The organism is Mycobacterium sp. FW102-FHT13B02, from assembly GCF_058790275.1.
In genome coordinates, this window is the sequence record NZ_JBYTCM010000003.1 from 451,481 (window position 1) to 501,331 (window position 49,851).

At 68.4% G+C, this 49,851-nt stretch carries 52 protein-coding genes (1 of these 52 running past the window's edge); 26 read left to right on the top strand and 26 right to left on the bottom strand.

Annotation, left to right across the window (positions count from 1 at the left end):
* The 3 genes in view from AC3WTE_RS07845 to AC3WTE_RS07855 are tightly spaced (at most 56 nt apart) and all read left to right on the top strand, a layout consistent with a single transcriptional unit that may run on beyond the window.
* Positions 1–1,052, top strand: the 3' portion of a protein-coding gene (locus tag AC3WTE_RS07845) for a zinc-dependent metalloprotease (protein ID WP_492436772.1). It extends 343 nt beyond the left edge of the window; the window shows 1,052 of its 1,395 coding nt (coding positions 344–1,395); the start codon falls outside the window, past its left edge; the stop codon is at positions 1,050–1,052.
* Between the two features lie 56 nt (positions 1,053–1,108).
* A complete protein-coding gene (locus AC3WTE_RS07850) occupies positions 1,109–1,966 on the top strand; it encodes a TOMM precursor leader peptide-binding protein (RefSeq protein ID WP_492436773.1) in 858 nt (285 codons plus the stop codon).
* A 42-nt stretch (positions 1,967–2,008) separates the two neighbouring features.
* A complete protein-coding gene (locus tag AC3WTE_RS07855) occupies positions 2,009–3,334 on the top strand; it encodes a macrolide-binding ATPase MABP-1 (RefSeq protein ID WP_492436774.1) in 1,326 nt (441 codons plus the stop codon).
* Between the two features lie 82 nt (positions 3,335–3,416).
* Here the strand turns inward: AC3WTE_RS07855 and AC3WTE_RS07860 are convergent, their stop codons facing one another.
* From AC3WTE_RS07860 to AC3WTE_RS07870, 3 genes are all read right to left on the bottom strand, one after another.
* Positions 3,417–3,680 carry a WhiB family transcriptional regulator gene (locus AC3WTE_RS07860; protein ID WP_492436775.1) on the bottom strand — a complete coding sequence of 88 codons (264 nt, stop codon included), beginning with the start codon at positions 3,678–3,680 and terminating at the stop codon, positions 3,417–3,419.
* 142 nt (positions 3,681–3,822) lie between these two features.
* Positions 3,823–4,092, bottom strand: coding sequence for a hypothetical protein (locus AC3WTE_RS07865; RefSeq protein WP_492436776.1), 270 nt, complete (start codon positions 4,090–4,092; stop codon positions 3,823–3,825).
* 162 nt (positions 4,093–4,254) lie between these two features.
* Positions 4,255–6,366: an ATP-dependent DNA helicase UvrD2 gene (locus AC3WTE_RS07870; RefSeq protein ID WP_492436777.1), complete on the bottom strand. Its 2,112-nt coding sequence runs from the start codon at positions 6,364–6,366 to the stop codon at positions 4,255–4,257.
* A 155-nt stretch (positions 6,367–6,521) separates the two neighbouring features.
* Between AC3WTE_RS07870 and mrx1 the strand changes: the two genes are divergently transcribed.
* Positions 6,522–6,758: a mycoredoxin Mrx1 gene (gene mrx1, locus AC3WTE_RS07875; protein WP_138231685.1), complete on the top strand. Its 237-nt coding sequence runs from the start codon at positions 6,522–6,524 to the stop codon at positions 6,756–6,758.
* Positions 6,759–6,806: 48 nt separating this feature from the next.
* Here mrx1 and nudC read toward each other — a convergent pair whose 3' ends face one another.
* Positions 6,807–7,727: an NAD(+) diphosphatase gene (gene nudC, locus AC3WTE_RS07880; protein WP_492436778.1), complete on the bottom strand. Its 921-nt coding sequence runs from the start codon at positions 7,725–7,727 to the stop codon at positions 6,807–6,809.
* Between the two features lie 8 nt (positions 7,728–7,735).
* Positions 7,736–8,815 carry a potassium channel family protein gene (locus AC3WTE_RS07885; protein WP_492436779.1) on the bottom strand — a complete coding sequence of 360 codons (1,080 nt, stop codon included), beginning with the start codon at positions 8,813–8,815 and terminating at the stop codon, positions 7,736–7,738.
* 60 nt (positions 8,816–8,875) lie between these two features.
* On the opposite strand from AC3WTE_RS07885, the gene AC3WTE_RS07890 reads away from it, so the two are divergent.
* Positions 8,876–9,283, top strand: a complete 408-nt coding sequence (locus AC3WTE_RS07890; protein ID WP_492436780.1) for a DoxX family protein — start codon at positions 8,876–8,878, stop codon at positions 9,281–9,283.
* On the opposite strand, the gene AC3WTE_RS07895 is transcribed toward AC3WTE_RS07890, so the two are convergent.
* Together AC3WTE_RS07895 and AC3WTE_RS07900 are read right to left on the bottom strand one after the other, a co-directional pair.
* On the bottom strand, positions 9,266–12,526 hold the full coding sequence (locus tag AC3WTE_RS07895) for an ATP-dependent helicase (RefSeq protein WP_492436781.1): 3,261 nt from the start codon (positions 12,524–12,526) through the stop codon (positions 9,266–9,268). The genes AC3WTE_RS07890 and AC3WTE_RS07895 overlap by 18 nt on opposite strands.
* Complete coding sequence (locus AC3WTE_RS07900) at positions 12,517–15,654, bottom strand: ATP-dependent helicase (protein ID WP_492436782.1); 3,138 nt, start codon at positions 15,652–15,654, stop codon at positions 12,517–12,519. Before AC3WTE_RS07900 ends, AC3WTE_RS07895 begins: the two co-directional genes overlap by 10 nt.
* Before the next feature lie 89 nt (positions 15,655–15,743).
* On the opposite strand from AC3WTE_RS07900, the gene AC3WTE_RS07905 reads away from it, so the two are divergent.
* Together AC3WTE_RS07905 and AC3WTE_RS07910 are read left to right on the top strand one after the other, a co-directional pair.
* The gene (locus tag AC3WTE_RS07905) at positions 15,744–16,529 is read left to right on the top strand and encodes an alpha/beta fold hydrolase (protein ID WP_492436783.1); all 786 of its coding nucleotides are present in this window, start codon (positions 15,744–15,746) and stop codon (positions 16,527–16,529) included.
* 2 nt (positions 16,530–16,531) lie between these two features.
* Positions 16,532–16,828 carry an MGMT family protein gene (locus AC3WTE_RS07910; protein ID WP_492436784.1) on the top strand — a complete coding sequence of 99 codons (297 nt, stop codon included), beginning with the start codon at positions 16,532–16,534 and terminating at the stop codon, positions 16,826–16,828.
* An 8-nt stretch (positions 16,829–16,836) separates the two neighbouring features.
* On the opposite strand, the gene AC3WTE_RS07915 is transcribed toward AC3WTE_RS07910, so the two are convergent.
* The 6 genes from AC3WTE_RS07915 to AC3WTE_RS07940 all read right to left on the bottom strand — a co-directional run bounded on the left by AC3WTE_RS07915 (position 16,837) and on the right by AC3WTE_RS07940 (position 22,910).
* Positions 16,837–17,796, bottom strand: coding sequence for an isopenicillin N synthase family dioxygenase (locus tag AC3WTE_RS07915; protein ID WP_492436785.1), 960 nt, complete (start codon positions 17,794–17,796; stop codon positions 16,837–16,839).
* A complete protein-coding gene (locus AC3WTE_RS07920; RefSeq protein WP_492436786.1) occupies positions 17,793–18,233 on the bottom strand; it encodes a nucleoside deaminase in 441 nt (146 codons plus the stop codon). The genes AC3WTE_RS07915 and AC3WTE_RS07920 overlap by 4 nt, the downstream gene beginning before the upstream one ends.
* On the bottom strand, positions 18,230–19,624 hold the full coding sequence (locus AC3WTE_RS07925) for a purine-cytosine permease family protein (protein WP_492436787.1): 1,395 nt from the start codon (positions 19,622–19,624) through the stop codon (positions 18,230–18,232). The genes AC3WTE_RS07920 and AC3WTE_RS07925 overlap by 4 nt, the downstream gene beginning before the upstream one ends.
* A gap of 57 nt (positions 19,625–19,681) precedes the next feature.
* On the bottom strand, positions 19,682–20,536 hold the full coding sequence (locus AC3WTE_RS07930) for a TIGR02569 family protein (RefSeq protein ID WP_492436788.1): 855 nt from the start codon (positions 20,534–20,536) through the stop codon (positions 19,682–19,684).
* A gap of 36 nt (positions 20,537–20,572) precedes the next feature.
* Positions 20,573–21,751 carry an adenylyltransferase/sulfurtransferase MoeZ gene (gene moeZ, locus AC3WTE_RS07935; RefSeq protein WP_492436789.1) on the bottom strand — a complete coding sequence of 393 codons (1,179 nt, stop codon included), beginning with the start codon at positions 21,749–21,751 and terminating at the stop codon, positions 20,573–20,575.
* 115 nt (positions 21,752–21,866) lie between these two features.
* Entirely contained in the window at positions 21,867–22,910 is a 1,044-nt protein-coding gene (locus AC3WTE_RS07940; protein ID WP_492436790.1) for a DUF3152 domain-containing protein, read from the bottom strand.
* Between the two features lie 257 nt (positions 22,911–23,167).
* Between AC3WTE_RS07940 and fasR the strand changes: the two genes are divergently transcribed.
* On the top strand, positions 23,168–23,845 hold the full coding sequence (fasR, locus tag AC3WTE_RS07945) for an HTH-type transcriptional activator FasR (RefSeq protein WP_492436791.1): 678 nt from the start codon (positions 23,168–23,170) through the stop codon (positions 23,843–23,845).
* A gap of 71 nt (positions 23,846–23,916) precedes the next feature.
* On the opposite strand, the gene AC3WTE_RS07950 is transcribed toward fasR, so the two are convergent.
* A complete protein-coding gene (locus AC3WTE_RS07950) occupies positions 23,917–24,153 on the bottom strand; it encodes a DUF3107 domain-containing protein (protein ID WP_492436792.1) in 237 nt (78 codons plus the stop codon).
* Between the two features lie 391 nt (positions 24,154–24,544).
* On the opposite strand from AC3WTE_RS07950, the gene AC3WTE_RS07955 reads away from it, so the two are divergent.
* A complete protein-coding gene (locus AC3WTE_RS07955; RefSeq protein WP_492436793.1) occupies positions 24,545–25,489 on the top strand; it encodes a hypothetical protein in 945 nt (314 codons plus the stop codon).
* A 34-nt stretch (positions 25,490–25,523) separates the two neighbouring features.
* Here AC3WTE_RS07955 and AC3WTE_RS07960 read toward each other — a convergent pair whose 3' ends face one another.
* Complete coding sequence (locus AC3WTE_RS07960; RefSeq protein WP_492436794.1) at positions 25,524–26,237, bottom strand: ferritin-like fold-containing protein; 714 nt, start codon at positions 26,235–26,237, stop codon at positions 25,524–25,526.
* A gap of 260 nt (positions 26,238–26,497) precedes the next feature.
* Between AC3WTE_RS07960 and AC3WTE_RS07965 the strand changes: the two genes are divergently transcribed.
* Positions 26,498–28,057: a DEAD/DEAH box helicase gene (locus AC3WTE_RS07965; RefSeq protein ID WP_492436795.1), complete on the top strand. Its 1,560-nt coding sequence runs from the start codon at positions 26,498–26,500 to the stop codon at positions 28,055–28,057.
* A gap of 20 nt (positions 28,058–28,077) precedes the next feature.
* Positions 28,078–29,292, top strand: a complete 1,215-nt coding sequence (locus AC3WTE_RS07970; RefSeq protein ID WP_492436796.1) for an Rv3212 family protein — start codon at positions 28,078–28,080, stop codon at positions 29,290–29,292.
* A gap of 9 nt (positions 29,293–29,301) precedes the next feature.
* Here the strand turns inward: AC3WTE_RS07970 and AC3WTE_RS07975 are convergent, their stop codons facing one another.
* The gene (locus tag AC3WTE_RS07975; RefSeq protein WP_492436797.1) at positions 29,302–30,114 is read right to left on the bottom strand and encodes a ParA family protein; all 813 of its coding nucleotides are present in this window, start codon (positions 30,112–30,114) and stop codon (positions 29,302–29,304) included.
* A 50-nt stretch (positions 30,115–30,164) separates the two neighbouring features.
* On the opposite strand from AC3WTE_RS07975, the gene AC3WTE_RS07980 reads away from it, so the two are divergent.
* From AC3WTE_RS07980 to AC3WTE_RS08000, 5 genes are all read left to right on the top strand, one after another.
* Positions 30,165–30,788 (top strand): acid phosphatase, encoded by a 624-nt coding sequence (locus AC3WTE_RS07980; RefSeq protein ID WP_492436798.1) that lies wholly within the window; start codon positions 30,165–30,167, stop codon positions 30,786–30,788.
* Between the two features lie 44 nt (positions 30,789–30,832).
* Entirely contained in the window at positions 30,833–31,882 is a 1,050-nt protein-coding gene (locus AC3WTE_RS07985; RefSeq protein ID WP_492436846.1) for an isochorismate synthase, read from the top strand.
* 13 nt (positions 31,883–31,895) lie between these two features.
* Positions 31,896–32,387: a GNAT family N-acetyltransferase gene (locus AC3WTE_RS07990; RefSeq protein WP_492436799.1), complete on the top strand. Its 492-nt coding sequence runs from the start codon at positions 31,896–31,898 to the stop codon at positions 32,385–32,387.
* Between the two features lie 124 nt (positions 32,388–32,511).
* Positions 32,512–34,710, top strand: coding sequence for an adenylate/guanylate cyclase domain-containing protein (locus tag AC3WTE_RS07995; protein WP_492436800.1), 2,199 nt, complete (start codon positions 32,512–32,514; stop codon positions 34,708–34,710).
* Positions 34,710–36,107: a mechanosensitive ion channel family protein gene (locus tag AC3WTE_RS08000; RefSeq protein ID WP_492436847.1), complete on the top strand. Its 1,398-nt coding sequence runs from the start codon at positions 34,710–34,712 to the stop codon at positions 36,105–36,107. Before AC3WTE_RS07995 ends, AC3WTE_RS08000 begins: the two co-directional genes overlap by 1 nt.
* 5 nt (positions 36,108–36,112) lie before the next feature.
* Here the strand turns inward: AC3WTE_RS08000 and AC3WTE_RS08005 are convergent, their stop codons facing one another.
* Together AC3WTE_RS08005 and aroQ are read right to left on the bottom strand one after the other, a co-directional pair.
* The gene (locus AC3WTE_RS08005; RefSeq protein WP_492436801.1) at positions 36,113–36,502 is read right to left on the bottom strand and encodes a hypothetical protein; all 390 of its coding nucleotides are present in this window, start codon (positions 36,500–36,502) and stop codon (positions 36,113–36,115) included.
* The gene (gene aroQ, locus AC3WTE_RS08010; RefSeq protein ID WP_043392452.1) at positions 36,499–36,942 is read right to left on the bottom strand and encodes a type II 3-dehydroquinate dehydratase; all 444 of its coding nucleotides are present in this window, start codon (positions 36,940–36,942) and stop codon (positions 36,499–36,501) included. Before aroQ ends, AC3WTE_RS08005 begins: the two co-directional genes overlap by 4 nt.
* A gap of 93 nt (positions 36,943–37,035) precedes the next feature.
* Between aroQ and AC3WTE_RS08015 the strand changes: the two genes are divergently transcribed.
* From AC3WTE_RS08015 to whiB1, 3 genes are all read left to right on the top strand, one after another.
* Positions 37,036–37,392: a YchJ family protein gene (locus tag AC3WTE_RS08015; RefSeq protein ID WP_492436848.1), complete on the top strand. Its 357-nt coding sequence runs from the start codon at positions 37,036–37,038 to the stop codon at positions 37,390–37,392.
* Positions 37,393–37,444: 52 nt separating this feature from the next.
* Positions 37,445–38,404, top strand: coding sequence for a diacylglycerol/lipid kinase family protein (locus AC3WTE_RS08020; protein WP_492436802.1), 960 nt, complete (start codon positions 37,445–37,447; stop codon positions 38,402–38,404).
* A gap of 249 nt (positions 38,405–38,653) precedes the next feature.
* Complete coding sequence (gene whiB1 / locus AC3WTE_RS08025; protein WP_043392449.1) at positions 38,654–38,908, top strand: transcriptional regulator WhiB1; 255 nt, start codon at positions 38,654–38,656, stop codon at positions 38,906–38,908.
* Between the two features lie 112 nt (positions 38,909–39,020).
* Here whiB1 and AC3WTE_RS08030 read toward each other — a convergent pair whose 3' ends face one another.
* Positions 39,021–40,514: a sensor histidine kinase gene (locus AC3WTE_RS08030; protein WP_492436803.1), complete on the bottom strand. Its 1,494-nt coding sequence runs from the start codon at positions 40,512–40,514 to the stop codon at positions 39,021–39,023.
* 23 nt (positions 40,515–40,537) lie between these two features.
* Positions 40,538–40,753, bottom strand: a complete 216-nt coding sequence (locus tag AC3WTE_RS08035; protein WP_459366245.1) for a biotin/lipoyl-binding carrier protein — start codon at positions 40,751–40,753, stop codon at positions 40,538–40,540.
* A 137-nt stretch (positions 40,754–40,890) separates the two neighbouring features.
* Between AC3WTE_RS08035 and AC3WTE_RS08040 the strand changes: the two genes are divergently transcribed.
* Complete coding sequence (locus AC3WTE_RS08040; protein ID WP_085976028.1) at positions 40,891–40,965, top strand: 50S ribosomal protein bL37; 75 nt, start codon at positions 40,891–40,893, stop codon at positions 40,963–40,965.
* A gap of 53 nt (positions 40,966–41,018) precedes the next feature.
* Here the strand turns inward: AC3WTE_RS08040 and rsrA are convergent, their stop codons facing one another.
* Together rsrA and AC3WTE_RS08050 are read right to left on the bottom strand one after the other, a co-directional pair.
* A complete protein-coding gene (gene rsrA, locus AC3WTE_RS08045; RefSeq protein WP_492436804.1) occupies positions 41,019–41,336 on the bottom strand; it encodes a mycothiol system anti-sigma-R factor in 318 nt (105 codons plus the stop codon).
* Positions 41,336–41,965 carry a sigma-70 family RNA polymerase sigma factor gene (locus AC3WTE_RS08050; protein ID WP_459370440.1) on the bottom strand — a complete coding sequence of 210 codons (630 nt, stop codon included), beginning with the start codon at positions 41,963–41,965 and terminating at the stop codon, positions 41,336–41,338. The genes rsrA and AC3WTE_RS08050 overlap by 1 nt, the downstream gene beginning before the upstream one ends.
* Positions 41,966–42,186: 221 nt before the next feature.
* On the opposite strand from AC3WTE_RS08050, the gene AC3WTE_RS08055 reads away from it, so the two are divergent.
* Both AC3WTE_RS08055 and AC3WTE_RS08060 read left to right on the top strand, forming a co-directional pair.
* On the top strand, positions 42,187–42,678 hold the full coding sequence (locus tag AC3WTE_RS08055) for an aminoacyl-tRNA deacylase (RefSeq protein WP_492436805.1): 492 nt from the start codon (positions 42,187–42,189) through the stop codon (positions 42,676–42,678).
* A 23-nt stretch (positions 42,679–42,701) separates the two neighbouring features.
* Positions 42,702–43,550 (top strand): SDR family oxidoreductase, encoded by an 849-nt coding sequence (locus AC3WTE_RS08060; RefSeq protein WP_492436806.1) that lies wholly within the window; start codon positions 42,702–42,704, stop codon positions 43,548–43,550.
* 5 nt (positions 43,551–43,555) lie between these two features.
* Here the strand turns inward: AC3WTE_RS08060 and AC3WTE_RS08065 are convergent, their stop codons facing one another.
* Both AC3WTE_RS08065 and AC3WTE_RS08070 read right to left on the bottom strand, forming a co-directional pair.
* The gene (locus AC3WTE_RS08065; protein WP_492436807.1) at positions 43,556–43,801 is read right to left on the bottom strand and encodes a hypothetical protein; all 246 of its coding nucleotides are present in this window, start codon (positions 43,799–43,801) and stop codon (positions 43,556–43,558) included.
* A 33-nt stretch (positions 43,802–43,834) separates the two neighbouring features.
* Complete coding sequence (locus tag AC3WTE_RS08070) at positions 43,835–44,068, bottom strand: hypothetical protein (RefSeq protein ID WP_492436808.1); 234 nt, start codon at positions 44,066–44,068, stop codon at positions 43,835–43,837.
* Between the two features lie 31 nt (positions 44,069–44,099).
* Here AC3WTE_RS08070 and AC3WTE_RS08075 point away from each other — a divergent pair, with 31 nt between their 5' ends.
* Entirely contained in the window at positions 44,100–44,858 is a 759-nt protein-coding gene (locus AC3WTE_RS08075; RefSeq protein WP_492436809.1) for a class I SAM-dependent methyltransferase, read from the top strand.
* 14 nt (positions 44,859–44,872) lie between these two features.
* On the opposite strand, the gene AC3WTE_RS08080 is transcribed toward AC3WTE_RS08075, so the two are convergent.
* Together AC3WTE_RS08080 and AC3WTE_RS08085 are read right to left on the bottom strand one after the other, a co-directional pair.
* Positions 44,873–46,348, bottom strand: a complete 1,476-nt coding sequence (locus AC3WTE_RS08080; RefSeq protein ID WP_492436810.1) for a DUF7782 domain-containing protein — start codon at positions 46,346–46,348, stop codon at positions 44,873–44,875.
* A complete protein-coding gene (locus tag AC3WTE_RS08085) occupies positions 46,345–47,148 on the bottom strand; it encodes an SOS response-associated peptidase (protein WP_459366253.1) in 804 nt (267 codons plus the stop codon). Before AC3WTE_RS08085 ends, AC3WTE_RS08080 begins: the two co-directional genes overlap by 4 nt.
* 18 nt (positions 47,149–47,166) lie before the next feature.
* Here AC3WTE_RS08085 and aroA point away from each other — a divergent pair, with 18 nt between their 5' ends.
* The 3 genes from aroA (at position 47,167) to AC3WTE_RS08100 (ending at position 49,750) form a co-directional block, all read left to right on the top strand.
* Positions 47,167–48,453, top strand: coding sequence for a 3-phosphoshikimate 1-carboxyvinyltransferase (gene aroA / locus AC3WTE_RS08090; protein ID WP_492436811.1), 1,287 nt, complete (start codon positions 47,167–47,169; stop codon positions 48,451–48,453).
* A 1-nt stretch (position 48,454) separates the two neighbouring features.
* Complete coding sequence (gene rsgA / locus AC3WTE_RS08095; protein WP_492436812.1) at positions 48,455–49,432, top strand: ribosome small subunit-dependent GTPase A; 978 nt, start codon at positions 48,455–48,457, stop codon at positions 49,430–49,432.
* A 93-nt stretch (positions 49,433–49,525) separates the two neighbouring features.
* Positions 49,526–49,750, top strand: coding sequence for a hypothetical protein (locus AC3WTE_RS08100; RefSeq protein ID WP_492436813.1), 225 nt, complete (start codon positions 49,526–49,528; stop codon positions 49,748–49,750).
* The last annotated feature ends 101 nt before the right edge of the window (positions 49,751–49,851 follow it).

Consider the following 49,851-nt stretch of genomic DNA (forward strand, 5'->3'; position numbering starts at 1 on the left):
TGGCCGAGACCTGGCTCGACGGCGTCACTCCCCTGCCGGCCGGTACCACCCGCGCGGTGGCCTGGACCCCGAGCGACTGGCTCGACAACACGCTGAACACCTGGAAGCGACTGTGCGACCCGGTCGCCGAGCAGCTGTCGAACGTCTGGGTGTCGGCGCTACCCGAAGAGGCCAAGGCGATGGCCGGTCCGCTGATGGCGATGATGTCGCAGATGGGCGGCATGGCGTTCGGCTCGCAGCTGGGCCAGGCTCTGGGCACGCTGTCCAAGGAGGTGCTGACCTCCACCGACATCGGTCTGCCCCTGGGACCGTCGGGCGTGGCCGCGCTCATGCCCGAGGCCGTCGAGGCTTTCGGCGAAGGCCTGGAGCAACCGCGCAGCGAGGTGCTGACGTTCCTGGCGGCCCGGGAAGCAGCGCACCACCGCTTGTTCAGCCACGTGCCGTGGCTGGCCTCCCAGCTGCTGAGTGCTGTCGAGGCCTTCGCCAAGGGCATGAAGATCGACATGAGCGGGTTCGAGGAGATGGCGTCCGGCCTGGACCCGGCGGCGCTGATGGGCGACCCAGGCGCCATGGAGAAGCTGCTGAGCCAGGGCATGTTCGAGCCGAAGGCCACTCCCGAACAGGCCGCGGCGCTCGAACGCCTGGAGACGCTGCTGGCACTCATCGAGGGCTGGGTGCAGACCGTCGTCACCGCGGCGCTCGGCGACCGGCTGCCCGGCACGTCGGCACTCAGCGAGACGCTGCGTCGTCGCCGCGCCACCGGCGGACCGGCCGAGCAGACCTTCGCGACCCTCGTCGGCCTGGAGCTGCGGCCGCGCAAGATGCGCGAAGCCGCGACGCTGTGGGAGAAACTGACCGAGGCCGTCGGCGCCGACAAGCGCGATGCCGTCTGGCAGCACCCCGACCTGCTGCCCGGCGCAGCGGATCTGGATGAGCCGGCGGCCTTCATCGACCGCGTGCTCGGCGGCGACACCACGGACCTGGATCAGGCGCTGGCCGACTTGGAGAAGGACCTGAAGCGGGACTCGGGAGACGATCAGGCAGAGGGCTGAACCTGCCTGTGGATAACTGATTCGCCGAATCGGCGCGCCATTGGCACAGTGGGGCCATGCTCCCGGTCCGGCAGACCCTCAACCCGGCCATGCCGGTGTTGCAGCGGCCCGACGGGACCGTGCAGCTCGGCTGGGACCCGCGGCGCGCCATCGGCATTCGGCCGCCGGCCGGCTTGTCGGCCGCTGACCTGGCGGAGCTGCTGCGCGGCATGCAGAGCGGAGTCGACGCCGAGAGCAGTCGGTTGCTCGCGCTCGAGGCCGGGCTGACCGACGTCGACGGCTGGACCGGCCTGGTGGGCGCCTTGATGACAGCGGGCCTGTTGCACGAGGCGCCCGAAACCGGCCGTAGACCGGTGTCCGTGCGGATCCACGGCAGCGGACCACTGTCGGACCTGTTGGCCGGCGCGTTGACCTGTTCCGGCACCCGCGTGCGCACCAGCCGTTTCGGCCACGTGGCCGTCACACGCGACGCCGCCGACCTGGTCGTGCTGTCCGACTTCCTGGTGGCCGACAGGCGCCTGGTACGTGACCTGCACCGCGCCGGCGTGCCACATCTGCCGGTGCGAATCAGGGACGGCACGGGGTTGATCGGCCCGCTCGTGCTGCCGGGTGCGACCAGTTGCCTGAACTGCGCCGACCTGCACCGCAGCGACCGTGACGCGTCGTGGCCGGTGCTGGCCGCCCAACTCGAGGGCACCGTCGGCAGCGCCGACCGGGCTACCGTGCTCGCCACCGCGGCCGTGGCACTCAACCAGGTGGACCAGGTGATCGACGCCATCCGCGGCGGCGGTTGCCGTGCCAAACCACCGCCGACGCTCGACGCCACCCTGGAATTCGACATCGGCTCGCGGACGACCGTGGTGCGCCGATGGTCCCGCCATCCGCTGTGCGACTGGTGCGATCAGCCGGCGTGACAACGCGCGTTGCCATGTCGCTGCCGTGCACTCAGCAATGTCATGGATGATGTTGACGTGGCGGATATCAAACGGGGCAGCGTGGCACGCAACGCGAAGCTCGCCGGTCTGGCCGGCGGCATGGCGGGACGGGCCGCGCTCGGCTTGGGCAAGCGACTGGCGGGCAAATCCAAGGACGAGGTCACCGCCGAACTGATGGACAAGGCGGCCCAGCAGCTCTTCACCGTGCTCGGTGAACTCAAGGGCGGCGCGATGAAGGTCGGCCAGGCGCTGTCGGTGATGGAGGCCGCCATTCCCGAGCAGTACGGCAAGCCGTACCGCGAGGCCCTGACCAAGCTGCAGCGGGAAGCCCCGCCGTTGCCCGCGGCCAAGGTGCACCGCGTGCTCGACGCCCAGCTGGGCACCAAGTGGCGGGACCGGTTCCAGTCATTCGACGACACCCCGGTGGCTTCGGCCAGCATCGGCCAGGTGCACAAGGCCGTCTGGTCCGATGGCCGCGAGGTCGCCGTCAAAATCCAGTACCCCGGCGCCGACGAGGCGCTGCGCGCCGACCTCAAGACCATCCAGCGCCTGGTCGGCGTCTTCAAGCAATTGGCGCCCGGCGCCGACGTGCAGGGCGTTGTCGACGAGTTGATCGACCGCACCGAGATGGAGCTGGACTACCGGCTGGAGGCCGACAACCAGCGGGCGTTCGCCAAGGCCTACCACGGCCACCCGCATTTCAAGGTGCCGCCGATCGTGGCCAGCGCACCGAAGGTCGTCATCGCCGAGTGGATGGACGGCATCCCGATGTCGGTGATCATCCGGGAGGGCACCATCGAGCAGCGCGACCTACTGGGCACCCGGCTGTCGGAGCTGACGTTCGACGCGCCCCGGCGCCTCGAGATCATGCACGGCGACACCCACCCCGGGAACTTCATGCTGCTGCCCGACGGCCGGATGGGTGTCATCGACTTCGGTGCGGTGGCGCCCCTGCCCGGCGGATTGCCGACCGCGATCGGCGAGATGATCAGCCTGGCGCGGGACAAGAACTACGACAAGCTACTGCCGCTCATGGAGGACGCCGGGTTCATCCAGAAGGGCGAGCAGGTGCCGATCGACGAGGTCGACGACATGCTGCGCCAGTACGTCGAGCCGATTCAGACCGACGTCTTCCACTACACCCGCCGCTGGATCATGAAGATGGCCGCGGGACAGCTGGACAACGGCGTCGCCCAGATCAAGATGGCCCGGCAGCTGGACCTGCCGCCGAACCTGGTCATCCCGCTGCGCGTCATCGCGTCAACCGTCGCGATCTGCTGTCAGCTGGACGCCCACGTGCCCGTGAAAGCCATTGCCACGGAACTGGTTCCGGGCTTCGCGCCGTAGCTTGCGCTGAAAGTGGGCGATATGACCGGTGTTTCGCCGGGTTCTCGGTCATATCACCCACTGTCGGCGATGGCTGGCGCTACTAGGCCGCGACGACGTCCTTGCGCGGACGACCGCGCGGACGCTTGCGTGCGATGACGGAACCCCGCTCGAGGATCTCCCCACCCCAAACACCCCACGGCTCTTCACGTTCCAGCGCCTCGTTGAGGCATTGGAGCCGGATCGGGCAGCCGGCGCACAGCGCCTTGGCCTGTTCCAGCTGAGTGGGGCTGTCCGCGAACCACATATCGGGGTCGCCGACATGACATGGCACCGCCAGCCTTTGTCGGCAAGTCTGGCTAGTCATGTCCTCATCACCTACTTCCTGGTCGTCTTGCGTGGTGTCTGATGGACCAGTGACCAGGTGGCTTTGAGGTTGTGCCCCAAAAGCTTTGGCCACGGATCCGGTGGTTTCGGGTCCGTGGCCAGGTGGCTTGCGTGGGCTCTACCTAAGTAGTGCCTCGCTTCACGGACGCGAAGGTCTTGGCGGTGCGCTTGCGCTGCGGAACGTCGGCGACATGTCCAGCCGTCGCGAGACGTGCCGCCGACATAGCGGCGGCGGCAGCAGCGGCGGGAACAGCCGGAGTAGCGGGAATGTCAACGTTCTGATGCCACCCAGCGCCGACGCGCGATACCGCCTCGTAGGCGGCAGCGGACAGCGGCGCACGGGAGCCGGCGACAGCGAGGACAGCGCCTCGGGACGCGTCAAAATTGATCATCTGGGCCACCTCCTCAGCGGTCGACCGCGGATTCACACTTCATGAATTCGCGGGATTTCGTTGCGGCTTCGAGGCTAGACGTTACCACCAAAATCCAGCAAGCGATTTTTTGACCAGCGGTTTTGGCACAATTTGCGCGATATTTGGCGCAATTTGAGCGCGCTATTTGGACCCGTTCACCAACGCCAGGACATCGGGACCGTACTGCTCCAGCTTGCGCGCCCCGATACCGGGAATGGCCACGAGCGCGGCGTTGTCGGCCGGCAGCGCCTCGGCGATGGCGATCAAGGTGTTGTCGGTGAAGACCACGTAGGCCGGCACCTTCATCTCCTGCGAGGTACGCAGGCGCCATTCCTTGAGCCGGCCGAGCAACTCCTCGTCGAGGTTCGACGGGCAGGATTCACAGCGCCGCAACAGGATGGCCGTCGACGTGGTCAACGCCGAATTGCAGACCCGGCAGCGTGGCGCAGGACCCCGTTTACGTTGCGGCTGTTGGGGTTCCCGCCGGCTCTGTGGCGTGAGGCCGTTCAGGAACCGCGAGGGCTTACGGCTCTGCCGACCACCGGCGGCCCGGGCCAGCGCCCACGAGATGGTCAAATGCACTCGCGCCCTGGTGATTCCGACGTAGAAGAGACGCCGCTCCTCCTCGACAGGCTCGCTGTCCGCGCCATGCGACAACGCGTGCGAAATGGGTAGAGTGCCGTCGACCAACCCGACCAGGAACACCGCATCCCACTCGAGGCCCTTGGCCGCGTGCAGCGACGCCAGCGTCACGCCCTGCACCACCGGTGGATGCCGGGAATCGGCGCGCTGCCGTAGCTCGACGAGCAGTCCCTGCAGGTCCAGGTCGGCGCGAACCGCGACTTCTTGCTCGACCAATTCGACCAAGGCCAACAACGCATCCCAGCGTTCCCGGGCCTTGGTGCCCGACGGCGGCTCCGCCGTCAGGCCCAATGGTTCCAGTAGATCGCGCACCAGCTGCGGCAGCTCGACTCCGGCGACCTCTCCCTGGTGGCCTGCGGCGCGCTGCAGCGCCAACAGCGCCTGCCGAATCTCCTGCCGGCTGAAGAAGCCTTCACCACCGCGCACCTGGAACGCCACGCCGGCCGCGGTGAGCGCTTCCTCGTACACCTCAGACTGCGCGTTGATGCGGTACAGCACCGCGATTTCCGAAGGGGCGGTGCCGGATTGGATGAGTTTCTTGATCGCCGCGGCAACCGCATTGGCCTCGGCGACCTCGTCGGGGTGCTCCCGGAACACCGGTTTGGGCCCGGGCTCGCGCTGACCGACGAGCTGCAACCGGCTGGCCGCCATCCGGCCGGAGGCGGCCGAGATCACCTGATTGGCCAGCGACACCACCTGTGGCGTGCTGCGGTAGTCGCGCTCGAGGCGGATCACCGCGGCATCCGGGAACCGTCGGGAGAAGTCCAGGAGGTACTGCGGGGTGGCGCCGGTGAACGAGTAGATGGTCTGGTTGGCGTCACCGACCACCGTCAGGTCGTCGCGCTCCCCCACCCAGGCGTTGAGCACTCGCTGCTGCAGCGGGGTGACGTCCTGATACTCGTCGACGACGAAGCAGCGGTAGCGGTCGCGGAACTCGCCGGCGACGGCGGCGTCGTTCTCGATGGCGGCGGCGGTGTGCAGCAGCAGATCGTCGAAGTCCAGCAGCGCCGACCCGTCGCGGCGGGCCTTGAGGCCCTCGTACCCGGCGTAGACAGCGGCGACCTTGGCAGCGTCGAGCGGGATGTCCCGCTCGATCTTGGCGACCTGCTCCGGGTACTGCTCGGGGCTGATCAGCGACGACTTGGCCCACTCGATCTCACCGGCCAGGTCTCGGACGTCGTCGGTGCTGGCCTGGATGCCGGCCCGGTTCGCCGCCTGCGCCACCACCGCGAACTTGCTGTCGAGCAGCTCCCAGCCGGTGTCGCCGACCACGCGCGGCCAGAAGTACCGCAGTTGCCGCAGCGCCGCGGCGTGGAACGTCATGGCCTGCACGGCCCCGGTGCCGGCGGCACCGTCGATCTCCTGCTCCAGGCTGCGGAGCCGGCCGCGCATCTCGCCGGCGGCGCGTTGCGTGAACGTCACGGCCAGCACCTGGCCTGGCGAGACGTGTCCGGCGGCCACCAGATACGCGATGCGGCGGGTGATGGTTCGGGTCTTGCCGGTGCCGGCACCGGCCAGCACACAGACGGGCCCGCGGGGCGCGACGACGGCCTCGCGCTGTTCGTCGTCGAGGTCCTCGAGGAGAGCGGACGGCGGGGCCTCGGCTGGCATGGCCCCCATCATGGCAGGCCGGTGTGACACGTCGGCGAGCCGACCATGTGACACCGTGGCGGGCCGACCATGTGACACCGTGGCGGGCTGACCATGTGACACAGTCGGCACCGCCAGTCGGCATTACGCGGCGATCGGATACGTTGAGGTGCGTTATGAGTGCACTGATCATGTACAGCACGACCTGGTGCGGCTACTGCAAGCGGCTCAAGACCGCGCTGAAGGCCGAAGGCATCTCCTACACCGAGATCGACATCGAGCAGGATCCGGCCGCCGCCGAATTCGTCGGTTCGGTCAACAACGGCAACCACGTCGTCCCGACTGTGAAGTTCGCCGACGGCTCGACGCTGACCAACCCCAGCATCAAGGACGTCAAAGCCAAGCTGAATTAGCGATTTGTGCACGATTCGGGCCGCTGAGCGGACGCTTTCGTGCACAAATCACAGGGCGGCCCAGGACTCGATGATCTCCCGGGCGATCGAGATCGAGCCGGGCAGCAGCAGACGGGTGTCCGCCGTGCTGTTCCAGTCGCCGTGTTCGAGTGCCTCGCGCACCTCGGCCCGGGTGAACCAGTCGGCCTCGGCAATCTCACCGTCGTTGAACGAGAACGGCTGCTCCGGGTCACCGATGGCGTGGAAGCCGACCATCAGCGAGCGCGGGAACGGCCAGGGCTGACTGCCCAGGTACTTGACGTCGGTGACGGTCAGGCCGATCTCTTCGGAGATCTCGCGGACCACGCACGACTCGAACGACTCGCCGGCCTCCACGAACCCGGCCAGCAGTGAGAACAGCCGCTCGGGCCAGTTGGTCTGGCGGGCCAGCACGGCGCGGTCGTGCCCGTCGTGCACCAGGCAGATGATCGCCGGGTCGATACGCGGGAATTCCTCGTGGCCGCCGATGCTGTTGGCCCGCGCCCAACCACCCTTGATCGACTTGGTGGGTGCGCCGTCGATGGCGCTGAAGCGGGCGCTGTCATGCCAATTCAGCAGCGCTGTCGCGGTCGAGACGAGCTGGGCGCTGAGGTCGTCGAAGATGGTCCCGGCCCGGCGCAGGTCGAGCATCTCGACCGGCTCGTTGCCTTCCGGATCTTCCAGAGCAGCGCGGATGCCCCACACGTGGCGGCCGTCGGGCATCCGGCCGAGGAACACCGCGTGCTCGTCGGGCTTGTCCCCGAGTTCCGCCGCGCGCCCGAGCACCACCCGGCCACCGGAGATCAGCACCTGGTTGCGCCGGTCGACGCGCAGCAGCAGGGCGTCCTTCCAGCCCGCGATCGCGGCATCGACGTCGGTGCGCAGCATGTCGGCCCGGTCGGCGCCGACGCGGGACAGCAGCGGAACATTGCGGAGGGTGAAATCGCTCATGGGTGCGGTTACCGTTCGACTTCGGCGTTGCGGATGTAGAGCAGGCGGTCCCCGGCGGCGAGCGCATCCACCTCGGGGGCGTCCACGCGGAGCAGCCGCCCGTCCCGCACCACGCCCAGCACGATGTCCGACAGGTGTCGCGGCGAGCCGCCGAGTTCCTTGACCTCGACCTCGCGTTCGGAGATCGCGAAGCCCGCGTCCGGGGTGAGTAGGTCCTCCACCATTTCCACGACGCTCGGGGTCTGGGTTGCGATGCCCAGCAGCCGGCCCGCGGTCTCCGAGGACACGACCGTCGAGTCGGCACCGGACTGGCGCAGCAGATGCTGGTTTTCGGCCTCACGGGCGGAGGCGACGATCTTGGCCTTGGGTGCGACCTCGCGGGCGGTCAGCGTGACCAGCACGGCGGTGGCGTCCTTGTCGGTCGCCACCACGATGGACTTCGCGTGCTGGGCCCCGGCCAGGCGCAGCACTTCCGACTTGGTGGCGTCACCGACCACGGTGACCAGTCCGGCGGCGCGGGCCCGGTCCAGTGCGGCCGGATTCTCGTCGACGACGACGATGTCTCCGGGTGCGACCTCGTCACCGAGCATGGCCTGGACCGCGGTGCGGCCCTTGGTTCCATATCCGACGACGATGGTGTGGTTGCGCACGGTGCTCCTCCATCGCTGAATCTTCAAGGCTTGGCGAGACTGCGTGGTCAGCGTCTCGACCGTAGTACCGATGAGCACGATCAGGAACGCGATCCGCATCGGGGTGATCACCAGGACGTTCACCAGTCGTGCACTGGGGGTGTACGGCGTGATGTCGCCATAGCCGGTGGTCGACAGCGACACCGTCGCGTAGTAGATGCAATCCAGCAGCGACATCCGGTTTTCCGTGACGTCCCGGTAGCCGTCGCGGTCGATGTACACGACGAGGACAGCTGCGGCGAGCACCAGCAACGCATAGATGACACGGCGCACGATCCGCCGCACCGGGCTGACGAACTTCTCCGGAATCTGCAGCACATCAACCAGATCCGCGTTCTGGCGGCTGGTGAGGTTCTGTTCCATCGCGGCCATGCGCCGCGACAACCTAACGCGAGCCATGAAGAGCCAACATCTGGCAGAGGCTCACCACGGGACGGCTCGGCACAGCACTATGTAACCATGACCGCCTCCAGCAGCACTGACAACACCACCCCCAGCCAAGCCCCCGCGTACCGGATGGGCGCGCTGCTCGTCGGGATGGGCGCCCTGCATTTCGTCGCGCCCAAGCCGTTCGACGGCATCGTCCCCGAAGAACTGCCCGGCACCGCGCGGTTCTACACCTACGCGTCGGGTGTCGCCGAAGTCGCCACCGGCGCCGCGCTGCTTTTGCCGCGCACCCGGAAGCTGGGCGCGCTGGCCGCCGTCGCGCTGTTCGTCAGCGTGTTCCCCGCGAACGTCAACATGGTGCGGCTGTGGTGGCCCAAGGGCTGGGCGGCGCGCATCGCGGCGCTGGCCCGGCTGCCGCTGCAGGTGCCGATGGTGACCCAAGCGCTCAAGGTCTACCGCAATTCACCCGATGCGCACTAGGGCCGCCAATTCGTCCGCGCCGGGCAGGTCGGTGGGTGCCACCGTCTGCCCGGCGCGCACGTAGTGGAAGACCGCCCGCACCGAATCGACGGGCACGCCCTGGATCGACGACCAGGCCAGCCGGTACACCGCCAGCTGAATCGCCTTGTTGCGCAGGGTTTCCGGAGTGGTCGGCGGATTGCCGGTCTTCCAGTCCAGGACGGTGTAGCCACCGTCGCCGTCGGCGAACACCGCGTCGATGCGGCCGCGGATCACACGGTCGCCGATCACCATGTCGAACGGCACCTCGATGTCGATCGGGGTACGCGCCGCCCACTCCGACAGGGCGAAGGCGGCCTGCAGGTCTGCCAGTTCCTCGGCGACGGACTGCCCCAGCTCGGCGTCGACCGCGCCGGGCAGGTCATCGAGGTCGAACAGCCGCTCGGCGGAGAAGTACCGCTGCACCCAATCGTGAAACGCGGTGCCCAACAGCGCCTGCGGGTCCGGCCGGGACGGCAGCCGCCGCTGCAGCCGTTGCAGCGCGCCGGACCGGTCGCTGCCCAGGTCGACCAACGTGCTGACCGACAGTTGAGGCGGCAGCTCGAGCGGACCGCGCTCCTGGCTCCGCTCGCGTTCGGCCAGCAGGGCATCGACGTCGGCGGACCATCCGTGGGGATCCTCGGCGGGTTCCTCGGCGCCGGCGGCCAGCGCCTGGGCGACCAGAGCCGCACCCCGGTCGACATCCGCCCGGCGGGAACCGGCCGGGTCGACGGGCCATGAGCATTCGACGACGTTGTCCCGCAACGGGTTGACGGCGCTCTCGGGCGGAGCGGGTGCCCACTGCTCGATCTCGCCGCAGGGGTCGCCGTTCTCCGCCGTGCGCTCGATGATGTCGCGCATCTCGATCAGGAAGTCGGAGGGTCCAGCTGGTTTCGCTGCCGTCGTCCCCCAGTGGTACCCGGACAACAGCAGGGTGTCCTCGGCACGGGTGAGGGCCACGTAGAGCAGGCGCCGTTCCTCATCGGTGCGCCGCTGATCAAGCAAGGCCTTGTGTGCGGCGATCTTGTCCGCCAACACCTTTCGATCGTTGACGTCGGACGTGTCGAGCACCGGCACCCCGTGTTCGGACAGCTCGGCTCGGTCACCGCGCAGCAGCGGCGGCAGGTCGCCGGCATCGGTCAGCCACGTGCGCTGCGACGCCGTGGACGGGAACACCCGGGCCACCAGATGCGGCACCGCGACAATCTGCCACTCCAGCCCCTTGGCCGCGTGCACCGTCAAAATCTGCACCCGGTCCGAGGCCACCGTCACCTGTGCCGGCGCCAAGCCGTTCTCCACCTCGGCAGCGGCGGTCAGATACGCGAGAAGTCCGACGATGGGCGCGGATGCGTCGGAGTCACCGGCCGGCCTGGCGGCATATCCGGCGACCACATCAGCGAAGGCATCGAGGTGCTCGGTACCCCGCCAGCCCTCGGAAACTCCACTGGCGGCACGGGTTTCGGCGTCGATGCCCAGCACCCGTCGCACTTCGGCGACCAGGTCCGGCAGCGGCTGATGCAGATGTGCGCGCAGGTGGCTCAGTTCGGCGGCCAGGGCCAGCAGCCGGCGGTGGCCCTCCGGCGAGTAACGGTCGGCCGGACCGGGGTCGCTGATGGCGTCGGCCAGGCAAGCGTGGTCGGCGTCCGGGGCGACCTGGGCGACGGCCTGCTCGGCGGCCGACCCGGATGTCCGGGCGGCATCAGGGATATCCAGTTCCGAGGCGCGACGCCACACCGCGGCCAGGTCGGCCGCGCCGAATCTCCACCGCGCGCTGGTGAGTACCCGCATCGCGGCGACCCCGGCGGTCGGCTCGGCGACCAGGCGCAGCATCGCGACCACGTCGGCGACCTCGGGGATGGCCAAGAGCCCGGCCAGGCCGACCACCTCGACGGGTACGCCACGGGCCGTCAGCGCCTCGGCGATGGGGGCGGCATCAGCGTTACGGCGCACCAGGACGGCCGCCGTGGGTACCGGCTCGCCGGCCGTCACGGCAGCGTGATAGCGGCGGGCTAGGTGATCAGCCACCCAATCACGTTCGGCAACAACGTCATCCAGCAACGCACACCGGATGGTTCCCGGCTCGGCGTCCGGCCGCGGCAGCAATTCGCGCACGCTCACGCTGCGGCGCCGAGCCTCGGCGGACACCGCGTTGGCCAGCTTCAGGGCCCGCGGTGGGTTGCGCCAGCTGGTCCGCAGTTCGAGCGTCGGGGCCGGCGAGCCGTCCGACAGCCGAAAGTCGGTGGTGAACCGGGGCAGGTTGGTGGCCGACGCGCCGCGCCAACCGTAGATGGACTGGATGGGGTCCCCCACCGCGGTCAACGCCAGGCCGTCGTCGACACCGCCGCCGAACAGCGACGACAACGCGACCCGCTGGGCGTGCCCGGTGTCCTGATATTCGTCGAGCAGGACCACGCGATACCGCTCCCGCAGCTGCGCACCGACCTGTGGGAAACGCTCCGCCAAGCGGGCGGCGGCGGACATCTGGCTGCCGAAGTCCATCACCTGCGTGTCCCGCATGCGCTGGTGCACGGCATCGATGAGCGGCACCAGCTCGGCGCGTTCGGTCTGGGTCGCCAGCAGATTCAGCAGCCACTGCGTGGGGCCACCGCGCTGGCCCGGTCCCGCCGGCAGCGCGTGGATGAGCCGTTCCAGCTCCTGGTGGGTGTCCCGGACCGCGTCGGTGTCGACGAGGTGCTCGGACAGCTGACCGGCCAGGCGCAGGACCATCTGGGTGATGGCGGCCGGGGACTTGTCGGTCTGCAGCTGCCCCGGGAAATCGGACACCACCCGAAAAGCCAGCTGCCACATCTCGGTTTCTGTGACCAGCCGGGTGGCCGGCTCGATGGGCAACAGCAGCCCGTACTCGCGGAGCAAGGTGCCGGCGAAGGCGTGATAGGTGCTGACAGTCGCGTGCTCGTCGGCAAGCGAGCCACCGGGCAACAGGCCCGAACCGGCAAGGCGTGCCAGCCGGGTACGGACGCGGCGCAGCAGCTGTCCGGCAGCTTTCCGCGTGAAGGTCAGTCCCAGCACCTGCGACGGGGTGGCGTAGCGGTTGGCCACCAGCCAGACCACCCGCGCGGCCATGGTCTCGGTTTTGCCGGCGCCGGCACCAGCGATCACCACCAGCGGTCCCGGTGGGGCGGCGATGACCGCGGCCTGCTCGTCGGTGGGGGTGAACAGCCCGAGCGCCTCGGCAAGGTCGGCGGGGCTGTATGTCACGGGCATGCCCCCTTCGTACCTTGCGCCGGGCACATGGCCCGCACCGGGCAGGTCGCACACCCGGCGCCGGCGCGCGCGACGAAGTGCGGCCCTGCCGTCGCTGCCGCGGCATCGGTAACCCGCTGCCGCCACTGCGCCTGCGCCGACTCCCCCATCGGATCCTGCTCACGTTCGGTGGCCCCGGTCTTGGCCGGCTTGGCCGGATACACCAACCGGCCACCACCCGGCTGATCACCATGCGACACCACACCTTCCGCGATGGCCAGTTGGTAGAGCGCCAGCTGCGCGTGCTGCTGGGCATCGGCCTTGGTGGCCGGGCTCTTTCCGGTTTTGACGTCCACCACGACAAGGCGGCCGGCACGGTCGCGTTCGAGCCGGTCGATACGTCCCTTGACCTGGACCTGGGGTCCACCGGGCGCATCGGCGACCACGCCCGTGACCTCGAGTTCGGTGCCGACCTCGGTGAGCTCACCGCGGCTCTCCTGCCGCCACGTGGTGAACGTGGCGAGCATGGCGCGGTAGCGCTCCAGCTCGTTCTCGGCATACCACCCGGAGTCGAAAGGCAGCTGCTGCCAGACCTTTTCGAGCTCACCGCGCAGCTGCACCTCGGTGCGGCCGGAGTCGGCAACCAGCGCGTGCACCAACGAGCCCAGCGCCGAACGCAGATCCCGGCCGTCACTGCCGCCGTGGCGCTCGAGCATCCAGCGCAGCGGGCAGTCGGTCAGGGTCTGCACGGTTGACGGGGACACCGTGACGACGTGTTCGTCACCGGACCACAGCGGCTCAGCGGTGGACAGCTCTGTGCTGGCGTACCACTGCGCCGGATCGGCGCCGGGCACGCCGGCCACGGCCAGGCGCGCCAATTGTGCTGCCGCACACTGCCGGTCCCCCTCGTCGACCGCGCCATCGGGGGCGCACACCACCGACCGCAACCGGCCGACCAATGCCGACGGGGACAACACCGCGGGCGCATGCACCAGTGACTCGTCCGCGTCGGGATCGGTGCCGCCGACCAGCGCCGCGAGCTCTTCGAAGAAGGCCGACGGCAGCAGAGCCTCGTCGCCGTTGTCGCTGTCGACGGCCGTCACCAGCACGCGGTTGCGGGCCCGGCCCAGCGCGGCGACCAGCAGCCGCCGTTCCTCGGCCAGCAGCGGCGCCGTGGCCGACATGCCCCGAACGTCACCCACACCGTCGACGATGTCGAGCAGCTGCTGGGTCCCGAGCACACCCCCGCGAGGAACAGTGTTGGGCCACAACCCTTCCTGCAGACCCGCGATGACCACGAAGTCCCATTCCCGTCCCAGCGCGGCATGTGCGCTGAGGACGGCCACCTCGTCGGCCTCGGCGCGCTCCGGTGTCGAACCCGCCCAGGACAACGCGCGGACGTGGTCGATCAGGCCGGTCAGCGATGCCGCCGCGGTGCGCGCCACATATTGGTCGGCGGTGTCGAACAGCGCGGTGACGGCGTCCAGGTCGGCGTTCGCGGCCACCCCGGCCACACCCGGGCGCCCGGCCGCGGCCTGCCACCGGCGCGACAACCCGCTGGCGTGCCAGGCCTGCCACAGCACGAACCGCGGGTCCTGGCCGGCGGCTGCCGACCGGCGTGCCGCGTCCAAGACCGCGCGGACCCGTCGTACCGGCCGGGCCAGCTGGTCGGGCAGCGGATGCTTGCGGTCCGCACCCACAGCTTCGACGAGCAGCTCACCGAACTCACGGCCGCTGCCGTCAGCGCGGCGCAGGGCGCGCCGCAACTGGCGCAGCGACACCGGGTCGACCCGGCCGATGGGCCCCGTCAGCAAGGCCAGTGCCCGATCGCCGGTGAGTTCAGCGGCAACGCAGTCCAGCACCGTGAGCAGTGCGCTCACCGCCGGATGCTGGGCCGGCGGCATGGTGTCGGCTTGCTGCTGCACCGGAACCCCGGCCGCGGTCAGGGCCCGAGCCAGCGCCGTACCGGCCCGCGGCACCGATCGCACGATGACGGCCATCTGCGACCACGGCACGCCGTCGACCAGATGCGCGCGCCGCAACGCATCGGCGATCAGTGCCGATTCGGCGTGCGGCGAACCCGCGACGCGCACCATCAGCGCGCCGAGCTCCTCGGTCGCCGCCGACGTCAGGGCCCGGGAGGCGTCCACACCGGGCAGCCGCCGCGCCACGGCCGCGACCGCGCCGGCCACCGCGGGTGCGCAGCGGTGGGACTCCGTCAGCACCACCTGCGGCTGATCCTCGGGGCCGTACAGCAGCGTCGGCTCGGCGCCGCGGTAACCGAACACCGTCTGGCTCGGGTCACCGGCGATCACCGTCAGCCGGGCGCCGGCCGCCAGCACCCGTACCAACAGTGCGGCCTGCGGATCGAGATGCTGCGCGTCGTCGACGAGCAGCAGCTTGATCCGAGAGCGTTCGGCGTCCAGCAGCGCGGAATCGACGGCGAAGGCCTCCAGCGCGGCGCCCACCAGCTCGGCCGCGCCCAGCGCCGGCACCGTCGCCTGCGGAGCGGCCATGCCCACGGCGCTGCGCAGCAGCATCACCTGCTCGTAGACCTGCGCGAAGCGCGCCGCGGCCACCCACTCCGGGCGCCCGGCCTTCCGCCCGATGCGGCGCAGGTCCGCGGCGTCGACGCCGCGTTCGGTGCAGCGCGCCAACAGGTCACGCAATTCGGTCGCGAACCCGGCAGTGGCCAGCGCCGGCCGCAGGTGCGGCGGCCAGTTCACGCCGGCCTCGTCGCCGTCCTCCAGGTCACCGGCGAGGAGCTCGCGAATGATGCCGTCCTGCTCGGCGCTGGTGATCAGCCGCGGCGGCGGGTCACCGGCGCGTTGCGCGGCCTGGCGCAGCACGGCGAACGCGTAGGAGTGCAACGTGCGCACCAGCGGCTCCCGGGTGACCTGGCCGGAATCGCCGAGCAGCGCCGAGGTGATGGCGCCGCGAACCCGGGTGCCCAGCCGTGCCGAACCCGTGAGCAACAACACGGACTCCGGATCGGTCCCTGCTGCGATATGCGTTGCCGCAGTGCGGATCAGCAGCTCCGTCTTCCCCGTTCCGGGGCCGCCCAGCACCCGCACCACACCGCGCTGGCCGGGCTCGGTCAGGGCATCAACCGAGCCGGGCGCGGTGAGTGCGGAGTGCGGGGCGGCCATGGCAGGAATGCAACCACGGGGGTACGACAAGTTCGGCCGACCGGGCGCGTCCAGCGACGGGATGCTCCACGTCTGGCAGCATCATTGCGGTGAGCTTGCAGGTGTATCGCTACGGACCGGCGCGACCGGCACAGATTCTGGCCCTGCACGGCCTGACCGGCCACGGAAAGCGGTGGCAGACACTGGCGGACGGGTATCTACCCGAATACGCCGTGCTGGCACCGGATCTCCTCGGGCACGGCCATTCGTCCTGGGCAGCGCCATGGAACATCGACGAGAACGTCGCCGCTCTGGCTGCCCTGCTCCACGATGAAGCCGACGGTCCCGTGGTCGTGGTGGCGCACTCGTTCGGCGGTGCCATAGCGCTCAATCTCGCTGCCGCCCATCCGAATCTGGTGTCGGGTCTGGTGCTGCTGGACCCGGCGACCGGCCTGGACGGCAGCTGGATGAGCGAGATCGCCGACGCCATGCTCGGGTCTCCCGACTACCCGGACCGGCAGGAGGCCCACGCCGAGAAGGTGAACGGATCGTGGGGCGAGGTCTCGGTGAAGTACCCCGGGGAACTCGAACGCGACCTGGACGAGCACCTGGTCGCAATGCCCGGTGGACGCGTCGGCTGGCGGATCAGCCTGCCCGCCATGATGTCCTACTGGAGTGAGCTGGCCCGCCCGATCGTGTTGCCGCAGCCGGGCACACCGACGACTCTGGTACTGGCGAAACGGACCCACCCGGCCTACGTCACCGGTGAGCTGGTGTCCGCCTTGCAGGCGCGCCTCGGCGCTGATTTCGTGCTGGCCGAATTCGACTGCGACCACATGGTGCCGCACGCCATGCCCGCCGAAACCGCCGACGTGATCCGGCGCCACCTGGCCTGATCATGGCCGCAGTCACGGACGAACAGGTGGAGAAGGTGCGGGGCCTCGTCGCCTCGATACCGCCCGGCCGGGTGTCGACCTACGGTGATATCGCCAACGCCGCAGGGCTTTCCAGCCCGCGGATCGTCGGCTGGATCATGCGGACGGACTCCTCCGACCTGCCCTGGCACCGCGTGATCCCGGCATCGGGCCGGCCGGCACCGCACCTGGCGACGCGGCAGCTGGAAAGGCTGCGCGCAGAGGGCGTGCTGGCAGTTGACGGGCGGGTCCCGCTGCGAGAGCATCGGCACGAGTTCTGAGGCCTGACTCACCCGACGGTGATGGCGTCCAACCGTTCCTTGATGAACTCCGAGGAGACCACCGGCGCCAGCCCGGGCACCGCTCCGATGGGCGGCCCCAACGGGGTGATCAGCGCATCGTGGTTGGCTTCGTAGAAGTAGATGAGCGACACCAGGTCTTCTTCCGGTGCGTGCGGTTGCGGCGGCAGCACGCGGTGCCGACCGGACGGCCAGCGTCGTCCGCTCCAATACTCCAGCAGGTCCCCGATGTTCACCGTCAGCGCGCCTGGTTCCCAGGGGGCGTCCTGCCAGCCCTCGGCGGCGGAATACACCTGGAGCCCGCCGGCGCCCGGCTCCCGGTCGAGCACGGTGACCGTGCCGAAATCGGTGTGCGGGCCGATGCGGAACTGCCCTGGCTCAGGTTCACCCACGACGCTCACCGGTGGGTAGTGGTTGATGTTCATCGTCCAGGTGGGCCGATCTGCCAGCACGGCAAAAGGATTCGCCGACAACCCCAGCGCGTGCGCGAACAGGGCCAGCAGATCGTCGGACAGGCGGCGCATCTGAGCGGTGTATTCATCCACCAACGTCTGCAATGCGGGCACCTCTGCGGGCCATACGTTGGGCGCGAACCAGATTCGATCCACCTCCGGATCCCCGGTCGATGTTTCCGCGCCCAGGCTGAAACTCTCTTTGAGATCGGGTGGCGTCTCGGTGCCCTCGGCGTAACCGTTGGCCTCGGCGCCCGGGCCGATCCAGCCGTGCCCGCCGACCGGCACCGAGTACCGGCGCTTCACCTCGTCGGACAACGCGAAGAATTCCCGGCTGGCCGCGCGGACCGCGGCCGCCAACCCCTGATCCACCCCGTGACCGGTGACCACGATGAAACCGGCTCGCCGCAGACCCTCGTCGACTTCGGCGGCCAGCGCATCAGCCTCGGCTCCGCCGGCATACCAGCGGGAAATATCCACTGTCGCAATGGCACTCATTCGCCGATATCCTCCGCCCATAATTCGCGACTGGTTCTGATGAACTCTTCCATCATCGCCACGCACCGCTCGTCGTCCAGGAGCGTGACCGTCACACCGTGTTCGACCAGCCAATCATGACCGCCGTAGAACGTGCGGGCCTCGCCGATCACCACCGTGCCGATGCCGAACTGCCGTACCAGCCCGCTGCAATACCAGCACGGCGAGAGCGTCGTCACCATGATGGTCGAGCGGTAGCCGCGCTGACGCCCGGCCGCACGGAACGCGTCCGTTTCGGCGTGCATCGACGGATCATCGTTCTGCACCCGACGGTTGTGGCCGGCGCCAAGGAGTTCACCGTCGGCACGAAACAACGCCGCACCGATCGGAATACCACCTTCGGCCAACCCTTTTCGCGCTTCAGCGACCGCAACGTCGAGCATTTCCTCAGGGGTCACGCGGACGCGCATTCCGCGGCGATTTTCGATCGGCACAGCACCAGGTACGCGGCACCTGAGATGACGAAGCCGACGAAGAAGGTGATATCGCCGAGTTTCGGCACCGCCTGGGCGATATAGCCGACGAACTTCTCCTGGTTGGAGAACAACAGCACCGACAGGCCCAGCCCCAGCGCGAAGGACAACAGCCCCGGCCAGTTCGAGTACGAGCGGTCGTAGAGAAGCCCGGCGATCTGTTGCCCGCGGCGCAGATACTGATCGGCGAACACCACACCCAGCCAGGGTCCGATCCAGTACGCGATGATCAGCAGGAACGCTTCGTAGCTGTGCGCGGCATCTGGCAACGCCCACCACGCGATCAGGAAACCGGCGACTCCGAAGAAGACGGTCACCAGCGCCCGCGCGATGTGTGCCGGCAACGTGATCCCGATGGTCACGAAAGCCATTGCCCCAGAATAGATATTGAGCGCATTGGCGGCGATCGCACCGACCGCGATGGCCAACAGGGTCGCCTTGGCCAGCCACGGCGCAAGCTCGGCGGTGAACGACCCAGTCGGATTGCCCAGGCTCGCCGCGCCGAACGTCGCCGATGCCGCCCCAACGATTTCCAGGGCCACACACGAGACGAACAACCCGGCGGAGGCGAATAGCCCCGTCGCGAAAGTGGACACCGCCGACGGCAGATAGCGAGTGTAGTCCGCGGCGTACGGCGTCCAGCCGGCCGCGTAACCGAACGCGGTGCCGACCGTGAGCAGGAAGCCCCCGAGTCCGCCAACCCCGCCCGACGGCGCCGGCGCACCCAGATCCGCATGCGCGAAAATTCCCACCGCTGCCGCGCCGAAGACGATGGCGAGCGCCGGGAATGCCCACCGCTCGAATGCCTGCACCAGATTGTGGCCGAAGAACGCGAACGCGGTCTGCAACGCCACGATGACGAGCAGGCCGATCAGTGGCCCGAAGCCGAACAGGGTGGACAGGGCAAACGCACCGCTGACACTGTTGGTGGCGAACCAGCCGACGCCCGCGGTGATCGACATCAACGTCGCAGGCAGAGCGTTTCCCTTGAACCCGAACGCCATTCGTCCCAGCACCATCTGCGGCACGCCGTGCAGCGGTCCACGCGCGGACAGGAAATAATGCGCGACGGCGCCCAGCCCGGTACCGACGATGATCCCGGCGACCGCCTGCCAGAAGCTCATGCCGAACGCGAGGACGGCCAGCATGCCGACGAACACCGTCGCGAATTCCATGTTGGGTGACGTCCACGTCCAGAACAGCTGACTCGGCTTGCCGTGCCGGTCCGCCTCGGCGATGAACTCGTTGCCGCCGGGTTCGACCGCAGCGATCCTGCCCTTATAGGTTCCGTCGGTGGTGGGTTCAACAGCCGTCATGCGGGGTAACTTTCCCACCGAACGCGGCATGCTGCCATTCGAATGCCGACGCGCCGGCTAGAGCACCAGGCGGACCAAGGCTGCCGTGCGCGCCAAACCCGGGAACGCCGCCGCGGTCGACCGCGGGTGCAGCGCATGCACCGCGAGCCGGAAGATCAACGCGCGCAACAGCATCTGCGGCCACTCCGGCAGCGACGCCCAGCGTTCGATGAGACCGTCGTCGGCCTCGCCCCACGACAGTGCGTCGACGACGACCACACCCGCAGCCCACGACGCCGGCCGCCAGTACGGCGTGATGTCGGTGATGCCGGGCGCGGCGGTGCCGGCGAACAGCACGGTGCCGTAGAGGTCGCCGTGGACGAGCTGGCTCGGGTTCCGGGTCGGCTTGCGCAGCGACGCAAGCTGATTGATCAGTTCGACCGAGCGGCGGCCGTCGGACGTACCCGGCACCGCGCGGGCACCGGGCGGCAACGACTGCAGGGGCCGGTCTTCCCACGCCGCCCGGTCGGCGGCGATGAACACGTCGACGTCACTCCACGGCACCGCGGGCGGTTGCGTCAGGAAGCGCGGCCGCTCGAGCTTGGCGGTCGCCTCGTGCAACCGCACCGCGGCCGAGACGATCTCGTCGTGCCGCGGTTCGGGCGTACCGGTGACGAACGTGTCGGCACGCCAGCCGGCCATGACGTAACGGCCGTCGGTCGCGCGCACCGGGCGGGCCAGCCGGACGCCGTCGACAAACAGCGTCTCGCGGACCTTGGCCGACCAGGACGCCCGGGCGTTGTCGGCGACCATGGACAGCACGACCTCGCCACAGCGCCAGCCACCCTCCCAGCTTGAGCCGAGCGGTACCGGCCGCAGACCGGACAGGCCGAACGCCGTCAGCACATGTTCAGGAGGACGGTCGACGGTCACCCGATCAGAGTAAGGCGTGCCCGGCCAGACCTGACGTCAGTACATGACCATGTCGGGTTCCAGTTGCCTGGCCCAGGCCACGATTCCGCCCTGCAGGTGCACCGCGTCCGCGAATCCGGCCTGTTTCAGGGCGAGCAGCGCCTCGGCCGACCGGATCCCGGTCTTGCAGTACAGCACCGTGATTCGGTCCTGCGGCACGCGCGCCAACCCGGCGCCGGAGTCGAGCGTCGACTTGGGGATCAGTTCGGCGCCCTCGATGTGGTTGATGGCCCACTCCGCGGGCTCCCGCACGTCGATCAGCGCGACGGGCTTGCCGGAGTCGAGCAGCTCGCGCAGCTCTATCGGGGTGACGGTGCAGTCCGCGGCCGCCGCGGCCGCTTCGTCGGAGACCACGCCGCAGAACGCGTCGTAATCGATGAGCTCGGTGATCTTCGGCGTCGCCGGGTCTTTGCGAATCGTGATGGTGCGGTACGTCATATCGAGCGCGTCGTAGATCATCAGCCGGCCCAGCAGCGGCTCCCCGATGCCGGTGATCAGCTTGATGGCCTCGGTACCCATCACCGAGGCCACGGAGGCGCAGAGAATGCCCAGCACCCCGCCCTCGGCGCACGACGGCACCGTGCCCGGCGCCGGCGGCTCCGGGTACAGGTCGCGGTAGTTCAGCCCGCGCCCGTCGGGGGCGTCCTCCCAGAACACCGACACCTGACCGGAGAACCGGTAGATCGAGCCCCAGACGTACGGCTTGCGGGCCAGCACCGCCGCGTCGTTGACGAGGTAGCGGGTGGCGAAGTTGTCGGTGCCGTCCAGGATGAGGTCGTACTGCTCGAACAGCGGCACGGCGTTATCGGTGTCGAGCCGGAATTCGTGCAGATTGACGGTGACCAACGGATTGATCTCCAGGATCGATTCGCGGGCGCTGAGGGCCTTCGACCGGCCGACGTCGGACTGGCCGTGGATGATCTGGCGCTGCAGGTTCGATTCGTCGACGACGTCGAACTCGACGATGCCGATGGTGCCGACCCCAGCCGCGGCCAGGTAGAGCAGGGTCGGGGAACCCAGTCCCCCGGCACCGATCACGAGGACGCGGGCGTTCTTCAGCCGCTTCTGCCCGTCGACGCCGAGGTCCGGGATGATCAGGTGACGGCTGTACCGCGCCACCTCGTCGCGGGTCAGTTCAGCCGCCGGCTGCACCAACGGCGGCAACGTGTTTGACATGCCTTCAACAGTAGTGAGAGTCATTTTGACACGCTCGCTGCCCACGAGCGGCCTGAAAATGCACGCCTGCCGCGGCATGTCGGGCGCAAACACGCATGCTCGCGGGGTGGTGCGGTCAGGGAATGGGGTACGGCCAGGAGTTGACGTGGCAGGTCTTGCCGTCGGGCTTGACCGACTCCGGGTCGAACCTGGCGTCGTCGTTGTTGCTGGTCGAGAAGGTCTGCTGCATCATGATCGGCGCCAGGCCGCCGTTGTCGCCGCACGGCTCGTGCATCCGGAAGCCGAGGGCGTGCCCGACCTCGTGGTTGATCAGGTATTGCCGGTACGAACCGATGTCGCCCTGGAACGGCACCGCACCGCGCACCCAGCGCGCCTCGTTGATGAACACCCGCGACTGGGCCTTGCCGCCGTCGGCCGGGAAGTACGCCGGGTTGAAGCACGACGACTCGAGCGGGATGTCGTAGCCGCAGCCCTCTCGCACCGTCATCGGTGAGGTCAGCGAGACCCGGAAATCGGGCTTCTCCGGCGAACTCTCGTCGATCCGGGTGAAGGCGAATTTGCCGTCGTGCGTCCAGCTCTTCGGGTTGGCGAGGGTTTCGGCAACCATCCGCGCAAACGCCTCGTCGCCACCGAAGCTGGTGGTGTCGACGCCGTCCTCCACCTCGACGGTGTAGGTCACCGCCTTGGTGGTGCCCTGGCCGATCTTCGGTGTGGTGCCCGGCACGATGTGCCACGCCTTGGCGCCGGCTTCGGTGAACGCGCCGCCGTCCGGGAGGATTCCGGTCGGCAGGTTGACGTCGAACTGAGTCAGGCCTTTCGGCGGTGCGCCGACGATCGCGGTGCTCGCCGAATTGGTGGGCTGACCGACCAGCGGCACGTGTGGACGATCCGGTGTAACCGGCCTGGGACCCGAGATGCCCTGGTAGACCACGATTCCGGTGACAACGGCCAGTGCGGGCAGCGCATATGCGCGCCACCCGTACGTGGACACGAAGCGACCAAGCCAGGATTGCTTGCGCCACTGCTGCCGGTCATCGCGATTGGACCGGAGCCGACCTGAGTCCTCTGCCACCGGATCCCGCTGAGCGCGCAACGGCTCATGCCACTCGTTGCGCACCACAGGGACGCGACCGGTGCCTCGGCCCGGGTCGTAGGTCACCGCACCAGGATGGCATAGAGCTGGGCGAACGCCCGCCATGGCACGCCACCGGCCGTTCAAGTGCGGCAAGACACAATCGCCGAACCGCTGGTAGCAGGCGGATGCCGCGAACTAACGGTAGTAGTGTCGTGGCGATAAACTGCCGGGTCGGTCAGCCTGAACAACAAGTTGGGCGGCCGTGAACGACGGGGGCCAGACCGGTCCCTGAAGAGTTGGTCACGGACATGTGTGCCGGACAATGCCAGATTGAGGACGTGATGAGCGAGGTTGCCAACACCTCTGACGCCAGAGGGACGCAAACCGGATCCGACGGTGCGCAGGGCGGCCCGACCACCAATCGGCGGGGCAACCGGCTGCCTCGCGACGAACGGCGCGGCCAGCTGCTGATCGCGGCCAGCGACGTCTTCGTGGACCGCGGCTACCACGCCGCCGGGATGGATGAGATCGCCGAACGCGCAGGCGTCAGCAAACCTGTCCTCTACCAACATTTTTCATCGAAGCTCGAGCTGTACCTGGCGGTGCTGCAGCGGCACGTGGACAACCTGCTGCAGGGGGTGCGCGGAGCGCTCAGCGCGACCACCGACAACCGCCTGCGCCTGCGTGCCGCCGTCGAAGCCTTCTTCGACTTCATCGAGCACGACAGCCAGGGTTACCGGCTGATCTTCGAGAACGACTACGTGACCGAGCCGCAGGTATCGGCGCAGGTGAAGGTGGCCACCGATTCGTGCACCGACGCGGTGTTCGACCTGGTGAGCAGCGATTCCGGGTTGGAGCCCCATCGCGCCCGGATGATCGCCGTCGGCCTCGTCGCCATCAGCGTCGACTGTGCCCGCTACTGGATCAACAACGACCGGCCGATCACGAAGGAAGCGGCCGTCGACGGCACTGTGCAGTTCGCGTGGGGCGGACTGTCACACGTTCCACTCACCCGCTGACGCGGCGCGACCAAACCAAAAACTGCCCCATTCCGAGCGGAACGGGGCAGTTTTTTGACGTGCGGGCGGTGTCAGTCCTTGCCGGTGACGCCGAAGCCGACGCGGCGGACGTCCGCCGCACCGATCTCGACGTAGGCGATCTTGCCGGTCTGCACCAGGAACCGGCGACCCTTCTCGTCGGTCAGCGCGAGCACACCCGACTCCTGACCGAGCGCGTCGGTCACCAGCTTCTCCACATCCTCCGGAGTCTGCGCGCTGTTGAGGAACAGTTCGCGCGGGCTGTCGGTGACCCCGATCTTGACCTCCACGCTGACCCCTTTCATTCGTTTCCAAGACTTCATTCGAGCTGCGATCGAACTCTCCCCAGGAGGCTAGTGGACGGCGACGGCCGCGGTCCCCGCGGGCACGTTCGCCGTAGGCGAACCACGTGCGGAGGCCGCCGTAGGCGAACCATGTGCGGAGGCCGCCGTAAGCGAACCATGTGCGGAGGCCCGACCGAGGTCACGACGTCGTCACAGTTGCCGCTCCGGAAACGCTGTGCGCCGGTCCGACTTTTCGAGGTCGCGGCGGGTCGTCTCGGCACGGTCGACCGAACCGAGTCCCGACCGTTATCCAGCGGCCAGCGAGCCAACCTCACCGGTAACTTCCACACCACTAGCATCGATGAGGTAAGTGATACTCGGACCGGGGAAAGTCGCCATGAGCAGGACATATTCGCGATATTCAGCACCGTCGGGGGCGTCCACGGGCAGCTACGGGGACACCCCGAGCGACCAGGGCTACGACCGCGGCTACAGCTACGGCTCCAGCACGGAATACGGCAGCGGGTACGGCAGCACCGACTACACCAGCAGCCGCACCCCCTCGTACGGCTCGTACGGCTCGTACGGCTCAGCCACCGGCCTGGCCGACCGCCCCACCGGCGAGTACACGAGCACCTACGGCGACACCGACCGGTTCACCGCGGCTGACGCGGACTACACCGGCGGGCATGACGCCGACGCGGCGTACGACGACTACGACGACGAGGTCTACGAGTACGACGACGCCATCGATCGGCGGTGGGTCTGGGTGGCGGGTGTCGCCGGCGCCATCCTGCTGGTCGCGGTGATCTGCACCGTCGTGATCCTCGGTGGCGGCGACAGCGGCCCGGTCACCGCGCCGATCACGCCGCCCAGCACCAGCCAGTCGGCAACACCGACCGCATCGGCGGCGCCGTCGGCCGCTCCGCGTCCGCGCGTGACGGCTGCACCGCCGACCGCGTCGCTGGCACCCGAGACCGTCACGACCGTCACCCCGACCGCGGCAGCCCCGACACCCGAGGCAGTCTCGCCGGTCGACCCAGCAGCACCTGCAGCGCCTGCAGCACCGATCCCGAACACGGTGACATACCGCGTCACCGGCAACAAGTCGCTGCTGGACCTGGTGACGGTGATCTACACCGACGGGCAGGGCGCCCTGCAGACGGACGTCAATGTGGCACTGCCCTGGGCCAAGACGGTCACGCTGAACCCCGGCGTGACGTTGAGTTCGGTCACCGCCACCAGCGTCACCGGTCAGCTGAACTGCTCGATCAGCGACGGGTCGGGGGCGGCGATCGCCGTGCAGAACAACAACACGATGATCGCCACCTGCACGAAGTAATCGCCCACAGCACCACAGAACCGGGTGCGTGAGCTCAGCCTAGGCCGAGTTCGCGTACCCGGTTCTTGTGTGTCTGCTGCAGGCGCTCGAAGAACTCGGTCATCTGAGTCAGGCCCTCGCCGCTGGATAGCACGAGATCGACGAGTTCGTCGTGCTCGGCCATCACGAACTGGGCCTGGGTGATGGCCTCGCCCAGGAGCCGCCGCGACCACAACGCCAACCGGTGCCGCTGCCGATCGCTGGCGCTGACCGCAGCCCGCACCTCGGCCACCACGAACTGGGAGTGGCCCGTCTCCGACAGGACCGCACGCACCACGTCAGCGGGCTCGGCGGGCAGCGAACCGGCGATCTCCAGGTAGAAGTCCGCCGCCAGGGCGTCACCGACATAGGTCTTGACCAACGCCTCCAGCCACGTGCTCGGCGTGGTCAGCCGGTGGTAATTTTCCAGTGCCGCAGCGTATTTCGTCATCGCCGGCACAACGTCCACGCCGCGGCGCAGCAGCGCTTCGCGCAACACGTCGAAGTGCCCCATCTCCGCAGCGGCCATCCGCGCCAGGTTGATACGGCCGGCCAGATTCGGCGCCATCCGCGCCTCCTCGGTCAACCGGTAGAACGCGGCGACCTCGCCGTAAGCCAACAAGGCGAACAGCTCGTTGATACCGGGATGATCGCCGGACACCGCCGGCCGCACCGGAGTTGCCGTCTGCTCGGGCTGCGCCTGGGACCTCGAAGGCGACGGGGAAGGCATGGCCCCAACTGTAGACCGCGATTCGTGTCACAGCCGACCGGCGGCGCGACCAGCTACAATGGTCTTGGCTGCAGCCAGATTCATCGTGAGATGGGCTGCTGCCAAGGAAATGTGCGTGCACGTGTTGGCCCTCGCCGGAACACCCGGCTGAATTCGGCAGATTCGCCCCGAGGGCCCAAGTGTTGATCGTCAGACTCGTGCGCGCGTGGACAACAGCGAGCACCGACTCCGATAACACTGGAAGGCATCCACGCCACCTCATGACCGCGCTAACTACAAACACAACAGAAGAAAAAACATTCGCTGACCTGGGCGTTCGGGAAGAAATCGTCCAGGCACTCGCCGAAGACGGCAAGGCTCACCCGTTCGCGATCCAGGAGCTCACCCTCCCCCTCGCACTCGCCGGCGACGACCTGATCGGTCAGGCGCGCACAGGCATGGGCAAGACCCTGGCGTTCGGCGTACCGCTGCTGCACCGCGTCGCCTCCGACTCGTCGCTGCCGCTGACCGGCACGCCTCGGGCCCTCGTCGTGGTCCCGACCCGCGAGCTCTGCATCCAGGTGTACGGCGACCTCACTATGGCCGGCAAACACCTCAAGGCCGGTGAGTCCGGGGAACGCAAACTTCGCGTCGAGGCCATCTACGGCGGCCGCCCCTACGAGCCGCAGATCGAAGCCCTCAAGCAGGGCGTCGACGTCATCGTCGGCACTCCGGGCCGACTGCTCGACCTGGCCCAGCAGGGCCACCTGCAGCTAGGTGGCCTGAGCGTCCTGGTCCTCGACGAGGCCGACGAGATGCTGGACCTGGGCTTCCTGCCCGACATCGAGCGCATCCTGCGGCTGACCCCGGATTCCCGGCAAGCCATGCTGTTCTCGGCGACCATGCCGGACCCGATCATCACGCTGGCCCGCACCTTCATGAACCAGCCGACCCACATCCGCGCCGAGGCTCCGCACTCGGCGGCCACCCACGACTCCACCAAGCAGTACGTCTACCGCGCCCACGCGCTGGACAAGGTGGAGATGGTCAGCCGGATCCTGCAGGCCAACGGCCGTGGCGCGACCATGGTCTTCACCCGCACCAAGCGCACCGCGCAGAAGGTGTCCGACGAGCTGGCCGAGCGCGGCTTCAAGGTCGGCGCCGTCCACGGCGACCTGGGCCAGATCGCCCGCGAAAAGGCCCTCAAGTCGTTCCGGAGCGGCGACATCGACGTGCTGGTCGCGACCGATGTCGCGGCCCGTGGCATCGACATCGACGACATCACGCACGTGATCAACTACCAGATCCCCGAGGACGAGATGTCCTACGTGCACCGCATCGGCCGCACCGGCCGTGCCGGCAAGACCGGCATCGCCGTCACGTTGGTGGACTGGGACGAGCTGACCCGCTGGACGCTCATCGACAAGGCCCTGAACCTGGACTGCCCGGACCCGGCCGAGACCTACTCCCGCTCGCCGCACCTCTACGAAGAGCTGGACATCCCGACCGACGTCACCGGTTCGGTGGGCGCATCACGGTCCAAGCCCGCCAAAAAGTCGTCCGAGCCTGAGCTCAAGCGCGAGTCGAGCACCGACAAGGACCGCCCGGCCCGCAGCCGCAGCCGGTCGCGCCGCCGCACCCGCGCCGGGGAATCCGCCACGGGTCATGTCGAGGCGTCCGGTGCCACCGACGGCGACGCCGCCGAAGCCGGCGCACTGACCGGCGACAGCCCCGCCGAGTCGACCCACTCGGGTCGCCGCCGCCGGCGCCGTCGTCCGAGCAAGGCCTCTGCTGTGGTGGCCGCCGAAACCACTGCCGTCGCCGCACCTGCAGCCGAATAGCCGCAGGCCGCCCGAGCCCTATGGTCAAACCGGAGCGACGTACCAAAGCTGATCTGATCGCCGCCGCTGCCATCGTGGTGGTGGTCGCGGTCGGCGCAGCGCTGATCTGGTGGAACAGCGACGCGCGGGCCACCGTGAGCCGTTCTGCCGCCGGTCCCATCCCCGCGTTGCACGCCGCGAAGACGGTGCCCACCACGCTGCGTGAACTGTGGACCGCGGCCAGCGGCAAGACCGCCGAGCCATCGGTCGTCGGCGGTGTCGTGGTGACCGGCGACAGCGACCAGATGCAGGGCCGCGACCCGGCGACCGGAAACTCCCTGTGGAGCTATTCGCGCGACCGCGAGCTGTGCGGTGTCACCACCGTGTACCAGTTCGCAGTCGCGGTGTACCCCGACGGACGCGGCTGCGGCCAAGCCAGCGCCGTCGACGCCAGCACCGGACGACGCGGCCCCGCCCGCAGCAGCCTGGCCGACGCCGAGGTGAAACTGTCCACCGACGGCACGACGATCCTGTCGTACGGGGACAGCCGCCTGGAACAGTGGCGCTCGGACCTGGTCCGGATGGTCAGCTACGGCTACCTCGACGCGGTGGTCAAGCCCGGCGTCCCCGCCTCTCCCCTGTGCCGGTTGACGTCCGCCGCGGCCAGCCCGGCCTCGGTGGCCGTCATGGAGGCCTGCCCCAAGCAGAAGGATTTGCGGCTGACGCTGCTCAAGGCCGCCAAGGAAGAAGACCAGCCGGACATCAAGCGGGTAGCGCTGCCCGGTGTCAGCGTGGACTCAGACGCACAGGTGATCGCGGTGTCCGAGACCAAGGCGGCCATCTACGTGCCGACGCCGCAGCCGTGCGTGAACGTCATCGACGAAACCGGCAACACCATCGCCAGCACCCTGCTGCCGCATCCCGCGACGCCGGTGACGGCGACGACCCGCGTCGGTGACGTCGTCACCTGGTACACGGGCGACTCAGTGCTGGTCTTCGACGCCAACGGGCTGCGCTACAAGTACACCGTCAGCGCACAGGGCGGGCAGGCGCCGATCGGCCCGGCGACCATGCTGGCCGGGCATCTGCTGGTTCCGGTGACCAGCGGCTACGACACGTTCGACGCGCAGAGCGGCGCGGGGCAGACGCACATCGCGCTGGCCCGGCAGCCGGTCAACACCGCCGTGATCCCCGCCATGGCCGGTCCGGTGCTGCTGGAGCAGCGCGGGAGCCAGCTGGTCGCGCTGGGTCAGTGACCCGCGGGATCACACCTCAGGGGTGAAGACGGGCAGCGCCTTGTTCTTCTTCCAGTGCTTCAGCAGCGCTTCCGCCAGTTCGCGATAAGCGATGGCGCCCTTGTTCTTCCGGCCCGCGAGGACCGACGAGCCGGAGGCGCTGGCCTCGGCGAACCGCACCGTCCGCGGGATCGGCGGGGCGAGCACCACAAGGCTGTAACGGTCGGCGACGTCGAGCAGGACGTCCCGGCTGTGGGTGGTGCGGGCGTCGTACAGCGTCGGCAGCGCGCCCAGCAGCCGCAGGCCGGGATTGGTGATCTGCTGCACGTCGTTGACGGTCCGCAGGAACTGGCCGACACCGCGGTGCGCCAGCGTCTCACACTGCAGCGGCACGACGACGTCATCGGCGGCGGTCAGACCGTTGAGAGTCAGCACGCCCAGGGACGGCGGGCAGTCGATGATGACCACATCAAAGGGGTCGACACTGGTCGCCAACTTTGTCAATGCGCGCTTGAGCGCATACTCCCGGCCCGCGCGCATCAGCAGCATGGCCTCGGCGCCGGCCAGGTCGATGTTGGCCGGCAGCAGGGTCATGCCCTCGGCGGTCGAGACGAGCGCCGCGTCGGGTTCCACGTCACCGAGCAGCACCTCGTGCACCGACACCGGCAGTTTGTCCGGATCCTGGCCGAGGGAGAACGTGAGACAGCCCTGCGGATCGAGGTCGACGAGTAGAACCCGCTGGCCTTCCTCGGTCAGCGCTGCACCCAGCGATGCCACTGTTGTCGTTTTTGCGACGCCACCTTTTTGGTTGGCGACCGCAAGTACCCGCGTCACGGTGCCCATCCTGACACGCGGCCAGGTGGCGCCGCTCACTGTGGGGCAGAATCTCGGTCGTGGATATTGCAGTCGACCCGACCAAACACCGGCTGCTACTACTTCGCCACGGACAGACCGAATGGTCGCGCACCGGCCGGCACACCGGACGCACCGAGGTGGAGCTGACCGACGAAGGCCGGCAACAGGCCCGCAGCGCCGCCTCGGCGCTGGCCGTGCTGAAGCTCGACGACCCGTTGGTGATCAGCAGCCCGCGCAGGCGTGCCATGGTCACTGCAGAACTGGCCGGGCTGGACGTCGCCGAGACGACCGAACTGCTGGCCGAGTGGGACTACGGCCACTACGAAGGCCGCACCACACCGCAGATCCGTGAGCAGGTGCCCGACTGGCTGGTGTGGACGCATGGCTGCCCCGGCGGCGAGAGCGTGGCCGGAATCGGCGAGCGTGCGGACCGCGCCATCGCGCTCGCCCTCGAGCAGCTGCCGTCGCGCGACGTGGTGTTCGTCGGGCACGGCCACTTCTCGCGGGCCGTGATGACCCGTTGGATGGAGCTCCCGGTGGCCGACGGAATCCGGATCTCCATGGCGCCCGCCTCGATCTCGGTGTGCGGTTTCGAGCATGGCGTGCGCCAGCTGGTCGCGCTCGGCCTGACCGGTCACCCCAACCCGTGCCTGCCCGAGTGAGCCGCCCCGCACCGGTGTTCGTGCTGGCGGGCCCCGATGGGGTCATGCTGGCCGAGGGACCCGTGCAGGCGTTCGGAGCTCTCGACGACGCGCGGCGGGCGCTGGCCGCCGGCGACGTGCCCATCCTGTTGGGCGCCTTGCCTTTTGACCTGAATTCTCCCGCCGCGTTGATGGCGCCGGCGGCGGTGACCTACACCGACGCCCTGCCGTTCACCGACGAACGCCTACCCGCGGTCCGCATCGCAGCCAGCCTGCCGTCACCCGACGAGCACCGGGCCCGCGTGGCGGCGGCGGTGCGGGCGCTGCGCGATCCTGCCGCCGGCCTGCACAAGGTGGTACTGGCCCGGGCGCTGCAGCTCGTCGCCGACGAAGCCATGGATCCCTATGCCGTACTGGCCCGCCTGGCCGAAGACCGCAGCGCCACAGCATTCTTCACCGACCTCAGCGCGGCCGGCCCGCGGTACCGCGGCACCGCCCTGCTCGGCGCGAGCCCGGAACTGCTGGTGGCCCGCCGCGGCGACGTGGTGACCTGTAAGCCGTTCGCCGGCTCTGCGCCACGCTCCCCCGACCCCGAAACGGATGCCGCCAACGGTGCCGCCCTGGCCGCGTCGGCCAAGGACCGGCATGAGCACCAACTGGTGGTCGACATCATGCGCGAGGCGCTCGAACCGCTGTGCGCCGAGCTCGACATCGCCGCCGAGCCGCAGCTCAGCGCGACCACGGCCGTCTGGCATCTCAGCACGCCGATCGTCGGGCGGCTGCGCGAACCCGCCACCACCGCACTGGATCTGGCCATCGCGCTGCACCCGACGCCGGCTGTCGGCGGGGTACCCACCGCCGCGGCAGCCCGGCTGATCACCGAGTTGGAGGGCGATCGCGGGTTCTATGCCGGCGCGGTCGGCTGGTGCGACAGCACCGGTGACGGGCGCTGGGTGGTGTCGATCCGGTGTGGACAGCTGTCCGCGGATCGGCTGTCCGTCGACACCCGCGCCGGTGGCGGGATCGTCGCCGAATCCGACCCCGACGACGAAGTCACCGAGACCACAACAAAATTCCGGACGATGCTGACCGCATTGGGGGTAGCGCAAAAATGATGGGACACCACGAATGACAACGACCATCCGCCCAGTCCAGCCCGGCGACGAAGTCGAGATCACCGCGATGATCCACGAACTGGCCGCTTTCGAGAAAGCCGCGGACCAGTGCACGGTGACCGAAGCGCAGATTCGGACCGCGCTGTTCGGCGGTGCCGAGTCCGGCCAGGCCGCCGTCTCGGGTCACTTCGTCGAGGTCGACGGCCGGCCGGCGGCCTTCGCGCTGTGGTTCCTCAACTTCTCCACGTGGGACGGCGTCTCCGGCATCTACCTCGAGGACCTGTTCGTACGCCCCGACTTCCGTCGCCGCGGCCTCGCCCGCAAGCTCCTGTCGACGCTCGCCCAGGAATGTGTCAAGCGGGGCTACTCCCGGCTGCAGTGGGCGGTGCTGAACTGGAATGTCAATGCCATCGCCCTGTACGACGAGGTCGGCGGCAAGCCACAGTCCGAGTGGACGACCTACCGGGTGTCGGGCCCCGAGCTGACCGCACTGGCCGAGGGCTGACCGTCGCACCGCTGACCAATCCGTAAATTCCGGCACCAATCCCCTTCGACACCTGGGCCACACCTGTCACATCGGTGTTAATCTGCGGCCAGGCCGCTGAGGCCGGCCCAGCGAAGGGACCGCAATGGTGGATGCCCCCGAACGGATTGCCGACGGAATGCGCGCGGCTCCACGCAAGACGGCGGCGCGGCGATTCGACCGATTCCAGCGTCGTCAAGTGCTGTCGAAGGTGAGCATCCAGTCGAAGCTCGTCGTGATGCTGGTGCTGTGCACCATCGTGGCCGCCACGGTCGTCGGGGTCATCGCCTTCCAGACCGGCCGCGGCACGATGCGGGATTCGGTCTTCAACCGGCTGACCGAAGTCCGCCAGTCGCAGTCGCGCGCACTGCAGGACCAGTTGTCGGACCTGAAGAACTCGATGATCATCTACGCGCGCGGAGCCACCACCGTCAACGCGCTGGCCGAGTTCACCGCCGGATTCGACGCGCTGGCCGACAAGCCCATCAGCCCCGCCCAGGCGCAGTCGATCAGTGACTACTACACCAACACTTTTCTCAAAGAGGTCCAGAAATCCAGCGGGGTGACGCTCAACGCCGACCAGTTGCTGCCGAAAGACAACCCACAGCGGTACCTGCAGGCGAACTACACCGCGCTGCGCCAGAACGACGACACCGCCGTGAAGATGAACGACGCCCACGACGGCAGCCTCTGGTCGGCAGCCAACGCCCGGTACCAGGATTTCTTCCGCGAGATCGTCACCCGCTTCGAGTTCCAGGACGCCATGCTGCTCGACACCCGCGGCAACATGGTCTACACGGCGTACAAGGACGTCGACCTCGGCACCAACATTCTCACCGGTCCTTACAGCGGCTCGAAGCTGCGCGCCGCGTACGAGAAGGCGTTGTCGTCCAACGCGCTCGACTACGTGGGGTTCACCGACTTCGAGGTCTACCAGCCGGCGGAGAACGACCCCACCGCGTGGATGGTCACCCCGATCGTCAACGGCGGGCGCGCAGTCGGCGTGCTGGCCCTGCAGTTCCCCGCGTCGAAGGTCAACCGGCTGATGACCTTCAACAAGCGGTGGGATCAATCCGGGCTGGGCAACACCGGCGAGGTCTACCTGGTGGGGTCGGACAACCTGATGCGCTCCGACTCCCGGCTGTTCCTGGAGAATCCGCAGGCCTACAAGCAGGAAGTCGTCGACGCCGGTACCCCCGCATCCGTCGCCGAACGGGCCATCCAGGTCGGCGGGACCACGCTGGTTCAGCCCATCCCGGCGGAGTCCGCACGGCGGGCGCAGCGCGGCGAATCGGGGACCCAGATCGGCACCGACTACCTCGGCAACGAGGCACTGCAGGCGTATGCGCCAGTGACGATTCCCGATTCCGATCTGAACTGGTCCATCATCGCGAAGATCGACACCGCGGAGGCCTTCGAAAAGGAGGCCTCGTTCACCCGGACCATGGTGCTGTCGACGGTCGGCATCATCTTCGCGGTCTGCATCGCCGCGGTGTTCCTCGCCCAGCTCTTCGTCAGGCCGATCCGGCGGCTGGAAGCCGGCGCGCAGCGAATCGGCGCCGGCGACTACGACGTCGCCATCCCGGTGTCCACCCGCGACGAAATCGGGGATCTGACAGAGGCTTTCAACGAGATGAGCAGAAGTCTCACCGTCAAGGAGGAGCTCCTGGTCGAGCAGCGCAAGGAGAACTCCAAACTGCTCGCGCTGCTGATGCCCGAGCCGGTCGCCGAGCGCTACCAGCAGGGCGAGGAGATAGTGGCCGAGGAGCACCAGAACGTCACCGTGATCTTCACCGAGATCATGGGGCTCGACCGGCTGCAGGCCGAGCTGACGTCGCAGGGTTCTCTTGCCGTCGTCACCGAGATCGAGCGCCAATTCGATGCCGCGGCAGACAGTCTCGGTATCGAACGGGGCCGGCCCATCCGTAACGGCTACCTCAGCAGCTGCGGCCTCAACGTGCCGCGCCTGGACAACGTGCGGCGCACCGTCGACTTCGCGCTGGAGTGCCAGCGGATCATCGAGCGGTTCAACGGCGAGACGGGGTACGCCCTGGGCCTGCGCGCGGGCATCGACACCGGAACCGTCAGCAGCGGCCTCGGCGGCCGGCACTCGGTGGTGTACGACATGTGGGGCGCGGCGGTGAATGTCGCCTACCAGGTCAAGAGCGGGTCACCACAGCCCGGGATCGACGTCACCGACCGGGTGTACCAGGCATTGCGAGAGACCATGAGCTTCACGTCCGTCGGCACCGTCACCGTCGACGGACGGGAGGAGCCGATCTGGCGGCTGGTGGAGTCGCGGTGATCGCCGACATCTTCACCTCATCCTGGTTCTACTGGGCCGTCGGCATCGCGATCGGACTGCCGATCGGGCTGATCGCCCTCACCGAGTGGCAGCACGCATTACGGCGCCGGCAGAGCTTCCTGGTGCGGCCGGTGACCCTGCTGCGCAACTATCTGCTGCCGCTGGGCGCACTGCTGCTCCTACTGACCGAGGCCCGTCAGGTGCCGGCCGGGGCCACCTCGGTCCGCACCGTCGCAACGCTTTTCGCGTTCGTCGTACTCGTCCTGCTGTTGTCCGGGGTGAATGCCGCCCTGTTCCAGGGCGCCCCGGAAGGGACGTGGCGCAAGCGGATTCCGACGATCTTCGTCGACGTCGCGCGGTTCGTCCTCATCGCGGTGGGTCTCGCGCTGATCTTCTCGTACATCTGGGGCGCCAACGTCCGCGGTCTGTTCACCGCGCTCGGGATCACCTCGATCGTCATCGGCCTGACGCTGCAGAACTCCGTCGGCCATGTCATCTCCGGGCTGCTGATGCTGTTCGAGCAGCCGTTCCAGATCGGCGACTGGCTCGACACCGCCAGCGCCCGGGGCCGGGTGGTCGAAGTCAACTGGCGTGCAGTGCATCTGGAGACCAGCACCGGACTGCAGATCATCCCGAACGCGGTGCTCGCCGGGGCGTCGTTCGCGAACCTGAGCCGCCCGGAGAACAAGCACAAGGTCAAGGTGACGACGATCTTCTCGCTGGACGACCCACCGAACCAGGTATGCGCCATGCTGACCGGGCTGGCCGCCGACCTGCCGATGCGGCGCCGAGAGGGCACCGTGTCGGCGACCCCCCTGGGTGGTCTCGAATACCAGACCACCATTCCGCTGAACTCCCCCGCCGACGACGGAGACACGAAAACCCTCTTCCTGCAATGGGTCTGGTACGCCTCCCGGCGGGCCGGCCTGCATCTGGACGAGGCCGAGGACGAGTTCGCGACGCCCGAGCGGCTGATGGCCGCGGTGGGCCAGGTCGTCGCGCCGACGTTGCATTTGGACGCCGACGAACAGCGTGAGCTCATGCCGGCTGCGGCCCTGCAACGCTACGCCAGCGATGAAGTGGTCCAGCGTGCCGGCGAGGTGCCGGAGCGGATGACCTTCATCGTGTCGGGCCGCGTCCAGCTAACCGCCGGAACCGCCGACGAACCCGGCCCGGTGATCGGAATCCTCGACGAGGGCGGGTATCTCGGCCAGAGCACCCTCACCCGCCAGCCGGTGATCGGCTACGCGCACGCCCTCGACGAGGTCACGGTGGTCCACGTCGAGCGCGGTCATATCGAGATGGTGGTACAACGAAACCCGTTGCTGCTGCAGGAATTCGGCCGCGCCATCGAAGATCGCCGGGCGCGCGCCCAGCGCGCACTGACGGAGGACTGAAAGCCTCAATCGCGCCGGGAGACCCACTGCACGGTCGACGGGCTGAACAACAGCCCCAGCGTGACGATCGCGACCAGCGCGACCGCGATGGCGTACTGCAACTGGCCGGACTGGAAGACGTACCACGCGACGCCCAACAGCAACAGGTTGGCGAACACCCCGATGCCGCGCCCCCAGCGCCGGCCGGTGATCAGCGCCCAGCCGCCGGCGAGCACCGCCCCGCAGATACACACCAGCCAGAGCGCATTGCCGTACCCGCTGACGATGTGCTGGTCCGCCCCGGCCAGCCCGCGCACCACGTACACCGCCGCCCCGATCAAACCGAGCACCCCCTCGGCTGCCACGAGGAACCCGGCCCGGCGCACGGCCGGCGGATGGATCGCCGGATCACTCACCGCGACAACCGATCTGCCAGATACCGCACCGCCAATTCGTAGCCGATGGGCCCCGCACCGGCGATCACCGTCTCGGCCACCGCCGACACGTAGGAGTGGTGCCGGAAGGCCTCGCGCTTGTGGATATTGCTCAAATGCACTTCGGCAACCGGCAATTCGGCCGCGGTGAGCGCGTCGGCGATGGCCACCGAGGTGTGGCTGTACGCGGCGGGGTTGATCACGATGCCGACGCAGTCGGTGCGCGCCGCCTGGATCGCGTCGACCAGTTCGCCTTCATGGTTGCTCTGCACGGCGCGCACGGAGAAGCCGAGTTGCGCGGCCAGGTCGGTCACGGCCTGCTCGATCTGCGCCAGGGTGGTGGAGCCGTAGATTTCCGGCTGGCGAGTACCCAACAGATTCAGGTTGGGGCCGTTGACGAGGAGCAGGCGGCGATCGGTCACCCATCCACGGTACCGGCTGCGAACAGGCAGAATTACGCAGTGCCGACCAACAACCCGCCGATCAACACCGCGCCGTGTCGCTGCGATACCGGGATGGCGTACGCCGCCTGCTGCGGCCCGCTGCACCGCGGGGAGCGTCCCGCCGCCACCGCCGTGGCGCTGATGCGTTCACGGTTCACCGCGTTCGCCCTCGGCGACGTCGACTACCTGCTGGCGACGTGGCACCCGAGCACCCGCCCGGCGGGCCTCGACCTCGACGCCGACGTCGTGTGGCGCCGCCTGCAGATCGTCGACACCGAGGCCGGCGGCGAGGATGACCCGGCCGGCGTGGTGCAGTTCCGCGCCCAGTACGTACGCGACGGTGGCCGGCACATCCTGCACGAGCGCAGCCGCTTCACCCGGAGCCGCGACGGCCGATGGCTTTACGTCGACGGCGATTTCGTGGACTAGCACCTGGGCGACCGAGTTGCCGACGGCCGCGGCCCGGATAGGCTCGTCATCCGTGCGTGCCGTGCTGATCGTGAACCCGAACGCGACCTCGACCACCCCGGCAGGCCGGGACCTGCTGGCCCATGCGCTCGAGAGCCGCGTCGACCTGACCGTCGTACACACCGACCACCGCGGCCACGCCATCGAGATCGGGCACCAGGCCGCCGCTGACGGCACCGACGTGGTGATCGTGCACGGCGGCGACGGCACCGTCAACGAGGTCGTCAACGGCATACTGGGGCACGCCAACGGCGTGCCGGGGGCGTCCAACACCGCCGTCGGCGTGGTGCCCGGCGGCTCGGCGAACGTCTTCGCGAGGGCACTCGGCATCAGCCCCGACCCGCTGCAGGCGACCAACCAGCTCGTCGACCTCCTGAGCGACTACCGGCGGGGCGTGCCCTGGCGGCGGATCGGCCTGATGGACTGTGGCGACCGCTGGTCGGTGTTCACCGCAGGCATGGGCGTCGACGGCGAGGTCGTGGCGGCCGTCGAGGCGCAACGCGCCAAGGGCCGCAAGGTGACCGCGTCGCGGTACATCCGGGTCGCGATCCGCGCGGCCGTCAGCAGCGCCCGCAAGCCCCCGCGACTGACGCTGTACCTGCCCGATCGCGAGCCGATCACCGGCGTGCACTTCGCGTTCGTCTCGAACTCCAGCCCGTGGACCTACGCCAACAGCCGGCCGGTCTGGACCAACCCCACGACGACGTTCGAGACCGGGCTCGGCGTGTTCGCGACCACCAGCATGGGCATCTGGGCCAACCTTCGATTGCTGCGACGGATGCTGTCGCGTTCGCCACACATCGAGGGTCCGCATCTCATTCGCGACGACGACCTGCCGTGGCTGCGCGTGACAAGTGACACACCGATTGCGTGCCAGATCGACGGGGATTTCGTTGGCCTGCGCGAAAGCATGACGTTCACGTCGGTGCCCGGGGCGCTCAACGTGGTCGCGCCACCAGCGGCAGCGCAGTGACCAGCGATCTTGGTAACAGTTTGCCAAATTTAGGGCGCAGGTGGCCCGAGTGTAGTACAACTGGGTTAGGGGCCTGCCAACCCGGGTCCGAAGTGACATTGCCCACGAGTTAACGCGCCGCTATTGACATCTGTCCAGCCTGTGAAAACATCAGATGCAACAGTGCAGAAACATTTCGTGTGCACCCGTTAACAGCCGAAGTAAAAAACCTTGCGCGCTTTGCTGCGCGCCCAGTGAGGAGTGTTGACCATGGATTGGCGCCACAAGGCGGTCTGTCGCGACGAGGACCCGGAACTGTTCTTCCCCGTGGGAAACAGCGGCCCGGCCATCGCCCAGATCGCTGACGCGAAGCTCGTGTGCAACCGGTGCCCGGTGACCACCGAGTGCCTGAGCTGGGCACTGGAGTCCGGCCAGGACGCGGGCGTCTGGGGCGGCATGAGCGAAGACGAGCGTCGCGCGCTGAAGCGCCGCAACGCCCGCACCAAGGCTCGCACCGGCGTCTAGCCACCACGGCATTCAAAAATGACCCCGGCGAATCGCCGGGGTCATTTTTGTGGGGCGGACCCCAAATATGTTGCGCGGCGCGGACTCTCAGGTTGCGGCTCGCCCACTCAGGCTATTGCGCGGCTCGGCCGCGGCGCCCGATCGGCATCCGCAGCACCACATCAGTCCCGCCACCCTGCGCCGCGTTCATCGCCAGCGAGCCGTCCAGTACCGACGACACCTGCGTCTGCACGATCTGCAGTCCCAGCCGGTCTGAGTTCTCGAGGGTGAAGCCGTCAGGCAAACCGTGCCCGTCGTCGTGTATCACGACATCGAGCCAGCGTGCGGACCGGTCGGCCTTGATGGTCACGCTGCCTTTCTCGGTGCTTGGGTCGAAAGCGTGCTCGATCGCGTTCTGCACCAACTCGGTGATGACCATGATCAGCGCATGCGCCCGGTCGGCGTCCAGCACGCCCAGATCGCCCTCGCGCCGCACCCGGATGGGCGCGCCCAGCGACGCCAGGTCGTTCATCATCGGCAGGATGCGGTCGATCACCGCGTCGAGGTTGACTTCCTCGTCCACCGACAGCGACAGGGCATCGTGCACCAGCGCGATCGACGACACCCGGCGCACCGAATCCAGCAGCGCCTCGCGCGCCTCGGCATTGTTCACGCGCCGGGACTGCAGCCGCAGCAGCGCCGCCACGGTCTGCAGGTTGTTCTTCACGCGGTGGTGAATCTCACGGATCGTGGCGTCCTTGGACAGCAGCGCACGGTCACGCCGTTTGATCTCGGTGACGTCACGGACCAGAACCGCCGCACCGACCGCCTGACCGCCCACCGACAACGGGATTGTCCGTAGCAGCACCGCGGCACCGCCGGCGTCGATCTCCATGCGCATGCTGGAGCCGCCCGCCAGCAGATCGCGGACGTGGTTCGCCAGTTCCTGGGCGTCGAAGGGATCAGAGATCAGCGGGCGGGTGACACTGATCAGGTTCTGGCCGTCCAGCTCGGTGGCCAGCCCCATCCGGTGATAGGCCGAGATGGCGTTGGGGCTGGCGAACACGACCACCCCATCGACGTCCAGCCGGATCAGGCCGTCGCCGACACGGGGGCTGGACCGCGACATCGGCACGTCGCCGACGTTCGGGAACGTCCCCTCGGCCAGCATGCGGAGCAGATCCCGCGCGCAGTCCAGATAGGCCCGCTCGAGCGGCGCGACCTTGCGCCGGTCGGCGAGCGCGGTCTGGTGCGTGAGCACCGCGACGACGTCATTGCCGTAGCGCACGGGGACCGCCTCGAGATTGAGACGCGAATCACCTTGTGCCGCAGCGCTTTCCTCGCCACTGCCGATCAGTCCGGTGTCGAAGGCCGCCGCGACTGCCGGCATGTCCGCGGCGGAGTTGATGGTCCCGACCGCATCGGCGAACAGCACCGTCAGCGCGGTGTTGGGCCGAATCTGGGCCACGCACACCAGCGCCCCGTCATCGCGACGGACCCACATCAGGTAGTCGGCGAACGACAAGTCGGCGAGCAGCTGCCATTCACCGACCACGGCATGCAAATGGTCGACCGCATTGCCGGGTAGGACAGTGTGCTCGGCGAGCAGATCACCGAGAGTGGACACGTCGCGTTATCCGGTCGGGGGGCCTAGCCGATGACGGCGATGAGGTCGCCGGCCTGGATCACGTCGCCGACAGCCACGTTGACGGACGTCACCGTGCCGGCGACCTCGGCCAGCACCGGAATCTCCATCTTCATCGACTCGAGGAGCACCACCGTGTCACCCTCGCCGATCTGGTCGCCCTGGCGAACCACGACCTCGAGCACACTGGCCACGATTTCAGCGCGAACGTCCTCGGCCATCTTCACCCCACTCGTCTACGTATCTGTCCGCAGGCGGTGCCTGCGGCCTCTATTGCACCACAGCACCACGGTTTGCAATTGGGTGGCGTGGCCGTGCGACACTGTAGGGCGAGCAACCGAACCTTTGGAGGACCATCATGGCCAAGCGTGGCCGCAAGAAGCGTGACCGTAAGCACTCGAAGGCCAACCACGGCCGGCGTCCCAACGCCTGACCCACGCCTTCCAAAACCGCCCGGCTCCTCACGGAACCGGGCGGTTTTTACGTTCAGCCGCGAATGATGGTGGTGCGGCTGATTTCGAGCTTCAGGCGGGCACGCAGGCCATCGGGAGCCTTCTCCCCGCTGCATTTGGTGGCGATCAGCGCCTTCACCCGCTCCTCCACGCCGTACTGCCGCAGGCAGGTCGGGCACTCCTCCAGGTGGAAACGCAGCTTGTCGCGCGTCTCGGCTGTGCATTCCCCGTCGAGCAGAGTCCATACCTCGGCGATGACCGCGGCGCATTCCGGATGCTCCGGGTCGACCGGCCCGATCGGCGGCTTGAACGTGTGCTCGTCAGGACGGGTGAACTCGTCGCTGTCGCTCATCAGGACACCTCCTGGCTGTCGACAAGGCTGTCCCCACGGACGAACCCGCGATCCCGGGCGACGCCGGCCAACAGTTCGCGCAGCTGCTTGCGGCCACGGTGCAGACGGGACATCACCGTCCCGATCGGGGTATCCATGATTTCGGCGATCTCCTTGTACGGGAAGCCCTCGACGTCGGCGTAGTACACCGCCATCCTGAACTCCTCCGGCAGCGCCTGCAGCGCGGCCTTGATTTCGGTGTCCGGCAGCGCCTCGAGTGCCTCGACCTCGGCCGAGCGCAGACCAGTCGACGAGTGCTCGGCGTTGGACGCCAGCTGCCAGTCGGTGATCTCGTCGGTCGGGTACTCCGCCGGCTGCCGCTGCTTCTTGCGGTAGCTGTTGATGTACGTGTTGGTCATGATGCGGTACAGCCACGCCTTGAGGTTGGTGCCCTCGCGGAACGAATGGAAGGCCGAGTAGGCCTTGACCATGGTTTCCTGCACCAGGTCCTCGGCGTCCGCGGGGTTGCGCGTCATGCGCAGCGCACCGCCGTAGAGCTGATCGAGCAGCGGAATGGCGTCGCGCTCGAAACGCGCCGTCAGCTCCGCATCGCTCTCGAGCGCGGACCCCAGCCCGTCGATGTCGGTCATCGTGGTCGAGACCGTCCCTTCTGTCGCGGCGCCACGCAACAGGTCCGGCAACTCGACCGGACGTTCCAGACATGCCGTTGGCACCTATGTCCCCTTCCGTCCGATCCTAGAGGCTGCGACCGACAAGTTCTCCAGCCATTAATTGACCATGCTGACGGGAGTAACAGCGCCGGACCTCGCAGTTGTTCCCGATCTCGCTGCGGCCCTTACCCTTGGACGCCATGGCGAGCGCGGCAACCCCGGCGATCAGGGCCCTACAGGCCGCCGGGATCAGCTATGAGGTGCGACAGTTCCGGCACGACCCGCGGGCGACGTCGTTCGGCGACGAGGCCGTCATCGAACTGGCCGCGGCAGGGTTCGTCGCGGCGCAGATCTTCAAGACGCTGGTGCTGGCGATCCCCGGGGGCCTGGCCGTCGCGGTACTGCCGGTGCCCGGCAAGCTGTCGTTCAAGGCCGCGGCGGCCGCGCTGGGTGTCCCGAAGGCCGAGATGGCCGAGCAGGCCGCCGCGCAACGTTCCACCGGGTACGTCGTCGGCGGTATTTCTCCGCTGGGACAACGCAGGCCGTTGCCGACGGTCGTCGACGAGTCGGCACTGCAGTGGGACCGGGTCCTGTGCAGCGCGGGCAAGCGCGGGCTGGACGTCGTGCTGGCCCCGGCCGACCTGGTCAGCGCCACCTCGGCGGTGACTGCCGAGATATGTACTCCGCGGTAACTCCGGCGGCATAGGGTGTGCGCATGACTCTGTCCGGGAAGACCATGTTCATCTCCGGTGCCAGCCGTGGCATCGGGCTGGCCATCGCCAAGAAGGTCGCGGCCGACGGCGCCAATGTCGCGCTGCTGGCCAAGACCGCGGAGCCCCATCCCAAACTCGAAGGAACCGTCTACACGGCGGCCAAGGAGATCGAGGAGGCCGGCGGCCAGGCCCTGCCCATCGTCGGTGACGTCCGCGATCCCGACTCCGTCACTGCCGCGGTGGCTCAGGCCGTCGAGCAGTTCGGTGCCATCGACCTCTGCGTGAACAACGCCTCGGCCATCAACCTCGGCTCCATCGAGGAAGTGCCGATGAAGCGCTTCGACCTGATGAACGGCATCCAGATCCGTGGCACCTACGCCGTCTCGCAAGCCTGCATCCCTCACATGAAGGGCCGCGAGAACCCGCACATCCTCACGCTGTCGCCGCCGATCCGGATGGAATCCGAGTGGCTCAAGCCGACCGCCTACATGATGGCGAAGTACGGCATGACGTTGTGCGCGTTGGGTATCGCCGAAGAGATGCGCGAAGCCGGCATCGCGTCGAACACCCTGTGGCCGCGCACGCTGGTCGCCACCGCTGCCGTGCAGAACCTGCTCGGCGGTGACGAGGCGATGGCCAAGGCCCGCCGTCCCGAGGTGTACTCCGACGCCGCCTACGCGGTCTTCACCAAGCCGGCCCGCGAGTACACCGGTCAGAGCCTGTTGTGCGAGGACGTGCTGCTGGACTCCGGCGTCACCGACCTGTCGGTGTACAACTGCGTCCCCGGCGGTGAGCTCGGCGTCGACCTGTGGGTGGACACCCCCAACCCGCCCGGATACACCGGCCCCTAGGCCAACTAGGCCGAGACAGGGCAGATCTCGACACCCGAGACCATCGGGGGCCACGCCACCGTCACCTCGACGAGTGCGGCCAGCGGTGCGATGGCGGGAAAAGCGCGGTCCCATTGCTTCTGAACCTGCTCCACCGCATGCGGGTGCAGAAACGTCCACGCCATACCGATCAGCAGGTACGGCAGCGCCATCCACAGCAGGAATTCCGCCATCGCGCCGACGCTGACCCGCCGGCTGAGCAATCGTCGCATCAGATCAACGCCCCGTTCCGGGTTTTTCACCGGTCATGGCAGGCACATGCTCGTCAGCACCAGCATCGGCCAGAACACCACGGTCCGGGCGAACACGAACACGCGGTCCGCACCATGGGCAGCCTCGAACGCGGCGGTGTGCGTCATCGCCCAGAGCAGACCCAGCACCAGATACGGCGCAGCGAGCATGGCTGCGGCACCCAGCCACTCGGCGATCGTCATCTCGAAACCGAGTACGCCGGCCGCACGTTCTTCGTCGTCGGTCATGGTGGTTCCAACGTAGGCATACAGTGACCGCATGTCGACGTGGTCAGTCGGACGGTATGAGGCCGTCGCCGAATTCATCTTGCCCATCGCCGCGGAGGTCGTCGCCGCGGTACCCCACGGGCCCGGCACCGCCCTCGTCGACCTGGCCTGCGGGACCGGCAACGCGGCGCTGCACGCCGCCAGTCTGGGCGCACATGTCACCGGTGTCGACCTCACGCCCGAGTTGCTGGCCATCGCCGCTGCCAAGCCCGGTGGCGATGCGGTCCAGTGGGTGGCCGCCGACGCATCCGCCACCGGGCTACCCGATGCTGCCTTCGACACCGCGGTATCGAACCAGGGCATCATCTTCGTCGAGCCGGCCGCCATGGTCGCCGAACTGGCTCGGCTGCTCAAACCCGGTGGTGCCCTGGGATTTTCGACATGGGTCCGGGCCGGGGACAATCCGTTCTTCACCCCGATCGTCGAGGTGCTGGGCCTGCCGGAACAAGCCCCCTACTCTCCCGATCAGTGGGGCGTGCCCGAGTTGGTGCACGCCCGACTGGACGCCGACTTCGCCGACGTGAACATTGAAAGCGGCACGCTCACCTGGCGTTTCGCGTCGTTGGCGGACGGGGTGCGGTTCATCACCGACGAATCACCGATGCACGTCTCGATGTTGGCCAACCTCGACGACGCGACCCGCCACCGGCTGGTCACCGCCTTCACCGCGGCACTGGCCGCTCACGAATCATCCGACGGCGCGGTCGCTTTCGACGCGCCGTACGCGGTGATCACCGCACGTCGCCGTTGATGCTGTCGCTGAATTCAGCTGGCCTGGTAGAGAATTCCCCGTCCGATCGCTTCCCGGATCTCGGGTAGCGCCGCCTCGGCGAGGGCATCGGCGTCGACGCCGTGATGCGCCGCGAGGAGGCCGACGAGTGTGCCCAGCGGCACCTCACCGCGGCACCCGGCCAGCAGAGCGGTCATGACCTCGTCCACGCCGAGCACCGCGCCCGGGCCGCCGGGACGACGGACGGCGGCGCCGATCTGTTGCCAACCATCCGGCCCGGGCAGCGAATGCTGTTCCAGCAGTACCGGCGCCGTCGACAGCCGCGCAGCCAGCAGGGCCGCGTCCGCGTTGTCGCGCAGGTAGGCCCGGCGGGCGAAGAACGCCTCCACCTCGACCCCGGTGATGGGTTCGTCGGTGATCTCCTCGAGAATCTGCTCGGGCGCCTCACCGGGGCGCGGCACCCGCAGCGAGATCAGGCCCATACCGATCCCGGTGATGCCTTCGGCGTCGAACCAGTCCAGCCAGTCCGCGCCGCGCTGTGCGATCTGTTCGGCGGGCTCCCCGGCGTCGGCCAGCCACAGGGACACGTAGCTGACCGGGTCGGCCAGCTCGCGCTGCACCACCCAGGCGTGCAGCCCGGTGCCGGCCAGCCACTGCTGCACCCGGGTCTGCCAATCATCACCCCGGACAATCCAATTGGCCATGATCTGGGCGGTGCCGCCGGGCGTCAGGTAGTTGCCGACGTTCTCGATGATGGTGCGGCACAAGCCGTCTCCGGCCACGCCAGAGTCGCGGTAGATGTAGTCCTGGGCCCCCGCGCCCACGACGAACGGCGGGTTGGAGACGATGAGGTCGAACCGCTCCCCGGCCACCGGGTCGAACAGGCTGCCGGGCCGCAGATCCCAGGACATCCCATTGAGTCCTGCGGTGGCCTGCGCCAGGGCCAGCGCCCGCGCGTTGGTGTCGGTGCCCACGATGTCGGCGCAGTGGCCGGACAGGTGCAGCGCCTGGATGCCGCAGCCGGTGCCCAGATCGAGCGCGCGCTGCACCGGCGTCCGAATGACGGCCCGCGCCAACGACATCGACGCGCCGCCGATACCGAGCACATGCTCGTGCTCGACCGGCCCGCTGCGCAGGGCGGCGTCCTGGTCCGAGACGACGAAAAAATCGCGTTCCCCGTCGCTGTGCGGGCGGATGTCGAGAGCCGCACGGGCCGTGCCGGTCACGTGCAGCACGCCGGCCGCGGCCAGCTCGGCGAGAGGGGTCGACGGGAATGCCGTCTGCACCTGGTCCACCGGTTCATCGGTACCGAGGAGGAAGAGCCGGATCAGCGTGGCCAGTCTGGTGTTGTCGGCGGTTCTGGTCGCGCGCAGCGCCGGCCACCACACGCCGCGGCTCATCGCCGCGTTGGCGTCGTCGCCGAGCAGCTCGGCCACTTCATCGGTGGTGTATCCGGCCGAGCGCAGATCAGCGCCGAGCGCCTCCACCAACAGCGGGTCCAGCGCGGTCAAAACAACGTCCCTTCAGGTTCGGCCTTGGCGGGTTCGATGAGTTCGGGGCCATTGTTGCGAATGCTGTTGACCAACTTGGACACCTCACGGGTGACGATGCGGTCCAAGTCGCCGTGCCCGCGTAGCAGCCCCTCGTCGATCGGTGCGTCGGGATCGAGCCAGCGGTCCCAGTCGCCGGCGCTGATGGTCAGCGGCATGCGGTCGTGGATCTCGGCCAGCGGCCCGACCGACTCGGTCGTGATGATGGTGCAGCTGACCAGGGGGGCGTCCTCGCGGGAACTGCCGGCCGGCCGCCAGGTCGACCACAGACCCGCCATGAAGAGCAGATCGTCGTCGGCTGCGTGCATGTAGAACGGGGTCTTGGTGGCCTTCTTGCCCTCGGCCGCCGCCGGGTTGGGCCGCCACTCGTACCAGCCGTCCATCGGGATGAGGCAGCGCTTCGATTTCGCCGAGCCGCGGAACGCCGGTGACGTGGTGAGCGTCTCGGCGCGCGCGTTGATCAGCAGTGGTCCCTTGGTGTCGGGTGAGCCGTCGGCCGTGGTCTTGACCCACGGCGGGATCAGGCCCCAGCGCATCGACCGGATCCGGCGGGTGGCCTCGTCGTCGGGCTCGGAATGCCGCCGCACCACGGTGCTGATTGTCGTGGTGGGCGCCACGTTGTAGTTGGCTCCCGAGTTGCCGGCCCCCTGCTCAGCACCGTCTTTCGCAGTTCGAACGGCGCTCTCGGCGGTTTCGTCCAAAGCGTGGATTTTCTCGGCCAGCAGCGCCGGGTCGGTGGTGACTGCAAATCGCCCGCACATACCAGGCAGGATAGGGGCATGGAACTCTGGCCCGCACCGTCGGTGACCGGTCCGGTGCAGGCCACTGTCACCGTGCCGGGATCGAAGTCGCAGACCAACCGGGCGTTGATCCTGGCGGCTCTGGGAACGCGTACCGGGGGCACCGCCGGGGTCTCCACGGTCAGCGGCGCGCTGCGTAGCCGCGACACCAACCTGATGATCGGCGCGCTGCAGGCCCTGGGCGTGACGGTCGACGGTGACGGCACCGAACTGACCGTCGGCGGTGCCATCTCCCCCGCCGACCACGTGCGCATCGACTGCGGGCTGGCCGGCACCGTGCTGCGGTTCGTCCCGCCGGTGGCCGCGCAGGGCACGGGGCACGTTGTCTTTGACGGTGACGAGCAGGCCAAGACCCGCCCCATCACGCCACTGCTGGATGCGATGCGCGGCCTCGGCGTCGACATCGACGGCGACGGGATGCCGTTCACGGTGTCCGGCACCGGATCGGTGGCCGGCGGCGAGGTGCGAATCGATGCGTCGTCGTCGTCGCAGTTCGTGTCCGGACTGTTGTTGTCGGGAGCCACTTTCCGCTCGGGCCTGACGGTCATCCACACCGGCGATACGGTCCCGTCGCAGCCGCACATCGCGATGACCATCACGATGCTGCGCGAGGCGGGCGTCGAGGTCGATGACAGCGAGCCGAACCGCTGGCACGTGTCGGCAGGCCCGATCGCGGCGCGCCACTGGGCCATCGAACCGGATCTGTCGAACTCGGTCCCGTTCCTGGCGGCCGCCGCGGTGACCGGCGGCACGGTGCGGCTGGCCCACTGGCCGGAGCAGAGCGTCCAGCCCTCCGGTGACATCCTCGAGCTGCTCGGCAAGCTCAATACCGCTGTCCGGGTGGTTGATTCGTACCTGGAGGTCCGGGGCGCGCAGAGCTACCCCGGCTTCGACGCCAACTTGAAGGCCGTCGGCGAGCTGGCGCCGTCGCTGGCCGCGCTGGCCGCGCTGGCCCGTCCCGGTTCGGTGTCGACGCTGTCGGGCATCGCACATCTGCGTGGGCACGAGACCGACCGCCTGGCTGCCCTGACCGCCGAGATCAACGGGCTGGGTGGCCAGTGCCGCGAGACCGACGACGGCCTGGTGATCACGGCTGTGCCACTGCACGGGGGCATCTGGCGATCGTATGCCGATCACCGGATGGCGACCGCAGGCGCGATCATCGGGCTGCGGGTGCCCGGCGTCCAGGTGGAGGACATCGCCACCACGGCCAAGACACTGCCCGACTTCCCCGGTATGTGGGCAGACCTGCTGGCCGGGAAATAGCTTGCGGGAGTATGACGAATCAGATGTCCGGGTGCGCTCGGGCAAAGGTTCGCGTCCCCGCACCAAGAACCGGCCCACCCACGCCGACGCGCGCGAGGCCATGGTCGTCACCGTCGACCGCGGCCGCTGGGGTTGTGCACTGGACGGCAATCCGGACCACATCATCACCGCGATGCGGGCCCGCGAACTGGGCCGCACTCCGATCGTGGTCGGCGATTCGGTGGGCATCGTCGGCGACATGTCGGGCAAGCCCGACACGCTGGCCCGCATCGTCCGCCGCGACGATCGTCGAACGGTGTTGCGCCGCACGGCCGATGACACCGACCCGACCGAACGCGTCGTGGTCGCCAACGCCGATCAGTTGTTGATGGTTGTCGCCCTGGCCGACCCGCCGCCGCGTGCCGGGCTGGTGCAGCGCGCCCTGATCGCCGCGTATGTCGGTGGGCTGCAGCCGATCCTGTGTCTGACCAAGCAGGACCTGGCCCCGGCCGAACCATTCGCCGCTGAATTCACCGGCCTGGATCTGACGATCATCACCGCCGGCCGCGACGATCCGCTCGACGCGGTGGCGCCCCTGCTCGAGGGCCACGTCACCGTGCTGCTCGGCCATTCCGGCGTCGGCAAGTCCACATTGGTGAATCGCCTTGTGCCCCAGGCGGACCGGGCCACCGGCGAGGTGTCGGGCGTCGGCAAGGGCAAGCACACCTCGACCCAGTCGGTGGCGCTGCCGCTCGACGACGGCTGGGTGGTCGACACCCCGGGCATCCGGTCCTTTGGGCTGGCGCACATCAAGCCCGACGACGTGCTGCTGGCCTTCTCCGATCTCGCCGAGGCCATCGAGGACTGCCCGCGCGGCTGCGGGCACATGGGGCCACCGGCCGACCCGGAATGCGCGCTGGACGCGCTCACGGGACCGGCCCTCGACCGAGTCGCCGCCGCCCGTCGCCTGCTCGCGGTGCTGAACGAGCCGGCGTACTAGCGGGCCGCGGGTATGTGAATTTTCTTTACGGACGTCTTTCCTCGCGATTTCGCCCCTGCCGCCATGACCGAATGAGTCATAGCATCGGCCACTATGAATTCACGGACAATCCGGCGCCTGAGCGCCACGCTGGGTATCAGCGCATTGATCGCATCGAGTGCGTTGCTGGCCAGTTGCAGTAACGGAGGCCAATCCCCCAGCCCCACGACGACCACAACCACAACTACGACATCGGTGTCGCCGACCGAGAACTATGTCAATCCCGGCAGCCAGACATTCACGCCTGCCCCGCCTGAGCACCGCGGCAACGTCGGCTGAACCAAAACTGCCCCTCTTCCGGAGGGCGGTTTCTAGGGGTTGTCGCAACACTGCTGGTTATTGAGCCCGTAGTAGATCACGCAAGCGCTCGGCTGGGGTAT

Excerpts from the sequence above, each read along its gene's own strand:
- mrx1 (WP_138231685.1), top strand. The coding sequence starts at position 6,522 with ATGAGTGCACTGATCATGTACAGCACGACCTGGTGCGGCTACTGCAAG.
- AC3WTE_RS07915 (WP_492436785.1), bottom strand. The coding sequence starts at position 17,796 with ATGAGTGCCATTGCGACAGTGGATATTTCCCGCTGGTATGCCGGCGGA.
- AC3WTE_RS07925 (WP_492436787.1), bottom strand. The coding sequence starts at position 19,624 with ATGACGGCTGTTGAACCCACCACCGACGGAACCTATAAGGGCAGGATC.
- AC3WTE_RS08015 (WP_492436848.1), top strand. The coding sequence starts at position 37,036 with ATGGCGTACGCCGCCTGCTGCGGCCCGCTGCACCGCGGGGAGCGTCCC.
- AC3WTE_RS07910 (WP_492436784.1), top strand. The coding sequence starts at position 16,532 with ATGGCCGCAGTCACGGACGAACAGGTGGAGAAGGTGCGGGGCCTCGTC.
- fasR (WP_492436791.1), top strand. The coding sequence starts at position 23,168 with ATGAGCGAGGTTGCCAACACCTCTGACGCCAGAGGGACGCAAACCGGA.
- AC3WTE_RS08085 (WP_459366253.1), bottom strand. The coding sequence starts at position 47,148 with ATGTGCGGGCGATTTGCAGTCACCACCGACCCGGCGCTGCTGGCCGAG.
- AC3WTE_RS08035 (WP_459366245.1), bottom strand. The coding sequence starts at position 40,753 with ATGGCCGAGGACGTTCGCGCTGAAATCGTGGCCAGTGTGCTCGAGGTC.
- rsrA (WP_492436804.1), bottom strand. The coding sequence starts at position 41,336 with ATGAGCGACAGCGACGAGTTCACCCGTCCTGACGAGCACACGTTCAAG.
- moeZ (WP_492436789.1), bottom strand. The coding sequence starts at position 21,751 with ATGTCAAACACGTTGCCGCCGTTGGTGCAGCCGGCGGCTGAACTGACC.
- AC3WTE_RS07895 (WP_492436781.1), bottom strand. The coding sequence starts at position 12,526 with ATGCCCGTGACATACAGCCCCGCCGACCTTGCCGAGGCGCTCGGGCTG.
- nudC (WP_492436778.1), bottom strand. The coding sequence starts at position 7,727 with ATGAGCGATTTCACCCTCCGCAATGTTCCGCTGCTGTCCCGCGTCGGC.
- AC3WTE_RS07975 (WP_492436797.1), bottom strand. The coding sequence starts at position 30,114 with ATGGGCACCGTGACGCGGGTACTTGCGGTCGCCAACCAAAAAGGTGGC.
- AC3WTE_RS08065 (WP_492436807.1), bottom strand. The coding sequence starts at position 43,801 with ATGCGACGATTGCTCAGCCGGCGGGTCAGCGTCGGCGCGATGGCGGAA.
- AC3WTE_RS08075 (WP_492436809.1), top strand. The coding sequence starts at position 44,100 with ATGTCGACGTGGTCAGTCGGACGGTATGAGGCCGTCGCCGAATTCATC.
- AC3WTE_RS07965 (WP_492436795.1), top strand. The coding sequence starts at position 26,498 with ATGACCGCGCTAACTACAAACACAACAGAAGAAAAAACATTCGCTGAC.
- AC3WTE_RS08100 (WP_492436813.1), top strand. The coding sequence starts at position 49,526 with ATGAATTCACGGACAATCCGGCGCCTGAGCGCCACGCTGGGTATCAGC.
- AC3WTE_RS07960 (WP_492436794.1), bottom strand. The coding sequence starts at position 26,237 with ATGCCTTCCCCGTCGCCTTCGAGGTCCCAGGCGCAGCCCGAGCAGACG.
- AC3WTE_RS08050 (WP_459370440.1), bottom strand. The coding sequence starts at position 41,965 with ATGACCGACATCGACGGGCTGGGGTCCGCGCTCGAGAGCGATGCGGAG.
- AC3WTE_RS07955 (WP_492436793.1), top strand. The coding sequence starts at position 24,545 with ATGAGCAGGACATATTCGCGATATTCAGCACCGTCGGGGGCGTCCACG.
- aroA (WP_492436811.1), top strand. The coding sequence starts at position 47,167 with ATGGAACTCTGGCCCGCACCGTCGGTGACCGGTCCGGTGCAGGCCACT.
- AC3WTE_RS07865 (WP_492436776.1), bottom strand. The coding sequence starts at position 4,092 with ATGATCAATTTTGACGCGTCCCGAGGCGCTGTCCTCGCTGTCGCCGGC.
- AC3WTE_RS07850 (WP_492436773.1), top strand. The coding sequence starts at position 1,109 with ATGCTCCCGGTCCGGCAGACCCTCAACCCGGCCATGCCGGTGTTGCAG.
- AC3WTE_RS07970 (WP_492436796.1), top strand. The coding sequence starts at position 28,078 with ATGGTCAAACCGGAGCGACGTACCAAAGCTGATCTGATCGCCGCCGCT.
- AC3WTE_RS07885 (WP_492436779.1), bottom strand. The coding sequence starts at position 8,815 with ATGGCTCGCGTTAGGTTGTCGCGGCGCATGGCCGCGATGGAACAGAAC.
- AC3WTE_RS07870 (WP_492436777.1), bottom strand. The coding sequence starts at position 6,366 with ATGCCAGCCGAGGCCCCGCCGTCCGCTCTCCTCGAGGACCTCGACGAC.
- AC3WTE_RS08055 (WP_492436805.1), top strand. The coding sequence starts at position 42,187 with ATGGCGAGCGCGGCAACCCCGGCGATCAGGGCCCTACAGGCCGCCGGG.
- AC3WTE_RS07985 (WP_492436846.1), top strand. The coding sequence starts at position 30,833 with ATGCTGGCCGAGGGACCCGTGCAGGCGTTCGGAGCTCTCGACGACGCG.
- AC3WTE_RS07855 (WP_492436774.1), top strand. The coding sequence starts at position 2,009 with ATGGATGATGTTGACGTGGCGGATATCAAACGGGGCAGCGTGGCACGC.
- AC3WTE_RS08060 (WP_492436806.1), top strand. The coding sequence starts at position 42,702 with ATGACTCTGTCCGGGAAGACCATGTTCATCTCCGGTGCCAGCCGTGGC.
- AC3WTE_RS07900 (WP_492436782.1), bottom strand. The coding sequence starts at position 15,654 with ATGGCCGCCCCGCACTCCGCACTCACCGCGCCCGGCTCGGTTGATGCC.
- AC3WTE_RS08070 (WP_492436808.1), bottom strand. The coding sequence starts at position 44,068 with ATGACCGACGACGAAGAACGTGCGGCCGGCGTACTCGGTTTCGAGATG.
- whiB1 (WP_043392449.1), top strand. The coding sequence starts at position 38,654 with ATGGATTGGCGCCACAAGGCGGTCTGTCGCGACGAGGACCCGGAACTG.
- AC3WTE_RS07890 (WP_492436780.1), top strand. The coding sequence starts at position 8,876 with ATGACCGCCTCCAGCAGCACTGACAACACCACCCCCAGCCAAGCCCCC.
- AC3WTE_RS07995 (WP_492436800.1), top strand. The coding sequence starts at position 32,512 with ATGGTGGATGCCCCCGAACGGATTGCCGACGGAATGCGCGCGGCTCCA.
- AC3WTE_RS07990 (WP_492436799.1), top strand. The coding sequence starts at position 31,896 with ATGACAACGACCATCCGCCCAGTCCAGCCCGGCGACGAAGTCGAGATC.
- AC3WTE_RS07860 (WP_492436775.1), bottom strand. The coding sequence starts at position 3,680 with ATGACTAGCCAGACTTGCCGACAAAGGCTGGCGGTGCCATGTCATGTC.